The organism is Methyloglobulus morosus KoM1, assembly GCF_000496735.2.
Lineage (GTDB): Bacteria > Pseudomonadota > Gammaproteobacteria > Methylococcales > Methylomonadaceae > Methyloglobulus > Methyloglobulus morosus.
In genome coordinates this window covers 1-41751 of sequence record NZ_AYLO01000021.1, presented here as the reverse complement: position 1 = coordinate 41751, position 41751 = coordinate 1, and the positions used below count along the sequence as shown (strand labels likewise).

32 protein-coding genes and 1 pseudogene are annotated in these 41751 nt (G+C 47.8%); 12 read left to right on the top strand and 21 right to left on the bottom strand.

Going from position 1 to position 41751, the window contains the following annotated elements:
• A partial coding sequence (locus MGMO_RS03365) for a DUF6531 domain-containing protein (RefSeq protein ID WP_036306690.1) occupies window positions 1-1589 on the bottom strand: 1589 nt, incomplete at its 3' end.
• 369 nt (window positions 1590-1958) lie between these two features.
• Window positions 1959-2522 carry a recombinase family protein gene (locus MGMO_RS03360; protein ID WP_023493621.1) on the bottom strand — a complete coding sequence of 188 codons (564 nt, stop codon included), beginning with the start codon at window positions 2520-2522 and terminating at the stop codon, window positions 1959-1961.
• 394 nt (window positions 2523-2916) lie between these two features.
• Here MGMO_RS03360 and MGMO_RS03355 point away from each other — a divergent pair, with 394 nt between their 5' ends.
• Window positions 2917-5982, top strand: a complete 3066-nt coding sequence (locus MGMO_RS03355) for a Tn3 family transposase (protein WP_023493620.1) — start codon at window positions 2917-2919, stop codon at window positions 5980-5982.
• A 165-nt stretch (window positions 5983-6147) separates the two neighbouring features.
• Here the strand turns inward: MGMO_RS03355 and glk are convergent, their stop codons facing one another.
• Complete coding sequence (gene glk / locus MGMO_RS03350; RefSeq protein ID WP_023493619.1) at window positions 6148-7116, bottom strand: glucokinase; 969 nt, start codon at window positions 7114-7116, stop codon at window positions 6148-6150.
• Complete coding sequence (locus MGMO_RS03345; RefSeq protein WP_023493618.1) at window positions 7100-10360, bottom strand: glycoside hydrolase family 15 protein; 3261 nt, start codon at window positions 10358-10360, stop codon at window positions 7100-7102. Before MGMO_RS03345 ends, glk begins: the two co-directional genes overlap by 17 nt.
• 391 nt (window positions 10361-10751) lie before the next feature.
• On the opposite strand from MGMO_RS03345, the gene MGMO_RS03340 reads away from it, so the two are divergent.
• The 8 genes and pseudogenes from MGMO_RS03340 to MGMO_RS21030 form a co-directional block, all read left to right on the top strand.
• Window positions 10752-14153 carry a transglutaminase family protein gene (locus MGMO_RS03340; protein WP_023493617.1) on the top strand — a complete coding sequence of 1134 codons (3402 nt, stop codon included), beginning with the start codon at window positions 10752-10754 and terminating at the stop codon, window positions 14151-14153.
• Window positions 14154-14244: 91 nt separating this feature from the next.
• Window positions 14245-15546 (top strand): citrate synthase, encoded by a 1302-nt coding sequence (locus MGMO_RS03335; RefSeq protein ID WP_023493616.1) that lies wholly within the window; start codon window positions 14245-14247, stop codon window positions 15544-15546.
• Window positions 15547-15631: 85 nt separating this feature from the next.
• On the top strand, window positions 15632-18202 hold the full coding sequence (locus MGMO_RS03330) for a circularly permuted type 2 ATP-grasp protein (protein ID WP_023493615.1): 2571 nt from the start codon (window positions 15632-15634) through the stop codon (window positions 18200-18202).
• The gene (locus MGMO_RS03325; protein WP_023493614.1) at window positions 18199-19140 is read left to right on the top strand and encodes a transglutaminase family protein; all 942 of its coding nucleotides are present in this window, start codon (window positions 18199-18201) and stop codon (window positions 19138-19140) included. Before MGMO_RS03330 ends, MGMO_RS03325 begins: the two co-directional genes overlap by 4 nt.
• An 88-nt stretch (window positions 19141-19228) precedes the next feature.
• Complete coding sequence (locus tag MGMO_RS03320) at window positions 19229-19924, top strand: P-loop NTPase family protein (RefSeq protein ID WP_023493613.1); 696 nt, start codon at window positions 19229-19231, stop codon at window positions 19922-19924.
• 122 nt (window positions 19925-20046) lie between these two features.
• Complete coding sequence (locus tag MGMO_RS03315; protein WP_023493612.1) at window positions 20047-20847, top strand: transglutaminase-like domain-containing protein; 801 nt, start codon at window positions 20047-20049, stop codon at window positions 20845-20847.
• A 32-nt stretch (window positions 20848-20879) separates the two neighbouring features.
• Window positions 20880-21635: a hypothetical protein gene (locus MGMO_RS03310; RefSeq protein ID WP_023493611.1), complete on the top strand. Its 756-nt coding sequence runs from the start codon at window positions 20880-20882 to the stop codon at window positions 21633-21635.
• A gap of 37 nt (window positions 21636-21672) precedes the next feature.
• Window positions 21673-21744: pseudogene (locus MGMO_RS21030) on the top strand (SEC-C metal-binding domain-containing protein); the annotation flags it as partial.
• A gap of 21 nt (window positions 21745-21765) precedes the next feature.
• Here the strand turns inward: MGMO_RS21030 and sbcB are convergent.
• From sbcB to hflD, 16 genes are all read right to left on the bottom strand, one after another.
• Window positions 21766-23223, bottom strand: a complete 1458-nt coding sequence (gene sbcB / locus MGMO_RS03305) for an exodeoxyribonuclease I (RefSeq protein ID WP_023493610.1) — start codon at window positions 23221-23223, stop codon at window positions 21766-21768.
• Between the two features lie 24 nt (window positions 23224-23247).
• On the bottom strand, window positions 23248-23427 hold the full coding sequence (gene nqrM, locus MGMO_RS03300; protein ID WP_023493609.1) for a (Na+)-NQR maturation NqrM: 180 nt from the start codon (window positions 23425-23427) through the stop codon (window positions 23248-23250).
• Entirely contained in the window at window positions 23424-24470 is a 1047-nt protein-coding gene (locus tag MGMO_RS03295; RefSeq protein WP_235557220.1) for an FAD:protein FMN transferase, read from the bottom strand. The genes nqrM and MGMO_RS03295 overlap by 4 nt, the downstream gene beginning before the upstream one ends.
• Before the next feature lie 76 nt (window positions 24471-24546).
• Entirely contained in the window at window positions 24547-24936 is a 390-nt protein-coding gene (locus MGMO_RS03290; RefSeq protein WP_023493607.1) for a DUF2845 domain-containing protein, read from the bottom strand.
• Between the two features lie 231 nt (window positions 24937-25167).
• Window positions 25168-26388: an NADH:ubiquinone reductase (Na(+)-transporting) subunit F gene (gene nqrF, locus MGMO_RS03285; protein ID WP_023493606.1), complete on the bottom strand. Its 1221-nt coding sequence runs from the start codon at window positions 26386-26388 to the stop codon at window positions 25168-25170.
• A gap of 11 nt (window positions 26389-26399) precedes the next feature.
• Window positions 26400-27008 carry an NADH:ubiquinone reductase (Na(+)-transporting) subunit E gene (gene nqrE / locus MGMO_RS03280; RefSeq protein ID WP_023493605.1) on the bottom strand — a complete coding sequence of 203 codons (609 nt, stop codon included), beginning with the start codon at window positions 27006-27008 and terminating at the stop codon, window positions 26400-26402.
• Window positions 27008-27736 (bottom strand): NADH:ubiquinone reductase (Na(+)-transporting) subunit D, encoded by a 729-nt coding sequence (locus MGMO_RS03275; RefSeq protein ID WP_023493604.1) that lies wholly within the window; start codon window positions 27734-27736, stop codon window positions 27008-27010. Before MGMO_RS03275 ends, nqrE begins: the two co-directional genes overlap by 1 nt.
• Complete coding sequence (locus MGMO_RS03270) at window positions 27733-28617, bottom strand: Na(+)-translocating NADH-quinone reductase subunit C (RefSeq protein ID WP_152976282.1); 885 nt, start codon at window positions 28615-28617, stop codon at window positions 27733-27735. Before MGMO_RS03270 ends, MGMO_RS03275 begins: the two co-directional genes overlap by 4 nt.
• Window positions 28618-28657: 40 nt before the next feature.
• Window positions 28658-29860 (bottom strand): NADH:ubiquinone reductase (Na(+)-transporting) subunit B, encoded by a 1203-nt coding sequence (locus MGMO_RS03265; protein WP_023493602.1) that lies wholly within the window; start codon window positions 29858-29860, stop codon window positions 28658-28660.
• Window positions 29860-31218, bottom strand: a complete 1359-nt coding sequence (locus MGMO_RS03260) for a Na(+)-translocating NADH-quinone reductase subunit A (protein WP_023493601.1) — start codon at window positions 31216-31218, stop codon at window positions 29860-29862. The genes MGMO_RS03265 and MGMO_RS03260 overlap by 1 nt, the downstream gene beginning before the upstream one ends.
• A 160-nt stretch (window positions 31219-31378) precedes the next feature.
• Window positions 31379-31519: a hypothetical protein gene (locus tag MGMO_RS19870; protein ID WP_235557219.1), complete on the bottom strand. Its 141-nt coding sequence runs from the start codon at window positions 31517-31519 to the stop codon at window positions 31379-31381.
• A gap of 79 nt (window positions 31520-31598) precedes the next feature.
• Window positions 31599-31787, bottom strand: coding sequence for a hypothetical protein (locus MGMO_RS19865; protein WP_161808456.1), 189 nt, complete (start codon window positions 31785-31787; stop codon window positions 31599-31601).
• Between the two features lie 628 nt (window positions 31788-32415).
• Window positions 32416-33873 carry a M48 family metalloprotease gene (locus MGMO_RS03255; RefSeq protein WP_023493600.1) on the bottom strand — a complete coding sequence of 486 codons (1458 nt, stop codon included), beginning with the start codon at window positions 33871-33873 and terminating at the stop codon, window positions 32416-32418.
• A gap of 87 nt (window positions 33874-33960) precedes the next feature.
• A complete protein-coding gene (locus MGMO_RS03250) occupies window positions 33961-34749 on the bottom strand; it encodes a hypothetical protein (protein WP_023493599.1) in 789 nt (262 codons plus the stop codon).
• A 265-nt stretch (window positions 34750-35014) separates the two neighbouring features.
• On the bottom strand, window positions 35015-35929 hold the full coding sequence (gene hemF / locus MGMO_RS03245) for an oxygen-dependent coproporphyrinogen oxidase (RefSeq protein ID WP_036306700.1): 915 nt from the start codon (window positions 35927-35929) through the stop codon (window positions 35015-35017).
• Window positions 35930-35943: 14 nt separating this feature from the next.
• Window positions 35944-36567 carry a high frequency lysogenization protein HflD gene (gene hflD / locus MGMO_RS03240; protein WP_023493597.1) on the bottom strand — a complete coding sequence of 208 codons (624 nt, stop codon included), beginning with the start codon at window positions 36565-36567 and terminating at the stop codon, window positions 35944-35946.
• Window positions 36568-36714: 147 nt separating this feature from the next.
• Here hflD and MGMO_RS03235 point away from each other — a divergent pair, with 147 nt between their 5' ends.
• From MGMO_RS03235 to MGMO_RS03225, 3 genes are all read left to right on the top strand, one after another.
• A complete protein-coding gene (locus MGMO_RS03235; RefSeq protein ID WP_023493596.1) occupies window positions 36715-36933 on the top strand; it encodes a heavy-metal-associated domain-containing protein in 219 nt (72 codons plus the stop codon).
• A 26-nt stretch (window positions 36934-36959) separates the two neighbouring features.
• Complete coding sequence (locus MGMO_RS03230) at window positions 36960-39209, top strand: heavy metal translocating P-type ATPase (protein ID WP_023493595.1); 2250 nt, start codon at window positions 36960-36962, stop codon at window positions 39207-39209.
• 101 nt (window positions 39210-39310) lie between these two features.
• Window positions 39311-40804, top strand: coding sequence for a DUF2235 domain-containing protein (locus MGMO_RS03225; protein WP_023493594.1), 1494 nt, complete (start codon window positions 39311-39313; stop codon window positions 40802-40804).
• A 229-nt stretch (window positions 40805-41033) separates the two neighbouring features.
• Here the strand turns inward: MGMO_RS03225 and MGMO_RS03220 are convergent, their stop codons facing one another.
• Entirely contained in the window at window positions 41034-41597 is a 564-nt protein-coding gene (locus MGMO_RS03220; protein ID WP_152976281.1) for a hypothetical protein, read from the bottom strand.
• Between the last annotated feature and the right edge of the window lie 154 nt (window positions 41598-41751).

Below are 41751 nucleotides of genomic sequence, written 5' to 3'. Positions count from 1 at the left end.
CTTGAGGCGACGTTGCCGTTGGCATCGTAGGTCATGGCAGACGAGGCCGCACTACAGCCGGAGCCGCCGGGCTGGTCGGTGCCGGTAGATTTCACCACGCCCAGGACGGTGGTGAAGTGGGTGGTCCTGATTGAGCCTAACGGGTCGGTGACGGCGGTGCTGCTGCCGTCGGGGGCGTAGTTCAGGCTGTATTTCTCAATATTTCCACTGGAGAACTCGTTGAAAGCCCTGCCGTTGGCGTCGTACTGGTAAGTCATGGTGCGAATGCCGTTTTCGTCGATTACACCAGTTAGGGCATTGGCATAGCTGACCCCGGCATTGGGGGTGGCGGAAACGTTGGCGGCTTCCCCGGCATCGTTGCCATAAACATAGGTGACCTTGGGGTTGTCGGTCAGGACTGTAGGCGTGTTGTCAGGGTAGTTGACGGTCTTGAGGTTGCCGGAGGGGTCATAACTGTAGCTGGTGATGTTGCCGACGGGGTCGGCCATCGTGGCCAATTGGCCACCAGAGTAAGTAAAATTCAAGCTTCGCCCAAAGTTGTCGGTGACTTGGATGAGGAAGCCAGGAAATGCTGCAATAGCTGATGGCGTAGTATTGGTGCTGTAGGTTAGGGTTTGGGTGAGACCGTTTGGTTGTGTGATGGTCAGCAAGTCGCCAATGGGGCTGAAGGTTTCAACAGTATTATCAGGGGTAGACACCGTCCAGCCGGTACGCACACCTGCGCTCAAGTTTTCTTGTAGGCGGTAAGTGACATCGGCATCGGGTTGCCAAGCACCTGACACCAAGTTGTAGTTAAAGGCTTGGCCGCTGCTGAGGGTCAACTTGACTTGGGTGGCCGATAGGACAGTCAGGCCTTTGTAATAATTGTGCGACCATTGGAAACCTATTGGGTTACGGGTGATTCCCGCCGTGCCGAACGTGGTCAAGTATTGGTAGCTTGCCAAGCTGTTGTAGTGACGGCTGAAATGCAAGGGCGATGTGCCTTGGGTTGAAAAATCAGCGATGTCGAAATGCTTGTTACCAGTAACAATGTTTACCGGTTTAGGCGTTGAAGGGCATCCCGGTGGGGTTTTGGGCGGCGGTTCGCAACTGCCGGTGTCGGGGTTTAGCGGTTTGCTGGGGTCGGAGCATGTACCAGAGGCGGTGTCTGGGACGCGTACCGCAGTAGCGCCAGCTTCACAAAAGCCGTTAGTAAAATATGCATTGCTAGAAAAAACGAACCAAGTTGTGAAGGGTCCACCACAAAAATATTCGTTTGGCACACCATTTGGGTCTCTTTGTCTTACACGTTGACAACTGTGCAAGTAAGTTTTTATATGGCGGGAATTTGAACTGTTAAACAATATATTAGCTTGATCTTCAGTTAATTTCCTTGTACGTTCACAGGCTTGTGCATAGCTTGAAAACTGCCCTATACTGGACTGGCCGAAGATATACCAATAATAATCTGCGCTGGCATTGGTTGTGGTAAAAAAGCTAAATAGCAGTAAGGCCGTAAGCCACGTAGGATACGCACCGCGTACGTGTTGGACTTTGGTGTTACGCGGTGCGTACCCTACCACTCTTGCTGTTATCCCCCGATCCGCCATCTATTGACACCCGCTGTTTGCTGTTTGGAAAAAAAGTGACCTTCGTGAATGCGCCAGTTTATACGGGACACAGCTACCAACCACCCTATTAAGAACACCCATGTGGACTGACGTTTAAGGCATTTTCCGATAGGCTTATATGCCCTAGAACAAAGGGGTTGCATATTCGACCACTTAGCCACCAATCCCTAACGCCAAAAATATTCCGCGCATCTTAGTGGCTTTCTTTCTGAATGTCCATAATTTGGCCTTTGCGGATTCAAAAATGGACAATTTTATCCAAATTTGTGAAGCTGTCGACGTTTCTGGGCTGTTGTGGACAGCCGTCAAGTGACGTTTGGCTTGCCCCCTTATGGCGGCGAACTCTTTTTAAGCCCCCGCCTTTGGGTGTGCCGCCAGGATGCGGTAGACGCTGGCCTCGCCGATATTGAGTCGCTTGGCGATGCCGGTTTTCGCCAGGCCGCTGGCGGCGAGGGCAATAACTTCTTGGCGCAGGTCGTCCGGGATCGGCTTGCGCCCCTTGTATTTGCCGGCGGCCTTGGCCTTGGCGACCCCTTCGCGCTGCCGCTCCAGCATCATTTCCCGCTCGAACTGGGCGATGCCGCCCAGGACGGTCAACATGAGCTTGCCGGTCGGGGTCTGGGTGTCCATCCCCAAGTTAAGGATACGCAAGCCCACCGCTTTCTGTTCCAAGGCCTTGACGGTTGACATCAAGTCCGCCACCGACCGTGCCAGGCGGTCGAGCTTGGTGGCGACCAGCACGTCGCCCTCCCTTGCAAATTCCAGGGCCGCTTCAAGTTGGGCACGGACGGCAACGGAGGACACCTGCTCCCGGAAGATTTTTTGGCACTGGGCGGCTTCCAGTTCCCGAAGTTGCGCCTCAAGGCCGGCCAATTGGTCTACCGTCGAAGTCCGTGCGTAGCCGATGATCATATTTCCCTCACTGGAATTTTAGGGGTTGTGATAGGGTGTCGATCATAAATCAAAAAGCGGCCTATTGATAGGCTTTTATGGGGTTTGCCCACCTCTCACTGGAGCAGGGCCTATTGATAGGTTAGATTTATCAGATTCCGATCCAGAGTGACTGTCTATGACAGAAAAACGAACCATGCCATGACCCAACCCCACAAAGGACAGGACAGCACCAAACTACTAAACGAGGGTGAGTTTAAACTAACGGCACCAAAGTCCCATAGGATTTAAAGGGCATTCTGGGGAAGCAAGCCTATATCAAAGGTGTAAGTGTATCGAAATAGCCTAAAATGGATTTTGGGGCAGTAGAGTTAGCGTGCCATAACAACAACGATCACCAAGGATATAAGACCGCATGGCACGCCTGACCATATTGACCCAGGAAGAAATCGACGCGCTGTATGCGATCCCCCCGCTGGATGATGAAGAGCGGTCTTTCCTGTTCAGCCTCGACAATGAAGACAGGGCTGTCCTTGATACCCTGGGAAACGACACCGCCCGCAAAGTCGATTATATCCTCCAACTGGGTTATTACCGGGCCATCGGCACCTTCTTCCTGTTCAGCTTCCAAAAAGTGAAGGGTGAAGTTGAGTTCATCCTGCAACAGTATTTCCCGGGGGAACCCTTCCTAAAAAAGCAGGTGTCGAAAAACCACCACTACCAAAACCGTTGTGCCGTCATGAACCAGTTTGGGCTAAGGGACGCCGATGCCGGATTTCAAAGACAATTGCTCAAGGAAGCGAAAGCGCTTGCCAAACGCCATGTGCTGTCCCGGTTCGTTCTGGAAGAACTGCTGTCCTACTGCCAATTGCAAAATGTGCTCAGGCCTGCATACTCAAGCTTACAGGACATAGTATCCATCGCACTTCGGGAGGAGCGTAAGCGGCTGGTCACCAAGCTCTATACCGATACCGACAAAGGGCTTCGTGGGCAATTGGACAAGCTGTTGGCCAACGACGAGTTGTTTTATAACCTCACTTTGCTCAAAAAAGACCAGAAGGATTTCAGCATCACCGAGATCAAGAAAAGTGTCGCCAAACAACAACTGGTCATCGGCATTTACCGAGAGTCCCAACTGTTGATGCCGAAACTGGGCATTTCCAAACAGAACATCATCTACTATGCGAACCTGGCGGAGTTTTACAGCATCCAGAAGCTCCGTCGCTTTGCCGACAAAAACCTGGTGCGCCTGTATTTGCTCTGTTATGCCCATCACCGCTTCCTCAAAATCAATGACCATCTGGTGTCTAGTTTGATCCAGAAGATGGCCAAGTATTCCGACGGCGCGGACGACTATCAACGCTCCAAAATTGAGTTGATGGAAACCGAGGACACGCGATTGCGGAAACAGGCGTTCCAGGTGATGGCGGTTAATATAGACAGCCGGATTCCCGATGACCAAGTCCGGGCCAAGGCCTTTGAAGTGGTGCCGCTTGAGGGATACAAACAATTCCTCAAGGATTTTGACAAGCCCAACCTGGACCGGGACTTTTACCGCTGGCAATACTACGGGGAGATTGCACTGACGGTAAAGAAAAATATCCGCCCACTGTTCAAGGTATTGGAATTTTCCTGTACCAAGGACAACTTGACCCGGGCGGTTGCATTTTTAAGGTGGCACCTGGAGGGTGGGCAGCCGTTCCGGGATTATCGCTATCAAGACGTGCCGATGGATTTTTGCCCACCCGCGTTGAAAAAGTTCCTGACCTACAAAGTGTCCATCAATGGGCAACCGTCGGTCAAAAAGGTGGATGGCGACCGCTATGAAAGCATGGTGTACCACCAACTTAAGCAGGGCATGGCCAACACGGCGGTGTTCGTCAAGGACAGCCACTGGTATTGTTCCCTGGAGGATGACCTAATCGACATTGGCGAATGGACGCAGAACAAGGATAAGATTTTAAAAGAACTGAATATGCCGTTGCTGTCGATGGATGTAGAAGACATGTTAAACCAGTTCGAAGCCAACATGAAAATCAAGTATGGGCAAGTGAACCACGCTATCCGCAGCGGTGAGAACCCCAGCCTGAAAACCCATTACAACAAGCAGGGCGAACTGCTGAAATGGACGCTGCCCTATGTCCGCCTGGATGACGGGATGAACAACCCATTTTATGAAAAGCTGAATGTCTCCAGTATTGGAGACATCCTGAAATTCACGGCACTGGCTACCGGATTTATGAAGGCCTTTACGCACCTCCAGCCCAAATACGCGAAATTAAGCCCAGACCCTGAAGTTATCCATGCCTGTGTCATCGCCAATGCCACCGGCATTGAAGCCAAACGGATGAAAGAGATCAGCGACATTAAGGAAAGCGACCTGGAACGGGTGGGCAAAAACCATGTCCGCTACCAAACCCTCTATGCCGCGAATGACTTGATCATGAACCATACGGCCAAACTGCCGATCTTTGCCGAGTACAACTTGGCCGATTACGGTGTCCACGCCAGCGTTGACGGCCAAAAATTGGTCACCAAATACCACACGATCAAATCACGCCATGCAAAGAAGTATTTTGGTATGTTGAAAGGCGTGGTCTTGTTGGCAATCAACGCCAACCACTTGCCGTTGTGCCTGAAAGTCATTGGCGCGAACCAGCACGAAAGCCACTTCTTGTTGGATATTGTGGAGAGCAACACCTCCGATGTTGAAATCACGGCAATATCCGGCGACATGCACAGCATCAACCGTGTCAACTTCGCCTTGATGTATCTGTTTGGATACCGTTTCATGCCGCGCTTCACCCAGTTGCAGGACAAGTCGGACAATAACCTGGTGTGTTTTGATGAGCCAGACAACTATAAGCACCACATCATCAAGCCCAGCAGGAAGGTCAATAAGGCACTTATCGTCAAGGAGTGGGACAATGTATTGAGGATATTGGCTTCCTTGGCCCTTAAGAAAACAACTCAAAGCACCATCGTCAGCAAGCTGTCTTCCTATAAGAAGACCAGCCCGGCGCTAAAGGCACTAATTGCCTTCGATGAGATCATCATGACTGATTATTTGCTGGATTATATCGACAGCAAGGAAATCCGCGAAGTGGTGCAAGGCTCGTTGAACCGTGGCGAATCCTACCACCAGTTAAGCTCCACCATTGCCAAAGTCAGCGGCGGCAGGATGCTGAGCGGCAAGACCGAAATCGAACTCGACATCAATGCCGACTCCATCCGGCTCATTGCCAACGCGGTGATCTTTTACAATGCGACGCTGCTGTCAGCGCTTTATCAGCATTATCAATCGGTTGCCACTGACATGGCGAAACAAATACTGCGTTTTTCGCCAGTGGCCTGGCAGCATATCAACTTCATCGGTAAGTATGAATTTTATAACCGAGGGGATGTGCTTAATATTCAAGAGCTTATCAAGAATTTTATTGCCGGTTTTAAAATCGATATTTCGGCTGTAAGCCGCTTGTAGCAAGGGTTTAGGAGGGGTCGCAGGACAAACCGTTCTTTTGGTTAATTAACCCCATTACGTGGCGCTTTTTGCAGCTATGTGCACACTTCCCCGGAACGGGCGGTTTGTGTTGATTCCTCGCCCAGGACTTATCGAATCATGAACGCAATCGACTTAGTGGAATATCTAATAATAATTAACGGCTCCCATTAATGGCGTGCGCTCGTTTAATGATATTTTGACAGAAACCTGATCGAGCAAAGGCAAATACCGGCCTTTGGCGTTGAATGACTGCAAGAATCCTCCGTCTTTAATGATGGGCAGGATTTTGGGGGCAATTCCGCCGCCGATATAAATGCCACCTAAGGCAAATGCCTTTAACGCCAAATTGCCCGTTTCCGCACCGTAGATTTCCACGAACAGCCTGACTGCTTCGGCGCAGACAGGATCTTTCCCCGCAACGCCTAACTGGGAAATGACTGCGTTCCTATCGATCCCGCTCCCAATGTCGGGCACGTCAGGGCAAGCAGGCGCAAAACCATCCGCACAGAGAAAATCATAAAGATGGCTAAAACCTATGCCAGACAGGATGCGCTCATAACTGACATGCTCGGGATAGCACGTCCTCAGGTAGGTCAGCAGCCTATCCTGTTGAACCGTTTGCGGGGCAAAATCACAGTGCCCCCCTTCGGTTGCCATTGGGTGATGTTTTTCACCGTCCCAATACAAAAGGGCTTCGCCCAAGCCTGTCCCGGCAGCAATGACTGCGATATTTCCAGATTGGGCAATGGCATTGGGGTTTAGCTCGACCAAGTCGTATTCCGGCAAATGCAACATCCCAATCGCCATGGCTTCCAGGTCATTCAACAGCTTTACCTTTTCGACACCCAATTGGGTTTTTAATGTTGTGCCGTCCAAAGACCATGACAAGTTAGTCATTTGACAATGCTGGTTTACGACAGGGCCGGCAATACCGAAACAGGCCGATATGAGGTTAATGCCACGGGGCAGGAACTGCTCCAAAATAGCATCAAATGTTGGGTAATCCTGGCTTGGATAAGCCTCCTCCTTAATCCAGGCGGTTGAACCGTCCGGCAACCTGTCGATTAACGCCAGTACTGTTTTAGTGCCGCCAATGTCACCTGCCAAGATCATCTGCCGTCTCCGTTTGTTGAAAATCTTGTGGCGTATTATCGAGCAAATGGGTCAAAGCCTCCACATAACAATTGGCCACTTTATGGGGTGGCAAGTGATAAAAATAGTGCCATACCGATTCTTCATCCTGTTCGTCATTCTTTTGTGCGTTGCGATGCCATTTTTGGCTGGCTATTTTGGCGGCATGTTCTATTAACGAATCCGTAGACAAGGTATCGTCGATCCGTAATGTTGGATTGTCATGAAATACCGTTGCGATTACCGTCAGCACTTCCACGGTTAGCTGACGGTGCACAGGCAGTTGGATTTTATTGAGCAAGTGGTTGACGTGCAGCTTGAAGCTTTGTTCCCCAGCGGTCATGTGCGCCAATACGATTTCGCTGTCCAATCGCCGTTTGCTGTTGAGCCTATCGCCAATGACCACACCCTTGCATCGGTGCAGCAAATCCCACACATGGGCAAAAAAGCTATCGTTTTCCTTGCCGATACTGCCCCGCATCTCACGCCACTGATACCAATTTTCGAACCTTTCGAAATCGGTAGGCATCGCGGCTTTTGCAAAAATTGCCTTATTTAAGCCCAGAAAATCGCCGACGTAATTTAATTTTTCCAAAAAGCCCGTTTTAATCTCGCTATTGCTGTAATCGACGATGGTTTGGTGAACTTTTTTCGATAGTTCATACGGCGACAGGCTCATTATTTCATTAAATGCCTGGTCATTGGTGTAGTGCAAATCGCCCTTAGTTGATTCGCGTTTTTGTTTGGCAATAATCAACTGGAGAATTTGCCCTACCCTAATGGTATGGATATCAGAGAACAGTTGCGGATTCGACTTGATTAACATGCCCAAATAGAGGATTAACTCTTGAATCATGATCTGTTCATTCCCGTCCTTACTGGTATACGTTTTAATAAGGTGGAGAATTTCCCAAGAATCGACGGGGCGGGTCAATGTAGACTTGCCGCTATAAACCAAGCCGACGGATAAGGCATGTTGACGCACCAGTATGTCAGTGGCAGCTTGCTCGAGATTGATATCGTACTTGCCCAACAGGCTCGCACATCGCCTGACTATAAACCAAGTGTGTTGGTCACCCGCCCGCGCATAGATTTCTTCCAACAAACTGGACACATGGCCGATACTGCCGTCTATGGCGGTTAAGCCGGTATCATAGGCTAGGCCATGACGATTGTTCAAGAAGGTCAATATTTCAAGTTGGGCGTACAGGTTTGGGTTGGTTTTTAGTTGCTGGATCAGTACGTGATCGGCGCTCAATTCCCATTCCGTTAATAACATCGTATCAATCGGTGTAGGCGGGTTGCTATCGGAGGGCAATATTTGCAAAAACGGGCGTTCGGGCTCTTCCCAGGAGGCGACCGAGAATTGAAAATCATGCAAATAATCAATTTTTTCAAAGCTGGCCGTTTCAATGAACTCGGTAAGCAAGCCTAATTGGACAGGAATCCCTTTCATTTCACCCGAGTGTAATTCTTTGATAAAGTCGATCAGGATGCCTTTATTTTGGCTAGTCAGCATATTGTGCCTAATCGACATAACAAACAGTGGATTATTGGCCTTGTTCCAATGCTTATAGATATATGAAAATTCCGAACGTAGCCGTTCAATCAACAAGCGGTTATCCATTGCCAGATAAAACCCTTTCTGACTCAGGCATTGCGGTAAAAACACCAATCGTGCGCCCGACAATATGTACAATTGCGATGTTGACAGTGACCTTAACTGCCTGAGCGGACGGCCCGTCAAGCTCATCCGGTCATTCCTGCCCACATGGGTATAGGCTTCGGCCAATTCCACCGCCTCCCTGACTTGGATGGGGACGATTTCGGCAAGCTGTTGGGTGTCAACCCCTTCAGTCAGCAATTGCTCTTGAACTGAGTCGTCTTGTGCCAACAAGGCTATTTGCAGCTTATGGCTTTTTTGATTAATCGGTTTATATCGACCCAAAGGATCGATGTCATCCAACCCCAGCAAACCCTCCTGGATAAGGCTACCCAATATAAAGAGGCTTTGCGCCCAAACGAGTGGGATATTTTCATTCGGCATCCGTTGTTGACTGTGCGGATTGGCCTTTTCTGCGGCAATCATTTCATTTGGGACGGTATACAATTCCGGCAATAACAGTTGACCGTTGTGCTCAACCAGCAACGCCTCTAATTTGTTACGATAATCCCTGGCGGCTTTTGCATTGCCCGTGAACAGGCTATTTAGGAGCAAATAAGCAAAAAACAACGGCCACTCGCATTCAATATCCTTAAATTGTTTGAGTTCATGCGGGTCATAATGCAGACGACAACCGTCCTCCAAGGCTGTTTGGTGCCCATCCAACAAAAATCGCTTACAACCATACCTGCCTTCCAGTTTTTCACGGATGACCGATTCGGTATTTTTTCGAATCCCGGGGTTATCCACTGCAAATGCGGGGAATCCGGTAATACTAAGCAACGCAGAATCTGTTTCCTTAGAAATGGATTCCCTGGGCAAAAGCGATTCCAGTGTAATGCGGGTTCGGGCAACATCATCGCTGATGACATGGATGACTGAAGCCTGCCCTCCTTCTTTGCCAAATAAGTTAAAGCCGGATAAGGCTTCCAGTGCCGCTTTCGCCATGCCGATGGAGCTGGCATTGAGCTCAGCGATGCCATGGTTGATTTTGTTGCCTCGTTCCCAGATGCCGTAGTCGGGAGTCCGGTAAGTCCGGCTAATGTAGTGCACCAAGTTTTGGACAAAATTGACTTCATCAATGGAAAAGACAATCCGTAGGCCCGATGCCGTCATTTGCGCTGTCATCAACAAAAATAAGGAAGTGGCGTCCAGTTGAAGATGCCCCCACTCGTGGTCGCCCACCACGATGTCGCCGTTTCGGGTGTCATATTTGGCATGCAAGGCATCGTGCGGGTTTTGGGATTGCTTGAATTTTTCAACTTTGGCGGCCTGCCGCATCATTGCGGTCAACAATCCGCGCATGAGCTTTACGACACTTTGCTCAAGATAATACGAACGCCCTTGATTTTCTCCGCTATGGCGATAAGCAATCGCCAAGCCCCAAGCTGCCAGGATGCTATAAACATTATCCCTTACCCAAGCATCCGTATAATTCCCATGCGTATTGACTGCCGTACTGGCTGGCAACAAGCCGCTGATCCAGTTCTGTTTACTTAAGATGATATCCTGTACTTGCTGATAGTAAGCTTCGAGCCTGTCATGCGGATCATTCAGTTTCATGATGTGTCATCTATCCATTTTCTTATAAAGAACTGCTTATCATTAGAAAATATACAGCAGTAATTGTGCCATTTGCCCTTTAGCAAGAATTCACGCAGAATCATGTTGAACAACAGTTAGGTTAAATCAGATTTCGGCCTTTATTGATTGCCAATCGGCACCATAAAAAATAAAGGACCTGTTTATTTTATTTGGCTATTTAGCCCTAGGGTTGTCTAATGGAGACAATATCACCTGATAGATGAATTTTTCAACTTGTAGGCATGGGCTGATCACTTGTTCATTTTTCCAACGCAATCACTAGATGGAACGATTTGTGCTTGAGGATTGAGTAAGCCCTGAATCTAAAACAATTTGGCTTTATAAAAAAACTGAGTCAGTAGGAAATAATATGACCATCCGTGTCGCCATTCGCCATAAAACCATATACAGCTTCGACAGGCTGGTATCGCTGTCTCCGCATGTATTCAGATTACGTCCGGCGGTACATAGCAGGACGCCTATAAAAGCTTATGCCCTGCGTATAGAGCCGAAAAACCATTTTATCAATTGGCAGCAAGACCCATTCGGCAACATCCTTGCCCGTGTGGTTTTTCCCGAAAAGTGCCGAAAACTCAGCGTCGAGGTTGAAGTGATCGCCGATATGACGGTGATTAATCCTTTTGATTTTTTTGTTGAGGAGTATGCGGAAAATTATCCGTTTAAATACGATTCATTGACGCTTAAAGAACTACAGCCCTACCTGGAAATCACGGAAAAAGGGGATTTATTAAAAAAATGGGTTAAAAATTTCGACATCAGCAAACGCAATATCAATGATTTCTTAGTCGAAATTAATCGTACCGTCTTTGAAGCGATCAACTACAACATCCGCATGGAAGTGGGTATACAAAGCTGTGAAGAAACGCTTAAAAAACGCAGCGGTTCATGCCGGGATTCGGCTTGGCTTTTGGTGCAAATCCTGCGGCATCTCGGCCTTGCCGCCCGGTTTGTATCCGGCTACCTAGTTCAATTGACTGCCGACATCAAAGCATTGGACGGCCCTTCCGGCCCTGAACAGGATTTTACCGATTTACACGCCTGGACTGAAGTCTACATACCGGGCGCCGGCTGGATAGGGCTTGACCCCACCTCGGGATTATTGGCGAGCGAAGGCCATATCCCTTTGGCATGTACGCCAGACCCCGCCAGTGCAGCGCCGGTAACAGGCGGCACCGATAAATGCGAAGTGGCGTTTGAATTTAGCAATACCGTTGAGCGCTTGCATGAAGACCCGCGCGTTACCAAGCCTTATAGCGACGACCAATGGTATCGCATTGATGCCTTGGGACAGGCTGTCGACCGACAATTGCTCGAACAAGATGTCCGGCTGACGATGGGGGGCGAACCTACCTTTGTTTCTATCGATGACATGGAAGGTGCGGAATGGAATACGCACGCTGATGGTGCAAACAAGCGCGAACGCGCACAACAATTGACCATTCGCTTACGGGATGTATTCACCGAAGGCGCTATGCTGCATTACGGCCAAGGCAAATGGTATCCGGGCGAACCGTTACCGCGTTGGCAATACGGCATTTTTTGGCGTAAAGACGGCTCGCCTATTTGGCGCCAACCAGCCTTATTGGCCGATATTAACCAGGATTATGGGCTTACCGTAAAACAGGCGGAAAAATTTACCCACCAACTTAGCAAGCGTTTAGGCATCCATACTAAATATATAAACACCGCATTTGAAGACAGTTTCTATTATCTCTGGCAGGAAGGCAGTTTACCGGACAATATCAACCCCTTAAAAAGCAATCTCAAAGATTCTATCGAGCGGAAGACCTTAACCCAATTATTGGATACCGGCTTAGATCAACCGATTGGTTTTGCGGTACCGATTACCTGGAATTGGCCCGAACAATGCTGGAAAAGTGGCCCTTGGACTTTCCGGCGCGACGCGATGTTCTTGATACCCGGCAATTCGCCTATGGGTATGCGTTTGCCCTTAGCTAGCTTGCCTTGGGTTGCGCCCGATAAACGCGACCCTCAGGAGCCACAAAGCTTATTTGAAGACTTGCCGGATTTGAAAGATTATCACGGTGAGGTAGCTAAGCGTTACAGCCATATCGAAGCTAAAGCAGTTGAACATCCTGATTTTATTGGACAGGATTTGGGTGATGCTGAACCCTCAATACAAGTTGAAGTGCCCCATACGGCCCTTTGCGTTGAAGCTCGGGAAGGTCGACTGTATATCTTCATGCCGCCGTTGACTTTGCTGGAACATTATCTTGAATTGGTTGCGGCCATTGAAGCGACAGCCGAAAGCTTGGCGATGCCCGTGGTGCTTGAAGGGTATGAGCCGCCTCGCGATTACCGTATCGAACGGTTAATGGTTACGCCAGACCCCGGCGTTATCGAAGTCAATATCCATCCATCGAAATCCTGGCAGGAATTGGTGGATAAAACAACCGTCCTGTACGAAGAAGCGCGACAATCCAGGCTGGGCACTGAAAAATTTATGCAGGACGGGCGGCATACCGGCACCGGCGGCGGCAATCACATTACCATGGGCGCGGAAACACCGACCGACAGCCCTTTGCTGCGCCGTCCCGATTTATTGCGCAGCCTGATTACCTACTGGCAACATCACCCCGGTTTATCGTATTTATTTTCCGGCATGTTTATCGGACCCACCAGTCAAGCGCCACGCGTGGATGAAGGCCGAGATGAAAAGCTGTACGAACTGGAAATTGCCTTTCAACAAATGCCTGAAGGCGAAGTGCCCGAACCCTGGCTGGTTGACCGTTTGTTACGGCATTTATTGACCGATATAACCGGTAACACGCATCGTTCCGAGTTCTGTATCGATAAGCTCTATTCGCCCGACAGCTCTACAGGACGCTTAGGCATCCTCGAACTCCGCGCTTTTGAAATGCCGCCCCATGCCCGCATGTCGTTGGTACAGATGGTGTTATTGAGATCCTTAATCGCCTGGTTCTGGCGTGAGCCTTATAAGCACGACCTCGTGCGTTGGGGCACGGAGTTGCATGACCGTTTTATGCTGCCGCATTATGTCCGCGAAGATATGAAACAGGTTGTTAAAGATTTACAACGCGCGGGTTATGGTTTCGAACTTGAATGGTTAGACCCCTTTTTCGAATTCCGCTTCCCCCGTTACGGCAATACAATGGTTGACGGTATCGACATGGAATTGCGCTTTGCCATCGAGCCGTGGCACGTACTGGGCGAGGAAGTCAGCAGCACAGGCACCGCCCGCTATGTGGATTCGTCGGTCGAGCGTTTACAAGTCTCGGTAAGCGGATTTACCGAAGGCCGCTATGTCATTGCCTGCAACGGCCGACGGTTACCCATGCGCAGCACGGGGCGGAAAGGCGAGTTCATAGCCGGTGTCCGATATCGGGCATGGCAACCGCCTTCGGCATTGCATCCAACGATTGCACCGCATACGCCGCTGGTGCTAGATGTAATTGACACATGGAATGGTCATTCGGTGGGGGGATGCACCTACTATGTTGCCCATCCAGGCGGTCGTAGCTATGACGATTTTCCAGTCAATGCGTATGCGGCAGAAACTCGACGCATGACGCGCTTTTGGGATTACGGGCATACGCCCGGCGTTATCATTCGTCCGCCGCTGGCTATGAGTCCAGCGGCGGCTTCCGATAAGCCCCTGCTTGCCCGTTTTAGCGCCACCGATGGAGCGCCTAGGGCAATGTCACCGCCTGCTGAAGAATTAAGTGAAGAATATCCATTTACCCTGGATTTACGTCATCGCAATCGTTAATTTTCGGTAGACATCTATTGCAATGGCTTTGTAAAGTACCCATAGAATTTTTACCTGCATCGCCGTCCATTACATTTGGAGAGACACAAGAATGACTGATAAATTAAAAAGGCTGACTCCGGCAACGTTGACCCTGGATGGCCAGACCTATTCATTACCCACTTACCAAGGTGTTGAAGGCGAAAAAGCGATTGATATTACTAAGCTTCGCAGCCAAACTGGCTACATAACCCTGGACGACGGCTACGGCAATACAGGCGCTTGTGAGAGCGCCATTACCTATATCGACGGGGAAAAAGGCATCCTGCGTTATCGCGGTTATCCTATCGAAGAACTGGCCGAAAATTCACGGTTCACTGACGTTGCTTACCTGTTGTTGCACGGTGAGTTGCCTAATATAGATCAATTAACACAGTTTTCAACGCAATTGAATGAATCGTCCATCATTCATGAAGATATGCACCATTTTTTTAATGGTTTCCCTCGAGGATCTCATCCCATGGGTATACTTGCCACCATGGTTGCGTCTTTGTCCACTTTTTATCCGGTGCCGGATCAACTCGATACCGCCACCGAAATACAAATTGTCGCCAACCTGATATCCCAAGTACGGACTATTGCGGCATTTTCCTATAAAAAATCGATTGGTGAACCGCTTGTTTATCCCTCTTACAAATTGAAATATGTAAGGAACTTTCTTACCATGATGTTTGCTTCCCCCGTCCGTGATTATCAACTGGATGATGATATTGTGCGGGCAATTGATATGTTTTTGATCCTGCATGCCGACCATGAACAAAATTGCAGCACCTCTTCGGTTCGAACGGCAGGTTCCAGCTTAGCGAATGTTTATGCGGTTGCTTCCTCGGGTATCGCAGCGTTATGGGGGCCGCGCCATGGGGGCGCCAACCAAGAGGTAATCTCGATGCTGGAACAAATCCACGCCGAAGGCGGTGACGGCACGGAATTTATTAATCAGGCTAAGGATAAGAATTCATCAAGCCGGTTGATGGGTTTTGGCCATCGTGTTTATAAGAATTTCGATCCTCGGGCTTTGGTGCTGAAAAAACATTGCGACAAACTATTGAATAAACCGGGCATGAATGACCCCTTGTTTGATATTGCCAGACGGCTCGAAGAAATCGCCCTCAATGATGACTATTTCATTTCCAGGAAACTTTACCCTAATGTTGATTTTTACTCTGGGTTGATTCTCCGTGCCGCCGGTATCCCTACGAACATGTTCACCGTTTTGTTTGCCATGGGCCGTATGCCAGGCTGGTTAGCCCATTGGCGGGAGATGATACACGGCGAAACGGTGACTATTTACCGTCCCCGCCAGATTTATGTAGGGGAGCCATTACGCCACTACAAAAATACTATCCCACGATGATGTCCAGTTGCAGTTTCTTATATGCCTAATATGAGAAAGAAAGCCTAACAAGCAAAACATGAAAAAAAACAAGTTGGCATAACCCATGTCAAATGCCAAACCTACTGCCATAGATATTGGTACCCAATATTATCCGACACAACTCGGTATCTACGACGAGATGTATGCGACGGACAATAAACCGTTTCCCTATTGGGAACGGTTTATGGCGGCGATTGAAGCCATGGGCAGCGAGAAACTTGAGCTTCGTCGGCGAGAAGCCCAACGCTTGCTGCGCGAAAATGGAGTCACTTACAATGTTTATGGTGATTCGCAAAATCTAACCCGGCCCTGGCGGCTCGATCCTGTTCCGCTCTTAATTAGCAGCGAAGAATGGTCGGTAATAGAAGCTGGCCTTAAACAACGCGCCGAATTGCTCAACTTGATCCTTAAAGACATTTATGGCCCGCAGAAACTATTGAAAAAAGGCATGCTGCCTGTTGAGCTTATCTTTGGGCATGAAGGCTTCTTGCGGCCTTGCGTCGATGCGTTACAAGACCAACAGCGTTACCTGACAATTTATTCAGCGAACCTTGCCCGCGACCCGAAGGGACGCATGTGGGTATTGGATGACCGCACCCAAGCGCCGTCCGGCTCCGGTTATGCGCTGGAAAACCGCACGGTGATGACTCGGGTGTTACCGGATATTTTGCGCGAAACTAAAGTCCACCGCTTATCGGGTTTTTTTAAAGCCTTGCGCAAGGGGCTCGCTGATATTGCGCCCCACAATAAAGAAGACCCTCGCATTGTCGTCCTCACGCCCGGCCCACTCAATGAAACCTATTTTGAACATGCCTATTTAGCCGCTTACCTTGGTTTTACTTTGGTCCAAGGCGGCGACTTAACCGTGCGTGATGGCCGGTTATGGCTTAAATCATTGTCGGGCCTGCAGCTTGTTGATGTGATTTTACGCCGTGTCGATGATTCATTTTGCGATCCTTTGGAATTGCGTAGCATTTCACAGCTTGGTGTGGCGGGGCTATTGGAAGTTGTCCGGCGCGGCAATGTCGCTATTGCCAACCCTTTGGGTAGCAGTATTCTCGAAAATCCAGGATTGATGGCATTTTTGCCGAGATTGGCGCGTCATTTTTTAAATGAAGAGCTTAAGCTTCCCTCGGTTGCAACTTGGTGGTGCGGGCAGCGCCGCGAAAGGGATTTTGTCCTGCAAAATCTTGATAGATTAGTCATTAAGCCTATAAATCGAAGCTTGGGTAACCATGCCGTATTTGCCGAGGGCTTAAGTAACAATGAAAAGGATAAGTTGCGGGGCCAAATTCTAGCCAAACCCCATTTATTCATCGCTCAGGAACAAGTTAGCTTTTCAACGTTACCCGCATTTGTCGATCATCGAATCGAACCACGTAACGCCGTTTTACGCAACTTTGTCGTCGCAAGTGATGATGATTACGTCGTCATGCCTGGTGGGCTGACCCGTATTGCTTTGCAAAAAGATAACTTTGTCGTTTCCAATCAAGCAGGCGGGATTAGCAAAGACACCTGGGTATTAGCATCAGAACCCGATAAGCCTGTCAGCTTATGGAATCAACCGAAGCGCAACCAGTTGATTGATGCTGTCATTGAGCCGCTGACTAGCCGCGCTGCCGACAATCTATTTTGGGTCGGACGGCATCTTGAGCGGATTGAAACATCCGCTCGGCTACTGCGGACTGTATTGCACAAGTTGAGAGAAACGCTCGAACAAAAAGACCCGCTCGACAATGAATGCCTCAAGTTATTGCTGCCGGCGCTGACTCAAGTGACCGGGACTTACCCTGGGTTTGTAAAATGTGATACCCAATTCCTTAAAGCGCCCGAACCTGAATTATTGTCCGTCACTAAAAATAGCGTCCGTAAAGGCACTTTGACGACCAATATTCAGGCCTTTGTGCAAGCCGCATTCAGCATACGCGATTTGTGGTCGCAAGATACTTGGCGCTGTGTCGATAACCTTCAACGTCGTTGGCAACAGCGGGTCGTCAATCATGAAATTGATATCGAACAGCTACAAAATTATTTGGATGAATTAGTTACGGGTATCGTTGCATTTTCTGGCCTGACCAGTGAGAGTATGACGCGTGAAGCGGCTTGGTTGATGCTGGACAGTGGACGGAGACTGGAACGTGCGTTGGGGCTGATAGCATTGCTTCGCGCTACCGTTGTTTTTCAATGTGATGACGCCCTGCAAAATCAAATGCTTGAAGCAGTACTGGTTTCAACTGATAGTTTAACTATTTATCAGCGGCGTTATAGGTCATTTATCCAACTACCTATGGTGCTGGAATTATTATTGCTGGATGAAACCCATCCTCGTTCGGTAGCCTATCAACTGAACCAGCTATCTGCCCATATTGGCGCTTTGCCACGGAGCAATGATAAAAATCACCTGAGTGAAGAAGAACGTTTAATTTTGAAGGTCTATACGGACTTACGCCTAAGCAATCTGCTCGAATTAAGCTCGCCAAGCAAAAACAGTGGTATTTATGCTAATTTGGAAACGGTTCTATCGAATACAGCCGGCTTATTATGGCGAATTGCTGAAGTCATCGCCGAGACCTATTTTAGCCATTCCCAAACTTCACAGCTCATGATGCTGAATCCTCGCGAGGACGAACTGTGAAATATCGCATTACCCATACCACCGTGTATTCCTATAGCCAGCCGGTCGGTTTGTGCCAGAATGAAGCCAGATTACAGCCACGAAACTTTTGGCGGCAGAACTGCGACAATAGCCGCTTTGAAATTTATCCAACACCCATGGATTTTCATGAGCGTTTAGATTTTTTTGGCAATCGCGTAACTTATTTTGCTATCCAGCAACCCCATAATCAACTCACTGTCACCACAATCAGTGAAGTGACGGTATTCCCCAAACAAAGTACCCTGGATTTATTTAACCAGTTGTTATGGGAGCAGGTGCGTAACCTGCTGCAAGAGACATCTTTACCGGGCCAAGGACAATTTCAAAGCCAACAAGGCCAGGTCCAATTTCAAAATCGCGATCAATCGGCCGAATTGATGGATGCCAAGCAATACTTGCTTGATTCGCTCATGGTGACCGTTACGCCCGAACTTGCCGGTTACGCGCAACCCTCATTCCAGCCCAATCGTGCCTTAGTGGATGTGGTGCATGATTTGATGGGAAGAATTTACCAGGATTTTACTTATGATCCGACCTTTACCACGATAGCGACCCCCCTATCTGACGTCCTTAACTTTCGCCGCGGTGTTTGCCAGGATTTTGCCCATCTGGCCATCGGCTGTTTACGCGCTTACGGAATCCCGGCAAGGTATATCAGCGGTTACGTTGAAACCACGCCTGAACCCGGTATACAACGATTGGTCGGTGTCGATGCTTCCCATGCCTGGTTTTCAGTTTATGTCCCCGATACCGGCTGGCTGGATTTTGATCCAACCAATAATAAAGTCCCCCTTGACCAACATGTCACGTTGGCTTGGGGTCGCGATTATTCGGATGTTACGCCGCTTAAAGGCATTGCTTTCGGTGGCGGCCAACATACGCTTTCGGTATCGGTGGATGTATTGAGGCTGGAATGAGTAAATTTCACTTCTATTGTTTGGCTTTTAAGGCCGCTTGCTTATAACCCATAAGCCCAAATCATTTTATGAACTTCTTGGAGAATGCATGGCTACTATTCATTTGATCGGCGGCGAAAAAGGCGGGGTAGGAAAATCCGTAGTAGCCCGGCTATTGGCGCAATACATGATCGATCATGAGATACCCTTTATCGGTTTTGATACCGACAGGTCGCACGGCGCATTACTGCGTTTTTATAGCGATTATGCCTCACCTACGGTTATCGATAATTACGAAAGCCTCGATACCCTACTCGAAACGGCATCGGCACAACCGGAGCAGCGGATTCTGGTTGACCTGGCCGCCCAAACTCATCATCCCTTGGCGCTCTGGATAGAAGATTCCGGCGTGCTGGAATTGGCAGAAGAGTTGGGAATATCTATTTGTTATTGGAATGTCATGGACTCAGGGAAGGATTGTGTAGATTTGTTGGACAAACTCCTCGATCAATTCGGAAATGCGCTGAATTACGTTTTGGTGCAAAACCAGATTCGTGACGAAAGCTTCAATATCCTGGAGTCATCAGGCGTTAAAGATCGAGCATTAGTCTTGAATGCAAAAATTATTGCCCTAAAACGACTTCATGCGCCTGTCATGACCAAGATTGATAGCAACAGTTACAGTTTTTGGGCCGCAAAAAACAAGGATGCCGACAGCCTTAATAACCTGGGATTACTAGAAAGGCAGCGGGTAAAAATCTGGCTGAACCATGCCTATAACGAAATCGGCTTTGTTGGGGTTTGATAAGTTGAGGAAACCCTGAATCAGCCACTTGATTCAAGAAGAAAAGCAAGCATTTGATTTCATTATAAACATAAGGTCACAATCGTGTGCTACAGAATTAAAGCCACCGAGCAATATTCCCAATGTCTAACCTCATGAAGTTAAGCGTCAGTTGCAATCTTCATTTCCATGTTATCGAAGAGACGGCCTTAATCTTGATGCTGCGTCCCTTTCGAGGCATACAGCAATGGATCAACTGCGAAAGTTTTACAATTAGCCCAGCAATACCGATGGTGGAAAGCACCGACAGCTTTGGTAATTCGTATCAGCGTTTGCTTGCCCCCATGGGCGATTTTTTTATAAACACATCGGCTGAAGTCATGGTCACCGACCATGTTGACATCGCTCCAGGCGCTTATTTTATTGAAATACAGCATCTACCGAATGGAACACTGCCTTATTTGCTACCCAGCCGTTATTGTGAATCTGACCGCTTTGGCGATCTTGCCAGAAAAATAACCGTTGATGCTTTTCCCGGTTATGACCAGGTCAGTACAATTACAGATTGGGTACACAATTCGATACGGTATTTGCCCGGCACCAGCGATTTTCCGTTATCAGCGGTTGAAATACATCATCTCGGTCATGGGGTGTGCAGGGACCTTGCGCAGCTTTGCATAGCGCTTTGCCGCAGTATCAGCATACCGGCAAGGCTGGTTGTCGGTTATCTTTACAATCTGCAACCGATGGATTTACATGCCTGGTTTGAGGCCTATGTCGGCAATCGCTGGTATGCCTTCGACCCGACACAAAACTCCTTGTCTGGCGGCAGGGTGATTATTGCTTTTGGTCGCGATGCTGCGGATGTTTCCATATTTCATCAGTTCGGCTCCGGTTGTGTTTTGAACAACATGGACGTTCAAGTCAATTTATTGGATAATTGACCCATTTATTTGTAATCACGGCCTAAACCTTCATGACTTATTGTATTGCTGCCTCCATAAACGAAGGGCTTATCCTGGTTTCAGATTCAAGAACCAACGCGGGTATCGATAATGTCAGCACCCACGGCAAAATGCATGCCTTTGCCACCAACAGTGACCGTATTATCGTTTTGCTATGTGCAGGCAACCTGGCAACCACACAAGCTGTTTTTGAGCAATTACACCGCGATAAAATCAAGAACGCCCCAATCAACGTGAACAACGTGGAATGTTTATCCGAAGCCGCCGCTTATTTGGGCCATGTAAGCCTGGAAAAACAGAAACAACACTTAAATGCTGAAGGGCAATCTGCGTTTAACCCGTCGGCCAGTTTTATTTTAGCGGGACAGATTGGCAGTGAACCCCACGGCGCTTATATGGTTTATGCGGAAGGCAACAGTATCACCAGTTCCGCCAATACGCCATTTTTGCAAATCGGTGAAAGTAAGTACGGCAAACCTATATTGGATCGGTTCCTTAAATTAAATACGTCCATTGACGAAGCGGCGCGTTGTTGCCTGGTTTCAATGGACTCTACCATTCGAAGTAACGCGAGTGTCGGGCCACCGGTTGAGATGTTGATTTACCGTAAAGATACCTTCAGGTTTGAAGAATATTACTGTTTTGATGACGACAATGACTATCTGTTGCAACTTCGTCGGAGTTGGGAAACTAAGTTACGTGAAGCGGTTGCGGCTTTGCCTAGCTTAAACAAAGAATCCATTAGATCGATGCAGGTTACTTTGTAGGCTAACAGCGGACAAGAGAGACCACCCAACGCAGCAAAGAAATGCGTCATGCACATGCGGCAACGGAAAGAAACTCAAGAAATGTTGCGGAAATCCCAGGGTGAAATAACAAACTAATCAAGCTGTCGCTTCAGTCCGTACCCTGCAAACCTAACTGATGCATTTTCTCCAAGGCAAAATCTTCTAATTCCTTTAAGAAACTTTCGTTACCGATAGTTTCATCGCGCAATCTGGACAGCTCGCCAAAATATCCGGCCAGGGTAATTCCACCGCCTTGCACTTGCCCCGTGATCCTATTTGCACAAAATTCCTGCCATTTGGGCAGCTCATCAGGCTGCAACGTATTTTGATAATTCCGCGCCCGATACCTAAATAGCATCTCAGCCAAGCGTTTATCAGTAAAGTTAGTGTTCAAGTTGGCTAACTGGCCTGGAAGTGTGTTCCTGATTTTGGTCATAAGGCGCTTATCCGCATCAGAAAAAAATCCGCCGCTATAAATGGCTAGGTCGGGATCCGCTTCATGGCCTGAATCCGCATAATCCGTTTTGGAAAAAACCGCCGCGATTTTTTCCGTCAGGCCTTGTGCCGCTTTTATCTTCCTTATAGCCGTATGGCACATTGCCAAGTTAAGGTTTAATCGTTGGAGGTCGTCTGGCTTAAGCACGGATATTGGGGCCAGTACCGGACATTTGTTGACGTGTACGGTTTTCAATGGAATTCTTTCTACCCCTTCGGGTAAATCGACAGTAGCGGTAAAAATTCGTTGCTGAATTTCTTCTACCGACAAAGAAATCAGGGGGGCAGGATCAATAGACAGGTCATAAACCAAAACCCCATTCGAATTGGTTGGATGCTTACAGATGGGCAAAACGACTGCCAGACGGTGGTTGTCGCTAGAATATCTGCCCGACACATGGATCACTGGCTTGAAGCTGCCAAACTGGAGCAAGTTATAGGTTTCGGCTTTTGTTCGATTCTGCCATAAGAACTGGTACAGTTTGGGCTGTGCCGATTTAATCAGTTTGGCTAAGGCGATGGTGGCATAGACATCCGATAACGCGTCATGCGCGGCTTCGTGGGCAATTCCGTTGGCTTTGGTCAGTTCTTCCAGTTTAAAAATGGGATGGCCTTCGGGATCGGTCGGCCAGTTTATGCCATCAGGCCGTAAGGCTTTGGTCGCCCTGACAACGTCAATTAAATCCCAGCGGGAATTGCCGTTTTGCCATTCGCGTGCGTAAGGGTCGTAAAAATTGCGGTACAGGCAGTTGCGGGTAAATTCGTCATCGAAGCGGATGGAATTGTAACCCAGGCTACAGGTGTTGGGCTGTGCAAATTGTTCGTAAACCAGACGGCAAAACTCCGCCTCAATGACGCCTTTAGATTCAGCGAGTTGTGGGCTGATACCCGTCAGGAGACAGGCTTCGGGGTGGGGTAGGTAATCGGCGGGCGGCTTGCAGTAAACAACTAGCGGATCGTCGATGATATTGAGATCGACATCCGTACGTACCCCTGCGAATTGCGATGGCCTGTCGCGCCGGGGATCAATGCCAAAGGTTTCGTAATCGTGCCAGTATAAACTTTGCGTCACGGGCAATACTGGCAACTAACGGGTTTAAACTTGCCCTTCCGCTTCCATTTTTTTGCGTTTTTCGCATTTTTCCACGCACACGCAATTGCCTGCATTTAAGCCCCCGCAAGAACCTTTGATGGCACGCCTGCCAAACATCACGCCGATTGCCATCAGTGCAACCACAATTAACATCAACGCAAATGTCGCTAAAAAATAACTCATTTTGTCACCTTCTTACTTTCGATAAAAGCTGTGGACATAAGCTCGTCAAAGCCTTTGTCTGATTTAATAATAAAAAATGCAGGGATATGGTTTTGCTCGGCAAACTTATACCCTTCATCGGGGCCTAACACCATAAACGCTGTAGCCAACCCATCAGCTTCCATGGAAGTTTCACTTAACACCGTGACGGATGCCAACTTATGGTTAATGGGCCGCCCTGTCCGCAGGTCAATAGTATGGGAAAAACGCACACCGTCCACCTCGAAATAATTCCGATAATCGCCCGATGTCGCCATGCCAGTATCGGATATTGCTAGGATTTTTTCAATCATCCGTTTTTCGGCAGTTGGTTTCTCAACGGCGATTTGCCAGGGTTGGCCTTGGTTATTTTTGCCTTTCACCCTGATTTCGCCGCCTATCTCGACCATGTAATTTATAACCCCTAAGCGCTCCAACAACAATGCCACTTGGTCTACACCGTAACCTTTGGCGATGCCCGACAAATCAACATAAAGCTCAGGAAAGTCTTTTTTGACGAAAAACCTATCATCCTTAATAATTAGATGCTTATAGCCAATTTGGTTCAACTTTTCTTTGATAAGAGTGTCATCGGGCGGCGATAAAGACATTTCCTGTGGCCCGAACCCCCACAGATTAACTAATGGCCCGACGGTAACATCAAACAAACCATTTGATAGCCGGCTAATTTTTAAAGCTTCTTTAATAACTTCGTAAAGTTCTGGCGAAACGGATACCCAGTCCGTTGATGTATTCTGGTTGAATAAAGAAAGTTCTGAATCTTTTTGGTAAGTGGACATCTGCCCATTGACCTTACCAAGCACTTCCTTAACTTGGCGGTTGATTTCGGTCGGCGTGAGTGAATCGGGTAACGTGCTGGCCTTGATGCTGTAGCTTGTCCCCATCGTCATTCCGACAGCATTGTACGGATAATCCTGTGGCTTTTGTTCTGCCACCTTGTCACATGCTGACAGGATAAAAACCAAGGACAGGCAACTGCAATAAAATTTAGTTTTTTGTAACACGCCTTAATTTGCCTTATTTCACCGAACTTGATTTTACTGAATTTGGTTGAGGAATTTTTCTGGAAAAGAAATGGTTTCAATATCGGCGGCGCTTTCTACCTAAATTTTCAATTTGAATTAACCGACCATTTTCAAATCGCAATATCTTACTCAATCTCTCGCTACCGAAATAGTACGTCCAATCTTCCACCAAAACTTCTATCTCAGCATAATTTGATTGCCCTACATTGAAGGAACTATTTGGAAATTGCTGTTCACCATTAAAATTGTTCAATGTGGCATCAGCGCGGTTAATATTTCCCCTTCTTTCATAGTGCGACTGAACATTGTCTGGATCGCCGCATATATCATTGACATAATCTTTATAATCACCGACCTGGACTAAGGAATGGCCGCATCTTAAAGCGAACAGCGGGGCGGAAAATAATAAACATAGTGTAAACACAAAACCATTGAGTCGATTCATACCACACCCACTACCTTAAAATTAGATGCCAAATACTCTTATGAGCCCAGGGCATAATGTAATTATCGTAAGATGAATAAAGACTGAACCAAGTTCACATGCCCTTTAAATAAAAAAGCCCTGCACTCAGTACAGGGCTTCGTATTGGCTAATTGACTGTACGGTGTTAGTAAACAATTCGCGCTTAAAATGAACTAACCTTATCCATTACTTCACAGACCAGAATGGCAGTTAACCGCCAAAATCGTCCAACATGATGTTCTCAGGCTCAACGCCATTATCGAGCAACATCTTGATGACCGAGGTGTTCATAATGGGCGGTCCGCACAAATAATATTCGCAATCTTCGGGTGCCGGATGATTCTTAATGTAATTTTCAAATAGGACATTATGAATAAATCCCGTATAACCTGTCCATTTGTCTTCAGGTAACGGTTCAGACAAAGCGACATGCCAAGTAAAGTTCTTATTTTCTTTCGCCAGCATATCAAAATCTTCCACATAGAACATTTCGCGTTTGCTACGTGCCCCATACCAGAAAGTCATTTTCCGCTTGGATTTCAACCGGCGTAACTGGTCGAAAATATGGGAACGCATCGGCGCCATACCTGCACCGCCGCCGACAAAAATCATCTCGGCATTCGTCTCTTTGGCGAAAAACTCACCGTAAGGGCCTGAAACAATACATTTATCACCAGGTTTCAAATTGAATATATAAGACGACATAATACCTGGAGGTACGCTTTCATCAGCACGGGGCGGTGGTGTCGCTATCCGCACGTTTAACATGATTTCTTTTTCTTCGGGATAACTCGCCATTGAATACGCACGTAACGCCGGCTCTTTCACTGTGGACACATAACGCCACAAGTTGTACTTATCCCAATCCTCACGGTATTCTTTTTCAATGTCGAAATCGGTAAATTTGATGACATGCGGCGGACATTCAATTTGGATAAAACCGCCAGCGCGGTAATTGATGGCCTCGCCCTTGGGCAATTCCAATACCAATTCCTTAATGAAAGTGGCGACGTTATGGTTGGACTTGACAGTGCATTCCCATTTCTTGATACCGAAGACCTCATCTTCAACTTCGATATCCATATTGTATTTGCACGCAACTTGGCATGAGAGCCTTTCACCCAACGCCGCTTCACGCTTGGTAATATGGCTTAATTCAGTAGGCAATATTTCGCCGCCGCCAGAATGAATGACGACTTTGCATTGGCCGCAAGTGCCACCGCCGCCGCAAGCGGACGAGACAAACAAGCCGTTATTGGCCAATGCACCCAATAACTTGGAACCCACAGGCACATGGATTTTCTTTTCATGGTTGATCAAGATTTCAACATCACCTTCTGCGACCAGTTTGCTTTTGGCACCGATAATGCCAAAGACTAGCGCAATCACGATTGCCGTAAAAATAATAATCCCTAATATGATTTCCAGCATGTGTTACCTTCTTAAAGTTGGATTCCAGAGAAGGCCATGAAGCCGAGCGACATCAGGCCTGCTGTGATAAACGTAATGCCCAGTCCTTGCAAGGCAGGTGGAATGTCGCTGTATTTAAGTTTTTCGCGCACACCGGCCATAACGGTAATCGCCAAAGCCCAGCCAAAGCCGCTACCGACACCGTATACAACGCTTTCCGTAAAATTATAATCACGTTCTATCATGAACAGGCTACCGCCTAAAATAGCACAGTTAACTGTAATTAACGGCAGGAAGATACCTAAGGCGAAATATAAGGCAGGAAAGAATTTATCCAACACCATTTCCAGAATTTGCACCAAAGCACCGATAATACCTATACAGCTCAACAATGCCAGAAAACTCAGGTCAACGCCCGTAATACCCATCCAAGCCAAGGCATTTTCTTTCAAGAGGGCATGGTAAACAAAGTTGTTTGCAGGTACGGTAATCGCCTGTACGACCATGACGGCGACACCCAAACCCATCGCAGTGGAAATCTTTTTAGAAACGGCTATAAAGGTACACATCCCCAAAAAGAAGGATAAGGCCAGATTTTCAATGAAAACGGCTTTGACAAATAGACTGACTAAACCTTCCATTAGTGATGCCCTCCATTGCCGTGCGCTGCACCGTCTTCGCCGTGCGCAATCGCCATGATTTTATAATCCACGACTTCCCGCTGCTCAGGTTTCAATTGGCGTACTGCCCAAATAATCAGGCCAATAATAAAAAATGCGCTAGGCGGCAACAGCATCAAACCATTGGGGTCGTACCAACCGCCATCTTTAGCTAGCTTAAGCACCTCGTAACCCAACAGCTTGCCAGATCCGAAGATTTCCCGAAAAAATGCGACCGTGATTAGGATTAAGCTATAACCAGCGCCATTGCCTATGCCGTCTATGAAACTTTCCAATGGTGGGTTTTTCATGGCATACCCTTCCGCACGGCCCATGACGATGCAGTTGGTAATAATCAAGCCGACAAACACTGACAATTGCTTGCTAATGTCGTAGGCAACCGCCTTCAAAATTTGATCTACCACGATAACCAGGGACGCAATAATCGTCATCTGCACGATGATACGAATACTGCTGGGCGTGTGATTCCTCACGGCACTAATAGCTGCGCTGGAAAACGCCGTCACCAAAGTCAAAGCCAACGCCATAATCAGTGAGGTAGACATCTTGGATGTCACCGCCAAGGCAGAGCATATCCCCAAGACCTGTAAGGTAATCGGATTGTTATTGACCAAGGGATCAATCAGAACCTTCTTGGTCTCATCGTTCAATAATGCGTCTTTTAGTTCATTGCCTATTACTGCGCTCATGATTTTGCCCTCTTAACCCTTACTTTACTTAAATAACGCGCAAAACCTTCTTTGCTCATCCAGTATCTGACCAGATTGGTGACGCCATTGCTGGTCAAGGTTGCGCCAGCCAAGCCATCGACTTGGTATTCTGCGCCCATTTTTCCGGTATCGACGGAACCTTTTATGAGCGCCAATGCGGGTTCGCCTATATCGGCTTCTTCAATTGAACCCTTATCCAAGGACGGTTGGTCGGTCTCAGCATACACTTTTTTGCCTTTCCAAAGTGCCCGCCACTTGGGGTTGACCACCTCGCCGCCTAAACCTGGAGTTTCTGCCTGGTCATAGAAATTGATGCTTTGTACCGTTTGCCCATCGGGATCTAATGACAAGAAGCCATACAGCGTAGACCACAAGCCATAACCGCTCACAGGCAGGATTATCGACTTGATTTGGCCAGCCTCTTTCACTAGGAAGACTTTGGCTAACTTGGCTTTTGCGCGGATGTGTGCAATGTCCTTGTCCTTTGGGATTGCAACACTCAGTTTAGGATCTTTAGCCGCTTTGCGTTGGTCGTATTCATCTGCATTGACCGATTCGTCGTATTCGCCTGTTTCCAAGTTGACAACCTTGGGTTCGATACGTTCCGCAAATGCCGCATCGATGTCCATGCCCTCTTCCATCAAACCTGCGACTTCCAGAATGTTCTTCTTCATGTCGAGGTTCTTGTTGTACACCTGTAAAGGCTTCAAGGCAACCGCACCAAAAGAAACCAGTACCGAACAAACTAAACAAAGGGCGACCGCAATTGCGATGGTCTTTTCCAGGCTATCGTTACCTAAGCCTAAGACTTTTTCCTTATAGGCCAGGAATTTTTGGTAATGCTTGCAATTATCGAGCATGGTACGGAATTTAACGTAATGCTCGTTGTTTTTGATGACGTTAAGCATGGCGTTTGATCCTTCTTCTGATATTGGCTTGCATCACAAAATAATCAATTGTCGGGGCGAACATATTGGAAAACAGGATAGCCAGCATGATCCCTTCGGGAAATGCCGGGTTGACCACTCGGATCAACACCGTCATGATGCCGACCAAAGCCCCATAGACCCATCGTCCAGTATCGGTCATGGCAGCACTGACTGGATCGGTGGCCATATAAACCATGCCGAATGCGAAACCGCCCATCGTCAGATGCCAATACCAGGGGATACCGAACATAGGGTCGGTATCGCTACCAATCATATTGAATAACAACGATGTCGCCACCATGCCAAGGAAAACGCCGCCCATGATGCGATAGGAGGCTATCCGTGTATATAGCAAGAATGCAGCACCTATCAGGATTCCTAGCGTTGAAGTTTCACCCAAACAACCCGGCTCAAAACCGAGGAATGATTGAACCCAGGTGTAATTTGCGGCGTGGACGGCTTCCAAACCACCGGTCGCGGCCAAACCTAACGGTGTTGCTGCCGTATAACCATCAACGGCAACCCAAACCGAATCACCGGTAATGGAAGCAGGATAAGCAAAATACAAAAATGCCCGACCCGTTAACGCAGGATTCAAGAAATTTTTGCCCGTGCCCCCAAACACTTCCTTGCCGATGACGATACCAAATGAAATGCCCAATGCGACCTGCCACAAGGGCATATCAGGTGGCATAATCAATGTGTAAAGCATGGAAGAAACCAGGAAACCCTCGTTGACTTCATGGCCGCGTACGGTTGCAAACAACACTTCCCATATACCGCCCACCGCTAAAGTAACGATATAAATAGGGAAAAAATACAACGCGCCATGCACAAAATTGGACAATGGATTCATCGGGTTATAACCCAACAGGGACATGAATATGCCGCGCCAGTTCGATATTTCCTTCGTACCCATGGCTTCCATCGCATGGTTAGCCTGATAACCCGTATTGTACATCGCCATCAGCACACAGAAAAATGTCGCAATGACCACAAACGTCATCGTCCGTTTCAGGTCATTGCCATCCCGGATGTGGGTTTTACCGCCCGTCACGTCGGCAGGCGTGTAAATGAAGGTGTCCACCATCTCATACAAGCCGAAATATTTTTCGAACTTTCCGCCTTTTGTAAAATACGGCTCAATCTTGTCTAAAAAATCTCTCGCCGACATTAGCCTTCCTTCTCAATTTTAGTTAAATTCGCTCGCAGAACCGGACCGAAATCATGCTTACCTGGATCGACAAAGGTAAACAAGGATACGTCTTCCTCATCCAACTCTAAGCAACCCAACAACTGGGCTTGGTCGGTGTCACCCACTATCATTGACTTAAGCAACGGCGTCGGCAGGATGTCCATTGGCATAACGGTTTCATAAATGCCGACTGGGACAATCGCACGGTTACTACCGTTACGGTTGGTCGTAAACGGAAATTTCCGGTTCGCTTTGCGGTCTTGACGGCTTTTGATGTAAACATCCAACGCAGAATACTTGTCTTTGCCCGGCACGATCCAACCAAAAAACTCACGTGCCCTGCCTTCTTGCAACGCAGAGACCTGGAGATGATAACAGCCCAAAAAGGCCGCCCAATCTTTGGCTTGATGTCCATGCAGGACGGAACCGGAAACCACGCGGCTTTCTACATCAGAAAGCAATTCACCCGCGATCAGGTCGTCGGTATTGGCACCAACTCGAGTGCGGACTAACCTAGGTTTCTTCACTGTGGGCCCTGCCAAAGAAACTACGCGCTCTACATTCAATTTACCTGTCGTGAACAATGCGCCTATTGCCAAAACAGCCTGGTAATCGATATACCATACGAATTTATCGACATTGACCGGATCGAGGAAATGGATATGCGTACTTGGCAAACCGGCAGGATGCGGCCCTGAAAACTCAGCAACGACGGCTGGACTGTTATCCCCGACCGTAATCTCGGCACCTTTTGCCTTACAGACGTAAGTCTTGCCTTCGCTTAGCCTGGATAACACCACCAAGCCATTGGCAAAATCCTTACTGCGATCCTTGATGATAACGGCAGGATCTGCCGCCAGCGGACGGGTATCAATCGCCGTTACAAAAATGGATTTAGGTTTGCTGTCAATTGTCGGAATTTTGCCATATGGCCTTGTCCGCAAGGTTGTCCATAAGCCGGATTTAATTAGGTTTGCTTTAACCTTTTCGGCATCCAGCTTGGCTAATTCCGTTTCCTTAAACTTAGCGAAAGATTCCTGCTCCGAGCCGTCCAGTTCAATAACGACAGACTGCAAAACGCGCTTCTCGCCGCGATTGATGTTTTTGACAACGCCAGACCCAGGCGAGGTGAATACGACACCGGGATTTTTTTTGTCCTCGAACAAGACTTGCCCCAGTTTGACCTTATCCCCTTCATTGACCATCATCGTGGGTTTCATCCCTACGTAGTCCATTCCCAGGACTGCAACTGACTTGACAGCATTTGCCTTCCCAATGACCTGTTCAGGCTGTCCCATTATTGGGATATCCAAACCTTTTTTTATTAAAAATTGCATTTGATAAGTCCGCTCTCCAGATGCGTTGCAACAAAATCATTTCTAAGCTACAACGATGTAGTTAGACGCATTAATTACGATGGTTTAAATCATCGACATTACATCATAAAAACTGCTTTTCCTCAACCAAGGATCAATCAAAACTTAGAAACATACGCCCTCACTTTACAAAGGGTCTGGATAAATCGATTTCATTCATACGCACCTCGACAAACCGGAGTTGGCGTCCGCCCGAAGCCGAACGCCCTTCATGGGCAAAGGCGACAAAAAATACGGTCAGCAACAAGGTCTGCGCAATCACCACCTTTAAGCGATAACCTGCCAATCTCAAAGCACACCGACCAAATTGTCTTGACTTACATTGGGCATCGACAATGCCATCAACGCAAATAGATTTGGGAGCGGCAAACCGTTTTGTGGTTACGGGTTAACCGATGCCAACAAGCTGAGAGCACCAAGGCAAAGATAAATTCGTTATCCGCTGAACCCATACTGCTTTCTGACCATATGCCGATTGGATAACCGGGCAACATAAAATTATTGCAGGCATATTGGGATTGAGTAGACATAGGAATATTTAATTTTACCCCCTCCCTGGAATGCATAACACGTTTCAGGTTTGGCGTAGCGCGCGAGGTTATGGCGCCTCTTTAGCGACGGGCGCGTGTTACCGGTGAGATAAAACCGCCCTTCTACAATCTGATGACGAACGTTGGAGATGATTTCCGCGCGGGGGTAGTTTCGCGGTACGCCCAGGGTGCTTTGTCAACCTAAAGATAACTTAACCCAGAGCTTCTGCAAAACCCAGAGGCAATAAAAAGCCCGCTTAAAGCGGGCATGTTGAGTCTTATTATTGTTATTATCTCGCTGTACGAATGTGTCTTCTGTACAACTTAACTCAAGCAGAATTGCTTTTTTATTATTGTTATATTTCAATAGCCTATAAGGCTATGTCCCCCTCTATGCCAGTGTTTAAACTAGCACCGCTCCGAAAAGCTGGACGTATTCTATATCTAAAAAAACGCCTTTGTCCAACAAAAAAAATAATAATTTAAAAAATTAACTTTCCCATAAAAAATATCTTATTATTACAGTAAGTTACAAATTGATGCCAATAATCACCCCTAAAATTGTAGGCAAAAACTGACCTGCATTCGGCTCCCCGTTAAGCCCAGGTTCATAAACACGTTTGATAAATTACTGGTTTCGTCGGGCTTCAATCTGTTCGTTCAAAAAGAAATCATGCCTCTCTCTCAGTATAGCCACCAACTGCGGATTCAGCTTTTTTGATTGCTGCGCCAACCGGATTTGGAAGACTGCATCCTGGACTTGTCCCATTGCGTAATAGTATTCGGCTAGATAGCGGTGCGATTCCGCAGGCTCCCGTAAGTCGCTATAAACCTGCGCTAACAACTCATAATAAACCGGAAGTTTTTGTGATTTATAAGATAACGCCGCCAGATTTTTCTTAGCCAGTTGAGCTTCACCTGACCGCACCAAGGTCGTGATGTATTCCAATTTGATGGCTTCCTTACTCGGGAACTGCTCTGTTAATTTTTGGTATCGGGCGAGCGCGAGACGATAGTTTTTGGATTCGAGCGCAGTGCGTGCCAGTGCAGTGGCATACTGTGATTGTCCTGGATATTGTTTTACCAAGTCTTGAAAAATGGACTCTGCCTCATTGTATTGTTGGGCTTTAAGCGCCACCAAGCCCATCCCATAACGCGCAACGGTCCGTTGCTCTGTCGTTCCTTGTGATAACCTGGACTTAAATACCCTGCCTCTTCCAGCGTCATCTTTGCTACCTAAGACTTGGAGTTTGGCCCTGGTAAGCTGATAGCCCAAGGTGTCTGAATATTGCTTGTAAGGATAAGTCTCGGCACGTCCACGGGTGTCTGAAATACGTGATGCCGTAACGGGATGTGTCCGCAAAAATTCTGGCACGTCCCGCCCGTAATAGCGGCTAGATTGTTGCAAGCGTTCAAAAAAAGTCGGCATGCTTCGCGGGTCGAATCGGGATTCATGCAAGGTCTGCATACCGACACGGTCGGCCTCCATTTCGTTTTCTCGGGTGAAATCGATTTGGAATTGCACGCTGCTGCCCATAATCGCCATAATCGCCGCTTGCCCCAATGCGGGCGCTTGTGTTCCTATCAATATCGCAGCCAGCGTCGCCGCCATCGTAGGAACCGAAAGGCGGCCTGCCGCCTCTGCGGCACGGTACAAGTGCCGTTGCGTGACATGGGCGATTTCGTGCGCCATCACCGAAGCCAGCTCGCTTTCTGCTTCGGTCAATACGATCAAGCCCGAATTCACGCCAACATACCCCCCAGGCCCCGCAAACGCATTGATGTCGTTTTCCATCACGACAAAAAAATGGAACGGCAAACTGGGGTTGTCGCAGTTAGCAACCAGTGTTTGGCCTATAGACTGGATGTATTCTTGAATTTCCGCATCTTGGTTGATGGTAACCTGGGAATGCAGGCTCCTGAAAAATGCTTCACCCAATTCCTTTTCTTCTGCAGGCGAAATGATCGTGCCAGAAGAATCGCCCATATCCGGCAATTCGATCTTGGTGTTGGGTTCAGCCTTATAGGTAACGGGAAATAACGCCAGGATTAGCGCTAACAAGGTATGTCGAGAAACCAATTTCATTGCAATAGGACTGAATGAGATATGCTAAGTTCCAGGAATCCAAACTCACTTAATGGCGACTACCTTAGTAATAGATAGCCTGACCCTTTAGTATTTATCCGCTTCCTCTTTTGCTTTTTTTGCGCCATCCACATTCTTTTGCAATTCCCTTGCATTCGCTATCAACAACCAACTGTGTTTCTTCAAGGCATTATCATTCACAGCCAATAAGGCCGCTTTTCGGGCAATATCTTCTGCAAGCCGTGGTTTGGATTGCTTTAAGCGCAAGACGGCGAGCTTATAGTACAGGGCGGCATTCCTTGGTTCGATACGGATGGCGCGTTCTATAGACGAAACGGCGGAATCGAGATTGCCGCCTTGACTATTTTCATTGGCGGCCAGAAGCAGTGAACCTACGGCAGGAGACTGCGGGGCAAAAGTTTCCAATGGCACAAGCTCTGCCGGTCCTTTGGGCGCTTCCGGGACAGGTGGCGCGACTAGTTGAACAATTTCATTAGGTTTGGGCTGCTCTGCGGGCGGCTCAGTTTCCGGCATTTGCGGATCTTCGGAGGGTTGCCCTATCCCAAACGGATCGGTGCTGCCCGCCGATTGTTCCGGTGCGCCGCCCAAGTCTGCAGGGGGCGGCAAATTGGGATTAATTTCCACCATCTCCGGCGTCTTATTTCCGCCTTCTAACGGCTTGGTTTCAAGCACTTTCGGGGGTTGTTGCGCAGCTTGATCGGGTACGTTTTGCGCATTATCATACGGCTCATTTGCGTAAGGGTCGTCGGTCTCTCCACCAAAGACAGGTGCCGGTGGTTGTCCGTCATAAAAATTAGCGCAAGCGGTAAGGGCGGAAATTAAAAAAACAATAAATGCCAGGCGAATATTTTGCATACGTGATTTGAAACCCCTCTATTACACCGCACTGGGCATTAGCAATTTGGAACCAACTCTTACGAAATGGTTTTATTGTCGCATTTTAACCTACAAACTTTTTCTGCCCAACAATACTATCGAATACCTAGACAACGTAATGCCGATACTTTCTCCGCTTAAGCCAAAAAATAAAACCGCCTGGGAAAAAGAAAACCTAGCTCGAAGGACTACTCAGACTTTGTTACAAACAGGCATCTAATTGACCAATATTAAGTGATAGGCGTCATGCCACTAACCACTTTTGTGGTTTTAAGTAGCGTTCATAGAGGACAGATTCAGGGCTGTTAGGTTCAGGTTGCCAGTTGTACTTCCAGTGGACAACAGGGGGTAACGACATCAGGATGGACTCTGTCCTACCACCGGATTGCAAGCCAAACAAGGTACCGCGATCATAAACCAAGTTGTATTCGACATAGCGTCCACGGCGATAAAGCTGGAAATCGCGTTCCCGATCACCAAAAGGCGCGGCTTTGCGCTTCTGTACAATGGGCAAATACGCTTTGATATAGTGGTTGCCGACTGATTGCATAAAGGCAAAGCAACGCTCAAAACCCCATTCATTCAAATCATCAAAGAACAGCCCTCCAACGCCTCGGGTTTCATTACGATGTTTCAGGAAAAAATACTCGTCACACCAGTCCTTATACGCCGGATAGACATCCTCGCCAAAAGGTTCACAGGCAGAACGGGCCGTTCGATGCCAATCGATAACATCTTCTTCAAACGGGTAATAAGGCGTTAAATCAAAGCCGCCACCAAACCACCAAATTGTGGGTTCATTTTCTTTTTCCGCTATTAGGAACCGCACATTGGCGTGGGAAGTAGGGACATAAGGATTAAGCGGATGAATAACCAGGGACACACCCATCGCCTGAAATTGCCGATTCGCAAGCTCAGGCCGCTTGGCAGTGGCGGATGGCGGCAAGCTAAAACCGGACACATGGGAAAAATTCACCCCTCCTTGCTCAAATACCTGTCCATTACACAACACCCGTGTCCTGCCGCCACCTCCTTCGCTACGTTCCCACAGATCTTCGATAAAACGCGTTTTTGGCTCTTCCCCCTCCAAAGCCTCACAGATAGTGTCTTGCAGACTGAGCAGGTAGTTTTTTACTTGGTTGATATCATTAATATTCATAGTAAACGAGGTCATTAAATTTGTTTAATTAGATGCTGCAATTCATCCTGAATTCTCCGACGATAAAAGATGAACTTCCAGCGCGAACCACCACATTGCCGCCACAGCAAAGCCGAACGTATCCCCGCCAAGAGCAACGCCCTGATCTTATTGGCTATTGCATGGCTAGAAAGAAACCGTTGTTCTCCGTTGACCATAATCCTGGGCTGTAAGGTACTAATGGTGCTGTGGTAAAGGTCGCCAAGGTTCGCCAGGACATTCTCGTGCAGCAACCCAAATTGTTCGGCTTGGGCTTGTGCCTTGACGACACCCGCTTGTATGATTGCAAGAAAGTCCTTGCGGTCGGCCAGCTTTTTCTCCAGGAATACGATAGAGGCTGCATAACGGGCTTGATCGGGATTAGGCGGTTTTTCGCCCGTCAGTTGACCGTTGAGCTGTTCAAAACCCAATTTCAACCCGGACAACCCACCATAAATATCAACCGCACTGTCTGAATCGATTTTTAGCACACTGCCTATACTGGCTTCCATCGCTTCCTGGTCACATGTGCCAGTGGTCGCCAATTGTTGGACCAAAACGGCGACTTGGGCTATTCCGGCAAGGGCAATCGTTTGGTTGGAGAAGGTTTTCAGTTCCATATTTTTAAGGGTCGGTTCAAGTGGCAATCGTAGCAATAATAAAGTGGTTAGTTCAATGACAACCCACCTATAATTTGATTACGATCAAGTATCCGCTAATTATTGGTTGTGATATAACTATGGCATTATACGACTATGGAGACGAAAATGATTGAATCAGCATCGTTAACGGTAACTGGCATGAAATGTGGCGGCTGTGAAAACAATGTCACTACAAAATTAATGTCCATAGGGGGCGTGAAATCGGCTATTGCATCGAGCAAAGACAAAGAGGTGAACGTCGAATTCGAACCGGACAAAACCGACTTGACTGCGATTGCAAAGGCAATTGTTGAGGCAGGATATACCGTCGTTGGAGATATTTGACTGATTTAATCACATAAGGCATTGTCATGAGCACAAAACCTGTCGCTGAAGAAGCAACAACCGAAACCCGTTTATCCATCATGGGCATGAGTTGTGCGGGATGCGTCAGCACAGTAGAAGGTGCGTTAGCCTCTGTGCCGGGGACAATTTCGGTCAGTGTGAACTTTGCCGACCATTCCGCTATGGTCAAGGGAAATGCCGATCCTGACTTGTTGAAACAAGCCGTCATTGCAGCAGGTTATGATGCGGCAGTCGTGGAAGGCCTGGAAAACCCCGAAGAGCAAGAAGCATTGGAACGGCAACGCTACCGTTCCTTGATGAAAAAAGCAGCGGTGGCTGGTGTATTCGGCGCTTTTCTCATGGCAGCGGAACATTTAAACTGGCTACCCGACATGGGGTCAGAAACGGGCCGTTGGGTTTGGCCTGAGATTGCCCTTATAACACTGGGCATATTAGCCTATTCCGGCTTACATTTTTACCAGGGCGCCGCAAAGGCACTGGGCTTAGGCCAGGCCAATATGGATACCCTGATTGCCTTGGGCACGGGTGCGGCCTGGCTGTTTTCCTGCATTGTCATAGATTTTTATGGAATCCTGCCGTCATTGGCAAAACACGCTTATTTTGAAGCGGCAGTCGTCATCCTGGCGTTCATCAACCTGGGGACAGGCTTGGAGACAATGGCAAGAGGCCGAACATCCGGTGCGATCAGGAAACTCATCGGCTTGCAACCGCGCACCGCCCGTGTCGTTCGGGACGGCAAGGAACAAGACATTCCCATCGAGGATGTCGGTTTAGGCGAAACGCTACGGGTTAGGCCGGGTGAGAAAATAGCCGTCGACGGCGTGCTGTTTGAGGGACATTCAACGGTCGACGAATCCATGTTGACGGGTGAACCTTTACCCATTGAGAAAACGATCAACAGCGAAGTGGTAGCCGGTTCTATCAACCTGACCGGCACATTCTTGTTTAGCGCCACCCGTATCGGCAAGGATACCGCGCTGGCGCAAATCATAAAAAGTGTTAGGCAAGCGCAAAGCAGCAAACCTGAAATTGCCCGCTTGGTCGATAAAATCTCCGCCGTATTTGTGCCAATAGTGGTGTTGATCGCCATCGTGACTTTTGCACTTTGGTATTACTTTGGCCCCGTACCATCCCTGGGCTATGCCTTCGTCACCGCCATGACCGTGTTGGTGATTGCTTGCCCCTGCGCCTTGGGATTGGCTACGCCAATTTCCGTGATGGTTGCGGTGGGCAGGGCCGCGCAATCGGGCATATTGATCCGCCAAGGCGATGCCTTGCAAAAAGCCGGACAATTGACTTGCGTGGTGCTCGACAAAACCGGAACAATTACCGAAGGCAAGCCTGTCGTTACAACGGTAAGGCATACGGCTAAATTCGACGGCAATACGGTATTGGCCTTGGCAGCCAGCATTGAAGCAGGCTCTGAACATCCTTTGGCGGCAAGTATTCTGGCGGCGGCAAAAGAACAGCAACTCAAGCTGGAAAAAGTGCAAAAATTTGCGGCCATCGCCGGGCATGGCGTAGAGGCCATCATCAATGGAAAATCGGTTTATTTCGGTAATCGCACACTCATGGGCCTGAAAGGCCTTAATGCCAAGAAATACGACGGACAACTGTCAGAATTGTCGGCTTTAGGCCAAACGCCGATGTTACTGGCAGTTGACAACACGATTGCCGGAATCATTGCCGTGTCCGACCCCATTAAAAAGGATTCCCTCCATGCCGTACAACAACTGCAAAAGTTGGGTGTCCGTGTACTTATGGTGACGGGCGACAATGAAATCACCGCACAGGCCATCGCCAAACAAGCGGGCATTACCGAAATCAAAGCCCAAGTGTTACCCCAAGATAAGGCCAGCATCATCAAAGAATTGCAACAGCAAGGACAAATTGTCGGCATGGTCGGCGACGGTATCAACGATGCCCCCGCACTGGCGCAAGCCGATGTCGGCATGGCAATCGGCACAGGCACGGACGTGGCGATTGAAAGCGCTGATGTCGTTATTTTGCAAGGCTCGTTACTGAAAGTCCCCGAAGCCATCGCCTTATCCAAAGCGACCGTCAAAAACATCAAACAAAACTTGTTCGGTGCATTCTTTTACAACACTATCAGCATTCCCGTCGCTGCTGGCGCTTTATTTCCATTTTTCGGCATCTTGCTCAACCCCATGATCGCAGGGGCAGCCATGGCGATGTCGTCATTAACCGTGGTGACTAACGCCAGTCGACTGCGGTGGATGAAATTGAAAGGTTGAAATAATGAGGATAGGTCGAACACTTAGCCTGTATTTATTTCCTACCGAGAAGCGATACCTGGAAACCCTATAATAATACCTAAAATAACCCAGGAGGGCTTATGCCTAAAAATATTATCTTGTTTTCCGATGGCACAGGAAACACCAATATTAAAAACAGGGGGACCAATGTCTATAAACTTTACGAGGCCATAGATTTTAATTTGGAACAACCCAAACAAGTTGCCTTTTACGATGATGGTGTCGGTACACAAGAATTTAAGCCGCTAAAAATGATGGGGGGTGTTTTTGGTTGGGGCCTCAGTCGAAATATCAGACAATTGTACAAGGAATTGGTGCAGGTCTATGAACCGGACGACAAAATCTATATGTTTGGCTTTAGTCGAGGGGCGTTCACTATCAGGCGGCTGGCAGGCCTGATTGGTTCAATGGGGATATTGGACAAAACCGCTTACGTTGATGACGAGATACTTGATAATGCTGTTTGGCACTGTTTCAAACATTATCGCTCTAAAAATAGGGCGGTGTTTGAACCGTATTATGAACCCATTATCAAACGGGTTTACGATGAACTGGTGTACAGGCTACCTGACAATGAACTTAAGTTCTGCAAGACTAAACCGCCCATAGAATTTGTTGGGGTTTGGGATACCGTCGCCGCTGTCGGCTTACCCTTTGACGGGATTGCGACACATTTATTGGATAAATTTGTCTTTAGGTTTAAATTTCAGGATCGTACGCTTCACCCTAAAGTCAAAAAAGCCTGCCATGCCCTTTCAATTGACGACGAACGCAAGATATTCCACCCATTGTTATGGGAGGACGATCCCCGTATCGAACAGGTTTGGTTCCCAGGTGTGCATGCCAATGTAGGCGGTGGTTATCCGCAACAAGGGCTTTCGCTAGTGACGCTCGACTGGATGATGGGCAAAGCCCATGCCGCCGGACTTGAATTTGTCCCCAACGACGTGCAATACGTTAAAGACCGGAAATATGTCTTTGATAAACTTTATAACTCCCGTGCCGGCATGGGGGTATATTACCGGTACGAACCGCGCGACATCGCCAAGATTTGTAATGACACCCGACATCAGATCTCGATTAAGATCCCCAAAATTCATGTGAGCGTTTTCAAACGTATTTCCCAGGGAATACTGGGTTATGCGCCCGGCAACCTTCCTTTGGCTTTTGAAGTTGTCGATGACAAGGGCAAGCACAAAAACTCCCAAAAGATAGTCGATTTAGTCAATGATTCCATTGCACCCAATACACTTTTAGATCGGACATCAAAATATTTTCAACCTCGCCGTATCCTGTATTACACTTTTTTTGTCTATTCAGTTTTGACATTGTGGTGGCTAGTGAGGTGGGACATATCGAATCCCGATGTACAGTTATATGGCACCGTGAAAATACTGATTTCCCCCGACGGCCTACTGGACAAATTGGTCTTTCTGGTCTGGGATCATCCCACACTTATTTTACTTGGCACGATAATTTTTGGCGGTTCCGTTTATGTCAGGAAAAAAATGGAAGCCACATTCTCTGAATTTTGGTCAAGGCTTAGGCCACGTCTGGTAGACTTACTAAAATAGAAAAATATATTTGAGAAATGGTGCACTTGATCTGAATTAATTGGCTTGCCAGAGATTGCCTTCTTGTGCAGGATTTAAATAAACTGTGTGGATGGATAAACATGCAGACAGGCATTTTAGCTTTGTGCCACGAACGATATTTGGAAAATGACACTTAATTCCCTAATGCGCATCGACTTATTGTTTGTTTTCGGATTGAACCCTAACCTTTGGATTATTAGTTTAAGCATTAATTTTTTGCCCGCCTGATTAGGCTATCCAATACGTCGGGCACAAAGCGTTCAGCAAATCCAGATATAAAACAAAGGATAAGAAGTTTTGCCGTCTGTGCCGAATCATAAGGCGCGCACAGGAATTTCCCTATAAAGTTTTGCGATGCACTGATATTGCATTCTGCATTTACATCCGGCTTCGGCAGCAAATCCAGAATGTTGACCAGTTGTGATCGGGACAGCAAATAGACCAACACCGAAAACACAGCCCCACTGACCACTAAGGAAATCATATAAGATTTCGACATGCCGTGGCCAATATCAGTTGAATTAATCGCAGAGTCGGTAAAATTGGTCGATGTGTTGGAGGCTTGCTCAAGGCGTTGCAATAAACTGACGACAGCGCCAATCATGCCAAAATAGACGGTCAACAAAATCAACTGCCAACTTTGCCCGGTTGTCGTGTGGTTAGTTAGCGAAAACATGGCGATACCGGCTATCAATAGCCCAAAAAAAAGGACGATTGGCACTTCTTTTTTCTCGTTAATGGCAAGGTTTCGTTGCATTCGATAATAATTCATACGTTGCATTTGCCGGGTGATATTGACTGCATCTTCCTTCAAAAGTAAGTAATACCAATGCCAATAGTTTCTTATATTAATAAAGCCCACTGTCGGGTACACAGATTTCTAATAGTGTCGGGCTGGCTGGCAAACCGGTTCCATGCCTGGCAAC

Coding starts and splice junctions, on each gene's coding strand:
- MGMO_RS03320 (WP_023493613.1), top strand. CDS start 19,229: ATGGCTACTATTCATTTGATCGGCGGCGAAAAAGGCGGGGTAGGAAAA.
- nqrE (WP_023493605.1), bottom strand. CDS start 27,008: ATGGAAGGTTTAGTCAGTCTATTTGTCAAAGCCGTTTTCATTGAAAAT.
- MGMO_RS03230 (WP_023493595.1), top strand. CDS start 36,960: ATGAGCACAAAACCTGTCGCTGAAGAAGCAACAACCGAAACCCGTTTA.
- MGMO_RS03360 (WP_023493621.1), bottom strand. CDS start 2,522: ATGATCATCGGCTACGCACGGACTTCGACGGTAGACCAATTGGCCGGC.
- MGMO_RS03340 (WP_023493617.1), top strand. CDS start 10,752: ATGACCATCCGTGTCGCCATTCGCCATAAAACCATATACAGCTTCGAC.
- MGMO_RS03270 (WP_152976282.1), bottom strand. CDS start 28,617: ATGCTCGATAATTGCAAGCATTACCAAAAATTCCTGGCCTATAAGGAA.
- MGMO_RS03335 (WP_023493616.1), top strand. CDS start 14,245: ATGACTGATAAATTAAAAAGGCTGACTCCGGCAACGTTGACCCTGGAT.
- MGMO_RS03290 (WP_023493607.1), bottom strand. CDS start 24,936: ATGAATCGACTCAATGGTTTTGTGTTTACACTATGTTTATTATTTTCC.
- MGMO_RS03310 (WP_023493611.1), top strand. CDS start 20,880: ATGACTTATTGTATTGCTGCCTCCATAAACGAAGGGCTTATCCTGGTT.
- MGMO_RS19865 (WP_161808456.1), bottom strand. CDS start 31,787: ATGTCTACTCAATCCCAATATGCCTGCAATAATTTTATGTTGCCCGGT.
- MGMO_RS03255 (WP_023493600.1), bottom strand. CDS start 33,873: ATGAAATTGGTTTCTCGACATACCTTGTTAGCGCTAATCCTGGCGTTA.
- MGMO_RS03315 (WP_023493612.1), top strand. CDS start 20,047: ATGTCTAACCTCATGAAGTTAAGCGTCAGTTGCAATCTTCATTTCCAT.
- hemF (WP_036306700.1), bottom strand. CDS start 35,929: ATGAATATTAATGATATCAACCAAGTAAAAAACTACCTGCTCAGTCTG.
- MGMO_RS03235 (WP_023493596.1), top strand. CDS start 36,715: ATGATTGAATCAGCATCGTTAACGGTAACTGGCATGAAATGTGGCGGC.
- hflD (WP_023493597.1), bottom strand. CDS start 36,567: ATGGAACTGAAAACCTTCTCCAACCAAACGATTGCCCTTGCCGGAATA.
- MGMO_RS03330 (WP_023493615.1), top strand. CDS start 15,632: ATGTCAAATGCCAAACCTACTGCCATAGATATTGGTACCCAATATTAT.
- nqrM (WP_023493609.1), bottom strand. CDS start 23,427: ATGAGTTATTTTTTAGCGACATTTGCGTTGATGTTAATTGTGGTTGCA.
- MGMO_RS03275 (WP_023493604.1), bottom strand. CDS start 27,736: ATGAGCGCAGTAATAGGCAATGAACTAAAAGACGCATTATTGAACGAT.
- glk (WP_023493619.1), bottom strand. CDS start 7,116: ATGATCTTGGCAGGTGACATTGGCGGCACTAAAACAGTACTGGCGTTA.
- MGMO_RS03260 (WP_023493601.1), bottom strand. CDS start 31,218: ATGCAATTTTTAATAAAAAAAGGTTTGGATATCCCAATAATGGGACAG.
- MGMO_RS03265 (WP_023493602.1), bottom strand. CDS start 29,860: ATGTCGGCGAGAGATTTTTTAGACAAGATTGAGCCGTATTTTACAAAA.
- MGMO_RS03355 (WP_023493620.1), top strand. CDS start 2,917: ATGGCACGCCTGACCATATTGACCCAGGAAGAAATCGACGCGCTGTAT.
- MGMO_RS03220 (WP_152976281.1), bottom strand. CDS start 41,597: ATGAATTATTATCGAATGCAACGAAACCTTGCCATTAACGAGAAAAAA.
- MGMO_RS03225 (WP_023493594.1), top strand. CDS start 39,311: ATGCCTAAAAATATTATCTTGTTTTCCGATGGCACAGGAAACACCAAT.
- nqrF (WP_023493606.1), bottom strand. CDS start 26,388: ATGCTGGAAATCATATTAGGGATTATTATTTTTACGGCAATCGTGATT.
- MGMO_RS03345 (WP_023493618.1), bottom strand. CDS start 10,360: ATGAAACTGAATGATCCGCATGACAGGCTCGAAGCTTACTATCAGCAA.
- MGMO_RS03250 (WP_023493599.1), bottom strand. CDS start 34,749: ATGCAAAATATTCGCCTGGCATTTATTGTTTTTTTAATTTCCGCCCTT.